Origin of the sequence: Natrinema ejinorense (assembly GCF_002494345.1) — an archaeon.
Classification (GTDB): Archaea; Halobacteriota; Halobacteria; order Halobacteriales; family Natrialbaceae; genus Natrinema; species Natrinema longum.
Genome location: NZ_NXNI01000001.1, coordinates 1013287 through 1070957, shown reverse-complemented (window position 1 = coordinate 1070957; position 57671 = coordinate 1013287). Strand labels below are relative to the sequence as shown.

The window sequence follows — 57671 nt, the reverse complement described above, 5'->3', positions numbered from 1 at the left end:
GTTAGTCCGGGTTTGGGTCGGGCAGGGCCCGACGTCCCCGCGGGGGAACGAGGTAGTTCGCCCGGCTCCGGACGGTGAGATACTGGAGGATTCCGTTGTTCGTCCGCGAGCTGACCGATCCCTCCGTCAGGTCGGTGCCAGTCATCTTCCGTCGCGTCGTGACGAAGTCTGCGATCGAGCGCTGCAGGGAGAGGAAGTGGACGGCCGCCTGGTCGTCGTCGGTCGAGTCGAAATCCCGCCGCAGGATGATCGGTTCGCCGTCCTCGCGGGCGCGAGCGGCCTTTTGCGCGTGACCGACCGTTCCCTCGTTTCGCGCGTCGTCGGCTGCGCTCCCGCCGACCTCGGCGACCCGGCTCGAGTCGCCGAGATTGTCGCCGACACCCTCGACGAGGCCGTCCTCGGCGTGGGTCGGCGAGAACATCTTGGCGACGCGCTGGTCGCGGCTGTCCTGTTCGTACCACTGGTGGAGGTGCAACTGGATCTTCGAGAGGTGGATCGTCGTCCCGCCCGCGAAGGGGCCGTCCCGGATCGTTACCCGATCTTCGCTCGCCTGCGTCTTCCTGAATCCGGATTTGAACCCCATGAACATCGGGGCGTCCTCCGGGACGGGCTCGCTGTCCGGAATGCCGCTGACGCCCGACTGGCGCTCCGCCGGGAGGCCGGGGCCGATGAACCCCGTTCGTCGCTCTGCGACGTCGAAGACGCCGTCGAACGTGTCCTCGACCGTGATGCCATTGAGCTCGTCGAGTTCGCCTTTCAGGGCCTCTTCGACGCTCAGCGTGACGTGGCCGTGGTCGCTGGCGAGGTGGAGCAAGGCGTCGTACTCGTCGAGCTGGGGGTCCTCGATCGGGGCGAGCGCCTCGGGGGCGGGGAGGTCGACGCTCTCCGGAAGCTCCTCGTCGAACCGGTCGAAGTACGTCGGCCCGTAGCCGATGGTAAACGCCAACCCGTCGTTTCCACGCTCGTACGCGCGTTCGAGGGTTCGGAACGCGGCCTCGAGTCGCTCGCGTTCGCTCTCGGCGGCTGCCGGGCCGTCCCCGACGTACTCGAGACCGAGCAGGAGGTGGTGCTCGGGCGGTTCGACGTTGCCGTGGTCGTCAGTCGCGAGGAAGTCGTTCCAGGCGTGTTGGCGGTCGGGAAGCTCCTCGAGAGCGCGCGTTGCCTGTGGGACGTCCTCGGTCTCTTCGCGCTGGAGGCAGGCAGCGAGTGCGCTCGCACCACCGATGGCGACGGCGCTGCGGACGAACGCACGACGCGACAGCCCGCGGTCCGAACCGTTCATACACGTCCTTCAGGGGGTGACGAGTAAGGATATTGCGGTTACATCGATCGGGAACGGTAGCAGTTGCAAGCAAAGATTGATGCCTCGAGTTATGGGAGTGAAGCGGTGAATGTCCGACGAGAAACCACACGCGGCAGGCGACGTCGATGCAGGGGACACGAGCGAGCGCGTCGGCATGGCCGTCCTTCGCGAACGAGGACTCGAACCCGAGGAACTGCGCGAGAAACTGATCGACGCGATCGGTGCCGAATTCACGACGTACTACTACTATACGAACCTCCGAATGCACCTCGCCGGACACGAGGATTACAAGGAAATCGCCGAGGACGCCCGCCTCGAGGACCGGGCGCACTTCGAACTGGTCGCGCCCCGAGTGTACGAACTCGGCGGTGCCCTCCCCAACGACATTCGGGACTTCGCCGATCGGGCGTCCTGTCCCGACGCCGCGGTACCGGTCCCGATGGCCGGCGACGGGAGCTTCGACACCGATTCGCTCAGCGCCGAGAACATCCTCGAGGTACTGCTCGAGGCCGAACGCTGCGCCATTCGGACGTGGTCGGAGATCTGTGACATGACCCACGGCGTCGACCCGCGAACCTACGACATGGCCCAGCGAATCCTGCAAGAGGAGATCGAACACGAGGCGTGGTTCGTCGAACTCCTCTCGATGGAGCGGGACGGCGAAATCAACCCGGCCGGCCACTTCGTCCGGGGCGAGCCCGGCGATGCACCGCTCTCGACGAACCGGCGGTTCAACGACAGCGCGTGAGCACCCCGGCGGTCCGAATCGATCGAGAATCGGGGCCGAGCCCCGGCGAATCGTCCCTCGGTTCGCGGTCGACGACCGGCACAGCCATCCGTCTTCGAGTGGTACTCGCTCACATGAAACAGGTCGAGGTGTTCGTCGAAATCGACGCTCCGCCAGCGGTCGTCTGGGAGGCCCTCCTCTCGTTCGACACCTACCCCGAGTGGGATCCCATCGAGGGAACCATCACGGGGGTCGAGATCGATGCGACGACCCCTCGGCGCGGGGCGGATTCGGCCGACTTCGGCCGGTTGCTCGACGGCCCGATAGCGATCACTGTCGAACCCACTCGACGACTCGCCTGGCTCGACCGACTCGCGGTCCCGTTCGCGTTCGATCGGTACCACGAGTTCCACCTCGACCCGATCGACGGTGAGCGCGCCGCGTCGGACGCGCGCTCCGACGACGGTCGGCGCACCCGATTGCTCCAGCGGGAGACGGTTCGGGGCGCGTTCGTGCCGTTCGCGTTCGACGAGGCTCGCGTCGAGCGTGCGTTCGTCCGGATGAACGAGGCGATCGCCGCCCGGGCCGAACGCCTGGCGAGCGCGCCAGCGTAACCGTCGCCGATCTCGGCGATTCGGCCCCGTTAGACCAGATCGCACACGGCCGCGAGCGACTCGAGTTCGTGGGCCGGCTCCCGCGAGAGTTCGTAGCCAGTGCGATGCTCGCGCCGGATGAACGCGGCGTCGATGCCGGCCGCATCGGCCGCGGCCACGTCGACCCTGCTGTCGCCCACGTACAGCGGGTTCTCGGCCCCCAGATCCGTACACGCCCGTTCGAGGTAGTACGGCGTCGGCTTCTTGCGCTCGATTCCCTCGAGCGTCGGCTCGCGGCCATACCAGACGTCGAACCCCGCGAGGTCGCAGTGCTCGAGGATGTTGCCGATCGTCTCGTGTTGATTGTTGCTGACGATCCCCGTCGGGACCGACAGCGACTCGAGGGTCGTAACGTCGTCGTAGTGGCGTTTCTCGCCGCGCCGGAGCTCCGCGAGCTGGGCCGCGATCGCGGCCTCCTCGCGGGCCGTCCAGAGTTCGTCGGGCTCGACGCCGTGGTCGGCCGCGAGCCGACGGAGGGAGGGCAGGTCCGGGCTGAGGAGCGTGTCGACGTGATCAGCAGCCGGATCGGTGACGCCGACGGTTTCGAAAGCATCGTGCATCGCGTCGATCAGCACGTCTCGTTCCGTCGGCGTCGTCAGGACGCCGTCGTTGTCGAAGATGACCGCATCGTACGCCGTCTGCGTTGTCATGTCCCGCTATACGGCGTGGTAGGGTTTCGGTGTTGTCCCCGTTCACAAGCGCCGTCGTCGCGTCGAAACGGAGAGCCACGACAGCCACAGTAGATTGTCGGCCGTCGGTCGTCCCCCAGGGAGATTCCATCGCGAGAGTAACGAGAAAATACTTATACACCGACTGACAATCCGGGGTCGACTCCAGTGGTCCCGCTATGACTGCCGCCCGATCCGAACGGACGACGACTGGTAGTGACGGAACGACGCTCGCAGCGTTTCGGGCCCTCGTCCGCTCGCGTCTCGGGATCGATCCACGGGCGTTAGCCGCGTTCCGGATCGGACTGGGGCTCGTCGTCCTCCTCGATCTGTTCCTCCTCCGGGCACCGGGGCTGGCCACGTTTTACACGGACGACGGCGTCCTCCCGCGGTCGGCCCTCGCGGAAATCTCGCCCACGCTCGAGACGTGGTCGCTTCACGCCCTCTCGGGATCGATCTGGCTGCAAGCGATCCTCCTTGCGACCACTGCCGTCGTCGCCGCCTGCCTGCTCGTCGGCTACCGACATCGGCTCGCGGCGATCCTCACGGCAGTGTTGCTCGCGTCGCTGTACGCGCGCAACCCGTATCTGGTCAACGGCGGCGATACGATCCTGCTTTCGCTGCTCGTCCTCGCGGCCGCCCTCCCGCTTTCCGGCCGGTGGACAGTTCGCGTCCGTCGGCCCGAAGCCCCCTCGGCCGCGCCGGACCCCCGCAGTCCGCCACGCGTGGTTTCGGCCGGGACCGCGGTACTCCTCCTCCATATCGTCGTCATCTACGCGATCAACGCGATTCTCAAGTTCCGGAGCGACGCCTGGATGGCCGGGGTGGCGGTCCAGCGGATCTTCCAGCTTCAGGAGTTCGTCGCCTATCTCGGCCCGACGGTCGCGACGTCTCCCCTCGCCCTGTTCGCGATCAACTGGCTCTGGATCGCCGTCCTATCGGCGTCGGTACTGCTCGTGGCCGCCACCGGCTGGCTCCGAATCGCGACCGTGCTGGCGTTCCTCGGCGCGCACCTCAGCATGGCGGCGACGATGCAACTCGGTGCCTTCCCGTTCGTCATGTGTTCCGTTTTGCTGGTGTTTCTCCCGCCAGCGATCTGGGAGCACGCCGACAGCCTCGTTTCGGGAACCGGCCTCGAGCGACGTCTCCGGTCCGTCGCGACGGTGTCGTCTCCGATTGGGATTTCGCCTCGGATTCGGCGCGGGGGACGACTCGCTGTAGCCGTCCTGCTCGTGGGCGGCTTCCTCGTCGTCGTGAGCTGGCAAGTAGTCGCAGCAGGAATCGTCGATACCGACGCGGGTGAAGAGGGCAGGCTGGCAAGCGCGAGTTGGGCGTTTTTCGCACCCGACCCGCCGTCGTCCTACGGCTGGTACGTCGTGGAAGCTGACCGCGAGTCCGGCCCGTCGACCGATCTGGTCACCGGTCGAGCAGTCACGTTCGACCGTCCGCCGGACGCCCTCGATCGGTATCCGTCGACCCTCTGGAAGCGGTACGGGACGAAGGGGGAGGGAGCGGGCCAACCCGTCCTCGAGTCGACGGCGGCGTACTTCTGTGACCGGGCTCCCGACGACGTCAAATCGGTGACCATCTATCGCGTCGAACAGCCGGTCAACGGGGACGGCCCGGTCGGTGAGCCGAGCCCAGAAAAGCGGATCGCCAGAACGTGTTGACCGCCGGCCGATACTGAACGGATGTTCCGAGCGTCCGAGCCAGTCCGGAGGTTCAAGTACGGAGAGCCGACCAGACCCCTCGTGACCCGCGATACGGTATCTCACTCGCGTCTCGAGCGGCCCGAGCCATGCGGTTTCGATCGGGTGGACCATGGGCCATAGGGCGCTCGTGGCGTACCGGCGACCAGATCGGCTCTACGACCTGCGATACAGCCACTGGGGCGGCGAGACGTTCGCGTTCGCCGACGAGATTACCGCCACGACGCCGCTGGCCGACGGCGCGATCGAGGGGACGCTGATCGCCGACTCGATCAGCCGGGCCCGCATCCTGACGGCGTATCTCGACCCCTGCGTTTACGAGGCGCTGTACCTCGTCACTCCGTCACGGGACTACGACGTCGACGCCTACCGCGTCTGCTGGCTCGAGTGGGGTGACGGCCGCGACGGTGGTCGCGGCGCGATCGTCGCCCTCGACTCCGAGGCAGAAGGGACGGTCAGGCGCTGGTTTCGCGCGACCAAGACCGCGCTGGGGGACATCATCGAGATGGGAGCGCTCTCGCGGCGGGCCGCACAGGCGTATCTCGAGGCACGCATCTGCGAGGAGCGCGACGGCATCCCCTATACCTACGGTGAGTCGCTCGATGACGGGGAATCGACGTACACGCCCACGGTGGATCGGTGGCTCGAGGCGGAGCACTGGGATCGGGAGGGTCGGACGGAACGGAGCGGCGAGTCCGACGAGTGAGGGCTGGGTCGAGTACCGGGTTCACTCGCCGTTCGTCCACCGAGCGTCCGCGAGCGTCCGCTGGACGACCTCGTTGCCGACCGCCTCGGCCAGGGTCTCGAACCCGTCCCGCTCGGTCCGGTCGCTGGCGTTGGCGACGAGCCGAGAGACGATGAACTCCGGCGTCGAGCGGCCGACGGTATCGAACCGGGGCTGGTAGTCGACGAGCAACTCGAGGTCGGGATTCAGCCCCTCGGCGAAGATGCCGTCGACCCGCGCCTCCGGCGGGAGCGGCTCCAGGTCGTCCGCGAGGTGGGTAACGAACACGCCGAGTGCCTCCCGATCGACCGAGAGCGTGACGAGGCCGTGTAACAGGTCCGCCGCGCTGCCCGGTTCCGTGATCGCCTCGAACTCGTCGACCAGCATCAGCGTCCGTCCGCCGGTCGAAAGCGGCGGGACGATCGAGCGCAGGGTAGACTCGAGGACGCCGGCGTTGAAGCTCGCGTGTCGCCGGTGGAAGACCAGCGAATCGACGGGCGTGACTTCAGCCCGATCTGCGGGGACCGGCAGCCCCATCGTCGCCAGCAACACGACCTGACACAGCGTCTCGAGCAGCGTCGTCTTCCCGCCGCTGTTCGCGCCCGTCAGGACGGCAACGCGCTCCTCGCCGGGGACCGAGTCGACGCCGTCGGGGACGTCGGTCACGCCGTGGTCGCCGAGTGCGTAGGTGACGGGCTGGACCGACTCGTCGTCGTGCGCGGCGAGCGCGAGGTTCCGTGCGTCGACGACGGAGACGGCCGCCGCGTCCCCGTCGACGAACACGGGACGGGTACAGTCGTACTCGAGCGCGAAGCGAGCCAGCGAGAGGTGCAGGGCGATGTCGTCGACGGTTTCGACGGCGCGATCGATCGCGTCGCGGGCCGTCTCGAGCGTTTCCTCGAGGTCGGTCGCGACGGCCTGTTCGCGCTCATCGACCGCGCTGGTCAGGTCGCTGCGGAGCGTCCGCAGGGCCCCGCCGACGAAGTCGGTCGCGTCCGTCGCGTCGGTGGGCATCGCGTCTCGAACTCGATCGATCGTCACGTCCGTCTCGGTCAACAGGTGATCCTCGAAGGACTGCCGGAACTCCTCGGCATCGTGGACGCCCGCCGAGCGCAGGTCCTCGATCACCGCGAGCGCGTTGGCGTCCATGTCCTCGACGGCACCCAGCGCGTCTCTGAGGCGATCGAGTTCGTCGTCCGCACCCGCTCGGACCCTGCCGCCGTCCAGCGCCGCCAGCGCGTCGGCGGCGTCCGCGAGCCGCTCGCGCTCGAGGTCCGCGATCGCGGCGAAGGGGCCGGAGTCGACACCGGCCTGGAGCAACGCCATCGCGGCCTCGACGGCGGCGTGCTCGCTCCCCTCGCGCTCGTCGTAGCGCTCGTAGGCCTCGAGGACGGCGGCGCGGTCGGCCTCGGTGAGGCCGACCCAGGCGTCGCGGGCCGCGAGCACGTCGTCGAGCCGGTCTTCCATCGCCGCCCGGCTATCGAGCGGCGTAAGCACTCGAATCCGGTCGGCAGCGCGTTGCGTGACGGCGTGCTCGACCGCCAGATCCAGCAACTCCTTGTAGGCCGACCGTGCGTCGCTGGTCGACAGCAGATCCATACCCGCGCCGCCGGTCGCCCGGCGCAGAATACGGGTCGCTCGACCCCGAGCGAGCCCGGCGTCGGCGAGCGCCCGGACGTCGCCGCTTTCGATCGCCCGAATCGCTCGTTCCCGCCCTAACTCGTCGACCAGCGTCTCCCGCGTCTTCGGGCCGACTCCCCAGTACTCCTCGAGTCGCATACGCGATAGGTTCGCAGCAACTGTCTTGAACACTGTGTCATTGGATCGACCGGTCGGATGGAATTCCTGGCGTGGTCGGCCTCGAACACGACGACCGGCCACGGGAAGGCGACTCGTTTCTCATTCCCGACAAGACGGGCCGAACGGTACCCCGCTCCGAGAGGGGGTGACGACGTCGCAGATATGCACGAACGTGGATACTAACGAGAGTCGAGAACGGAATTCGACGCACAAACACGGGGATTTTTATCGGCTCGGTGCCCTACTGACTTCCATGACTGATGGGCGGGGCGAGACTCCCCGGCGAACAGGAATGACCGAAAAGTGCGGCGTCGTCGGCGTCTCACTGGCCGGTCGAGACGCGGCACGTCCGTTGTACTACGCGCTTTATGCACTCCAGCACCGCGGTCAGGAGTCAGCGGGGATCGTCACGCACGATGGGTTCCAACAGCACAGCCACGTCGAAATGGGTCTCGTGGGGGACGTCTTCGAGGAGGACGACCTCGACGTGCTCAACGGTTCGGCAGGGGTGGGCCACGTCCGCTATCCGACGGCCGGCTCGGTCGACTCCTCCTGTGCACAGCCCTTTTCCGTCTCGTTTAAGAGCGGATCGCTCGGGCTCTCACACAACGGCAACCTCGTCAACGCCGACGAGATCCGCGACGAACTCGCCGCCGCGGGCCACGCCTTTACCAGCGACGGCGACACCGAGGTCATCGCCCACGACCTCGCGCGCAACCTCCTCGAGGAGGATCTGGTCCGGGCCGTCAAGCACACGATGCAACGCATCCACGGCTCCTACTCGCTGACGATCAGCCACGACGACACGATCCTCGGCGTGCGCGATCCACAGGGCAATCGTCCGCTCTGTATCGGGGAACTCGAGGACGGCTACATTCTCGCCTCCGAATCGGCGGCGATCGACACGCTCGACGGCGAACTCGTCCGGGACGTTCGGCCCGGCGAGTTGGTCGTCCTCAAAGACGACGGCAAGGGGTTCGACTCCTATCAGCTCGTCGAGGAGGAGCACACCGCCCACTGCTTTTTCGAACACATCTACTTCGCGCGCCCGGACAGCGTCATCGACGAGACGCTGGTCTACGAGGCACGTCGAAACCTCGGCCGGAAACTCTGGGCGGAAAGCGGCGTCGAGACCGACGTCGTGATGCCGGTTCCCGACTCCGGCCGCGCCTTCGCCTCGGGCTACGCCGACGCGGCGGGGGAGACGACCGCCGAAGGCGAGCCTCGAGATGCGGACGACGACGGCGTCGAATTCGCCGAGGGATTGATGAAGAACCGGTACGTCGGCCGGACGTTCATCATGCCGACCCAGGACGAACGCGAGCGCGCGGTCCGGCTGAAACTCAACCCGATCAAATCCACGATCGAGGGCAAGACCGTCACGGTCATCGACGACAGCATCGTCCGCGGAACGACTTCGACCCAACTGGTTCAGTTGCTCAAGGATTGTGGGGCCGAGGAAGTCCACGTCCGCATCGGCGCACCGGCGATCGTCGCCCCCTGTTACATGGGGATCGACATGGCGACCCGCGAGGAGTTGATCGCCTCGAACAAATCGACCGCGGAGATCCGCGACGAGATCGCCGCCGACAGCCTCGCCTACCTCTCGACCGACGCCGTCGCCGAGGTCCTCGGCAAAGAACGTATCGACCTCTGTCTGGGCTGCGTGACGGGAGAGTACCCCTACGACATCGACGGCGAGGAGACCGACCGCGACGTGCGCCGTCCCGACCTCGGCGATCGACGGCTCCCTGCGGACGACTGAACGTCCCGAAGCGAACAGCGAGCCGCGAACGATTACCGGAGACAGGCCGCCACGACCTCGAGCATGCCCTCCCCGCGGACCTCCTCGGCGAACAGCGGGACCCGCCGTACGTCAGTCCCACGGAAGAGGTCCTGTGCTTCGGCTAACGCGGATTGTTGGACGTCCCAACGACGTTGACAGAACTCACAGTCATCGAGGTTGGGCTGGAGGAACTCGCCATCGACGTCGTCGGTGACGTTCGACAGCGGCTCCATCACCCGGTTGACGACGACGGTGCCGACCGGAATCTCGAACTCCCTGAGCTGTTGGCGCAGCCGTTTGGATTCGAAGACGCTCATCTCCTCGGGCACCATGACGATCCGGAAATCAGTCCGCGCGGGGTCGCGCAGTGCGGCTCGCAGTCGCTCGATACGCTCGCGGAGTTCCTCCAGATCCTCGAGATCGCTCCCGTCGTCGAGGCCCTCGCTCCCCCCGAACATCCCCTTGACGCCGTCGATCATCCCGCTGATGCGCTGGCGGAACGTCATCAAGCGCCCCATCATCGTGTCCATGATCTCGGGCAACTGGAGGAGCCGAAGGGTGTGGCCCGTGGGGGCCGTGTCGACGATCACGCGCTCGAAACGTTCGTCGTCCATGTACTCGAGGAGCAGTTGCATCGCGGCGGCCTCGTCGGCACCGGGCATCGCACCGCCGAAGAGCGCATCCATCGGCGAGTCGCCGCCGAGCATGTCGCCCAGACCGCCGAGGGGGCCGCCCTCGCCGCCCTCGGCACCCGGGAACGGGGAGCCGCCCGCGCTCTCGTCCCCAGCGAAGGGGGACCCCTCCGCATCGCCCGCAGCCGCGTCCCCGAAGGGGGTCGCTCCGTCCTCGAGTGCGGCGTCGGGATCGATCTCGGCCGCGTAGAGGGGGACATCGTCGCGGATCCGCGCCGGCTCGGCCGGAATGTCGGTTTCGAAGGTATCGGAAAGCGAGTGGGCCGGGTCGGTCGAGACGACCAGCGTCCGGGTGCCACCGCGGGCGCTGTCGAGCGCGGTCGCGGCCGCCATCGTCGTCTTTCCGACGCCGCCTTTCCCGCCGTAGAGGACGTACTCGGGGCCGTCGATCGGCTCGCCGGACGGTTCGACGTCGATGGTTTCGCGCGCCGATGGCTCCTCGTCGACCGAGTCGGTCGGCGTCACCTCGATAGTGTTCGCGCCGTCGTCGCTGTCCCTCGCTGTCGTCTCCTCGTCTTCGTCGGCCGGTTCGACGTCGGTGCCGCTCATACGCCGGGTACCCCGCGCCGACACGAGTATTCGTTGGTTTCCCGGCGGCGATCTTTCGGTCGTACTCGTCGCAACGTTCGGCTGTGTGACGGCAGTATTGCCCGAAGCCGCGACCGTCAGACCGGAATTGGCACCCACTCGAGCAGTCGCAGGAGGAGGGTCGGCTCGAACAGCGGTTCGTGCAGGACGAGCCAATCGAGCAAGACGAGCCCGCCGCCGTGGGCGACGACCGACGGGAGGATGGAGTCGGATTTGTAGTCGACGGCACCGAAGAGGACGTCCGTCGGGCCAGAGAGGACGAACTCGATCGGCGGCTTCGAGGTGTGGTGGAGCATGTAGACGACCGGACTGATGAACACCGCACCGATGCCGATCTCCTTGACGCCGACACAGAGCAGCCCGCGGTAGTAGGTTTCGGCGGCCAGGGCGAGCACCACGAGTTTGAGCGCGTGTGGGACGAACGCCGCCGGCGCGGCCGAGGTTTCCCAGATCGGGTAGAACGCCCGGATCGTGGGCAGCGTCGAGCCGACGAAATAGAAGGGGAGCACGAACGCCGCGAGGAGGATCGTGTTCCGAACTGCGGTCCGATCGACCCGCCAGCCGATGCGGTTCCCATGCGAGAGCCCCAGCGCGAGCGGCCCCCCGATCAGTACGATACTGTCGAGGACGATCCGCTGGTCGAGATCGATGGGGACGAGCCGCATCCACAGCACCGTCAACACCGCACCGGCCAGCAGCGACTTCTGGACCCAGGAGAGTCGCAACCGGGTTCGCAGCCGATCGTCGGTGTGTCGGTCCGGCTCGGAGGCCACGGTGTTACTCGTCGGCGGTCGGAATCGGTCCCGTCCCGATCACGTCCCGGACGTGTCCCTCGAACTCCTGGTGGCGCTGGAAGTACGTCTCGTCGACGTCCTCGAGCACGGCCGAGAGTTCGCGGGGGCCGTCGGGCGTTCGAAGGACCGTGTTCCCCTCGAGCCGGTCGACCTCGCTCTTCTCTTTTGGCCAGGTCAGCCGCGAACTCACGCGGGCGAGGGGTGCGCCCTCGACCGGCGTCTGCTCTCCGAGCGTGACTGCCGGCGGTGCGTCTTCGTCGTCGTCGCTCATAGCGCCTCGTTTGCGAGGACGGCGATTCAACCTTTCGCTTCCGTCACCGGCTCGAACGGAGAACCCCTCCGACAATCGAGATGTGTCTGACGTAGCGTTTTGTGGTGGGACGCCGAAAGCCTTCGCATGACAAGCCTGACGGAGGTTTACGACGGGACCGCGCCGGGGGTGACGAGTCGCCGCCTGTACACGGGAACGGCGCTCGTGCTTCTCGGCGCGGCCCTCGCCGTCGTGGCCGTACTCGTGGCGACGACCGACCTCTTCGGCGAGTTCGCGGTCGAGCTCTCGGGAGAGCTGGCCCCCAGGTTCGCGACTGTCCGCGTCGCGGGGATTCTGGCTGGGTTCAGTGTGCCGACCATCCTCGTGGGCGTCTTCGTCGTGTTGCCGGCCAGCCGGCGGGTCCAGGCGACGGCCGCCATCAGCGCGAGTCTCTGCCTGCTCGGGGTCGTCCTCTTCTGGCACGCCTATCCCCAACACTGGCGATACGGCGGCGAACAGCTCACGCTCGAGGTCTCCGCCATCTACCTGCTCGGGCTCCTCTCGGCGATCTGGTGTCTGTTCAGCGCCGTCGCTACCTTCAAGCGACGCAACGATCCCGGCGGGAACCTCCAGATGAACGTCACTCGCCACAACAAAACCGTCCTCTCGGTCGACGACTCGAGCGACGCGGGCGGACTGGGCGGCATCGGCTTCTTCGGCGGCACGCCCGACGGCGACGTCGAGACACAGACCAACGCCGACGATGGGACCGGCGGAACCGGGAACGCGACGCTCACCTACGACGAGGATTCGGTCGACGCCCGCTCGTCGGGGCGATCGACGGGAGCGACGGGCACGGCCGGAACCCGAAAGACCCCCGGCCGAGCGGGCGGCACCGCCACCAGCGACGGGGGGTCGGCTGCTTCGGACATCTCCTCGCCCCTCGAGACGGGCGACGGCCGCGACGCGGAGATCGTCGAATCGTCGACCGAAACCCCCAGCGAACCCGCCGACCGCTACTGCGGGAACTGCAAACACTTCGAGTACGTTCGTTCCTCGGAGGGAATGGTGCCCTACTGTGGGCGTCACGAGACCGCAATGGACGACATGGACGCCTGCGAGGAGTGGACGCCGAACCGGCGGTGACGGGGCAGCCACGAGAGCGGTCAGGACGCCGGTCGATCGGTTTCGAGCCAGCGGCTCTAAATCCCGAGTAACTGCCGACCCATTTCGAGGCCCCACTGAGGAATCCGAAAGACGACCAGCGCGACGAGTAGTAGTTCCGCGACGGTGACGATCAGCATCATCAGGTCGGCGCGCTTGCTGCTGACCGCGACCCCGATCGGCAGGCCGAACTCCTTCTTCCAGACCGGATAGAACAGCGCGATGCCGCGCTTGCTCCCCGCAACGTCGAGGACGTAGTGGGTCACGACCCCGATCCAGACGTACTCGAGATTGCCGAATACGTGGGGAAAGGCGAGAAAGCCGGCCAGAATCGGGAGGTTGTGCAGCGTCTTCCGGTGTTTGCCGAAGGCAGTGTCCACGTCCGGAAAGAGCGCCCCGAGTGCGACCGGGACGCCGATCATCACGATCGTTCTGAACGTCTCCAGATCCCCCGTCGGCTCGAGAAGATACCCCAGGCCGATGCTCAACAGGACGGCATTCAGGACGTGCCCCTTCTTGTTCATCTAGCCGCATCTGGGAAGTCGACGGGGGAATAGTTTTCTCTCGAGACTGTCACTCGCCCCTGTCGGTTCCGGCAGTGGATGGCCGTACACGGACCGCTTCCGTCCGGGGATGCGTACGGACTCCTGTCAGTCAGTGCCGGCCCAGCCGCGACCCGCCTGTGGGTGCGCCGGGACCCAGTGACACCGGATCGTCTCACAGCGGCCGCTCTCAACGCGCCTCGAGTTCCGCGAGCAGGTCCGCAAGCGCCCGGTCGACGGTTTTGGCACGGACCGCCGCACGGTCGCCGTCGAACACGTATCGGGAGACGGTCGTATACGATTCCTCGCTCCCCCACGGTGCCCCATAGGAAATCCCGATGTAGACGGTGCCGACTGGGGTCTCCTCGCTCCCGCCCGTCGGCCCGGCGATCCCCGTCGTCGAGACCCCCCAGGTCACGTCCGTGACGTCTCTGATCCCCTGTGCCATCTCTCGAGCGACGGGTTCGGAGACCGCCCCGTGCTCGTCGAGCGACTCGCGATTGACGCCGAGGTGACGGCGCTTGGCGTCGTACGCGTAGGTCGCCAACCCCGAATCGAAGTAGTCGCTCGCGCCCGGAACGGCAGTGATTGCCGCGCCGATCAGCCCGCCGGTACAGGATTCGGCGACGGCCAACGTCTCCCCGGTGTCGCGCAGCGCGTCGGCGACGTCCATCGGCAGGTCGCGGTCGATATCGTCGTTCATACTCGAGTCGATAGGGAGGCACCGTTGTGAAAGCGAGGGTTGCCGACTTCGGGTCGCCACTCGGACCGGCGATCCAAAACACCGATCCCGCCCGTTCGACGCGGAAAGGAAAAGACAAACGGTACCGGTCTTCCCAGTAGCTCCCATGAATTACGAGACGCCGCTGTTCTTCCACGTGATGGAGTACGCGGACGCGGCGGACCGCGACGTCATCGACATGGTCAGCGGGAACCCCGACTGGCAGCCGCCCGACGCGCTCCGCGAGGGGCTCCGGGAGTACGCCGACCTCGAGCCCGACCGGTTCCAGTACCCGCCCAGCGAGGGCTTGCTCGAGTTGCGCGAGGAGATCGCAACGCGGCGGGGCGTCGATGCCGATCGGATCGTCGTGACCAACGGGGCCGGCGAGGCGAATTACCTCGCGATGGCGCGGGCGTTAGAGCGCGACAGCGGCGACGAGATCCTGCTGACGGATCCCGTCTATCCCTACTATCCGGGGAAGACGACGATGCTCGGCGGGACCCAGTCGTACGTCGCGACGGACGAGACGGGACAGCTCGATCCGGACGATGTCCGCGCGGCCGCCAGTGCGGAGACGGCTGCCATCGTGGTGAATACGCCGAACAATCCGACGGGTGCGGTCTACCCCGCCGAAACCATGCGGGAACTCGTCGCTATCGCCGAGGAAGTCGATGCCGTGTTGATCAGCGACGAGGTGTACGACCACTACGATCTCTCCGGGGAGTTCGCGAGCGCGCTCGAGACCGATTCCGACCACCGGATCGTCACCAACGCGGTCTCGAAGTCGATGGCGGTCACCGGCGTTCGGGTTGGATACGCCATCTTCCCACCCGGACTCGCCGCGAACGCCAAGAGCCGCCACATGCTGGTCAACGTCGCCACGACCCGGCCCGGTCAGTACGCGGTGTTGAAAGCGCTCCGGGAGACGGGACCCGACTACTACGAGCGCAACCGCGAACGGCTTCGCGATCGCGTCGAAACCTTCACCGACGCCCTCGACGCGGCCGGAGCGGAGTACACGTCCCCGAGCGGGTCGTTCTACGTCATGGCTCGGTTCGACGGCTATCCGGGCACGCTCGAGAACGTCGAGCGCCTGATCGACGAGGCCGGCGTTGCCGGAATGCCAGGCGAGGCCTTCGGCGACTCTCGAAGCGAGTGGCTACGGTTCGCGCTCGTGACGCCGCGTGTCGGAGAAGCGGCCGAGCGGTTGGCACGGTATTTCGACTGATATCGTAGCGACTGTACGTCACTGCCCATCTACTCGCACGACGGTGTCGCGGGCGACGTTCCCGGTCGAACGTCCGAACCGGTTCGGCCGGGCCGCCGTTGCACGAAGGGTTGACCGAGAAAGGGTGACTTATACCCTTTCGAATCAAGATAGAGCCATGAGCAGCGACGACGAGTTCGACTACGGGAAAGACGAGCAGTTGCGGAGCCGCGAAGTGACGGAGGGGCCGGACAAGGCACCACACCGCGCGATGTTCCGTGCAATGGGGTTCGACGACGAGGACTTCGGATCGCCGATGATCGGCGTGCCCAATCCCGCGGCCGACATCACGCCGTGTAACGTCCACCTCGACGACGTCGCCGAATCGGCCCTCGAGGGGATCGACGAGAGCGGTGGGATGCCCATCGAGTTCGGGACGATCACGATTTCCGACGCGATTTCGATGGGAACCGAGGGGATGAAGGCCTCGTTGATCTCCCGGGAACTCATCGCCGACTCCGTCGAACTCGTCTCCTTCGGCGAGCGCATGGACGGGCTGGTCACCATCGGCGGCTGTGACAAGAACATGCCCGGGATGATGATGGCCTCGATCCGGACTGACCTCCCCTCGGTCTTCCTCTATGGCGGTTCGATCATGCCCGGCGAGCACGAGGGTCGGGAAGTCACCGTCCAGAACCTCTTCGAGGGCGTCGGTGCCGTCGCGGACGGCGAGATGTCCGGCGAAGAACTCGACGAGATGGAGCGCAACGCCTGTCCCGGCGCGGGCTCCTGTGGCGGCATGTTCACCGCCAACACGATGGCATCGATCTCGGAAGCGCTCGGCTTCGCGCCGCTGGGCAGCGCCAGCCCGCCCGCCGAGGACGAATCGCGATACGACGTCGCCCGCGAAGCCGGCGAACTCGCCGTCGAGGCCGTCGAAGCACAGCGCAAGCCGTCGGATTTCCTCAGCAAGGAGTCGTTCGAGAACGCCATCGCCCTGCAGGTCGCCGTCGGCGGCTCGACCAACGCCGTGCTCCACCTGCTTGCGATGGCCGCCGAGGCCGGCGTCGACCTCTCCATCGAGGAGTTCGACGAGGTCAGTCGGCGGACCCCGAAGATCGCCGACCTCCAGCCCGGCGGTACGCGCGTGATGAACGACCTCCACGAGGTCGGCGGCGTTCCGGTCGTTCTGAACGCCCTCCACGAGGCCGATCTGCTCCACGGCGACGCGCTGACGGTCACGGGGAACACGATCGGCGAGGAACTCGAGCGAATCGATCCGCCAACGATCGAGGAATTAGACGTCGACTTCCTCTACACCGTCGACGAGCCCAAAAACGAGCAGGGTGCGATCCGGATCCTGACGGGCAACCTCGCGCCGGGCGGCTCGGTCCTCAAGGTCACCGGCGACGACGACCTCCACCACGAAGGACCCGTCCGCGTCTTCGAGAACGAGGAAAACGCGATGGCGTACGTCCAGGAAGGCCACGTCGAGAGCGGCGACGTGATCGTCATCCGCAACGAGGGGCCACAGGGTGGGCCCGGCATGCGCGAGATGCTGGGCGTCACGAGCGCGGTCGCCGGCCAGGGCCACGCCGAAGACGTCGCGCTCATCACCGACGGCCGCTTCTCCGGCGCGACGCGTGGGTTCTCGATCGGCCACGTCGCCCCCGAGGCGTTCGCCGGCGGCCCCATCGGCCTCATCGAGGACGGCGACGTGATCACCATCGACATCGAAGAGCGAACCCTCGAGGTCGACGTCGACGAGGCCGAACTCGAGGCCCGCCGCGAGGAGTGGGACCAGCCCGAGCCCAACTACGAGAACGGCGTCCTCGCGAAGTTCGGCCGTGACTTCGGCTCGGCGGCCAACGGTGCCGTGACCAACCCCGGCGTCAAAAAGGAGTAAGCCGGCGGGCTCGGACGGAACCGGCACGCTCGGACCAGTGTCCCCGCAAAGTGGCCCCTTCGCTTTCCTGCACGACTCTTTCCCGGCCTTGTGACTCACTCTCAGGTAGACCGACGTATGTGCAAATACTGTCTCGAGTGTGACTGGCGGATCACGACGGCCGACGGCTACACCGAAAAGGAAGTTTCGGAGAAAGCGATCGAACACTTCGTCGAGACGGGGCATACGGTCGATTCACTTCGGTTGCCGCCGCCGGTCGTCCTCGAAAACTGACTCGGTGCGACCGGGGTCACTCCCCCCGTCGCTCGAGGATCCGGTCGATGATCAGCCGCGTCGAGAGGAGTTGGTCGCCGTCGCTCGACTCCCGACCGCTCGCTCGGCGTACCTCACAGTCGATCCCGCGAGCCTCGAGTTCGGCCGCGATGGCGTCGTCGTCGTGATGTTGGTCGTGGCCCAGCGCGATCACGTCGGGGTCGATCTCCTCGATCGGGACGAAGATGTCTTCCTCGTGGCCGAGCAGGGCCTCGTCGACGGACTCGAGCGCGGCGACGACGTCGCGGCGCTGGGTGGCCGGGCAGATCGGTGCCTCCTTGTGATCGACGTTCGCCCTGCGGGCGACGATGACGGCGAGTTCATCGCCCATCGCGGCGGCCTCCTCGAGGTAGTGGACGTGGCCGGGGTGGAGGATGTCGAACGTTCCCTGAGCGATGACCGTCCGCGTCATCTGTCCCTCCCTGTGGAGTGGGGGGTTGGCGGTTCGCGTGTCGATCCCGTCGCGGTTGAGTCGGTAGTCACTGGTGGCATCGTCTCGAGTCTCGGCAGTGTCATCGGCGCAGTTCCTCGTCGATATCCGCTTGCGTGAAATCGAAGAAGTCGTCGGTGTCGGGCAGGTCGACGTCGATCACGTTCAACGTGGTCGGTTTGCCCTGCGAATCGAACGCCTTCCAGTCGGTCCGGCGGTAGGGCGCACCGATGATGACGTGGACGCTCCCGCGGCCGAACGTGTCCAGGTCGGCGTCGCTCGGGCGGATGACGCCGTTGGGATGGGAGTGAATGCTCCCCAGCGCCTTCACGTCGTTTGGAATCTGGTTCGTCTTGACGGTCGCGCTGACGCTGTTGGACTCCGTGCCGGGCACCACGAGGATGTCCGTGATGACCAGGCCCTCCCGGTCCAGTCCCAGGCGATCGGCCTCGGTCCCCCGGAGAAACCCCATGTACTCGTTGGGATGGGTCTCCTCGGAGGACTCGAGGGCGAACTCGAGGGTCTCCTCGGCGATGCCGAGGATCTCGCTCGAGCGAAACAGCGCGTCGAACAGCCCCATATCACCCTCTGAGGCCTTGCGGTTGCTAAACGTTCCGATGCACCGGTTGCCTCGAGCGCTGCGCGGCCGATCGGTCGGCGACAACGGGCTGGTTTCACGATCCGAACGCGTTCGATTCCACTCGAGACCGCCGATGAATCGGATCAATTTCCCCCCGTATATGGTTGTCCAAAATACATATGTGCTCTCCCCGCCCACTATCGAGCGATGTCTTCCCGCCGCTCGGTTCTCGCTACTGGCATCGGCATCTTTTCCTCCGGGATTGCCGGTTGTGTATCGTTGCCCCGGCTTCGTGAACCGGACGGAGCTGACTGGTCGGCTTCAGTCCCCGAGCCGGGTGCCCTCGGGTCACCGGTGACTACCGAGGGAGTCGTCGCCGCGGGTGGCAGCCGCGACGGTAGTCTCGAAACCGGGCAACTGGTCGCGTTCGATACGGAGACGGGAAAGCAGCAGTGGGAACACGAGTTCGGTCGACCGACCGGTCTCGTCGCCGCCGACGGTTCCGTGTACGTCGGCGAAAAACGGGAATCGGGGCAGTCGCGGATCTCCGCTTTCGATGCCCGGACTGGGACACGACGGTGGCGGCAGACGGTATCCAATCACTCGTCGGCGATGGCCGTGGCGAACGGAACGCTATACGCTGCAAACGGCGGTCTCGCCGCGCTCGAGACCGCCGACGGATCGGTACGATGGGAACAGTCCCACGTCCCCGAAACGGATTTTACCGTCGTCGCCGCCCCGGACGACCAGTTGGCGGCCGACGATCACGCGGTCTATTTCGGTGACGCGGACGGAGTGGTTGCGATCTCACCCACCGACGGGACCACCTCGTGGAGTTGGCGACCGGCGCAATGGGAGGCAACCGCCGTCGGCCCGGTTCCGATCCACGACACGGTCTCCGTCGGCGGTGGCGGTGATGTCGTCGCACTCGACGCGGCGGACGGGTCCGGTCGGTGGCGGACGCCGTTCGGTCGAGGTGCCGAGATCATGGGGGTCCACGCAACCGACTCGTCGCTGCTCGTCGCGGAGTCGACGGACGACGCCCCGTCGGATACGTTCGGAACGGTGTACGAACTCTCGGCGGCAGACGGCAGCGAACGGTACGAAATGCGGTTCGACGCACCTGTCACTCGAGCAGTATCGACGCCGGCGACGCTCGTTGTCGGGACGGCCGACGGAACCGTGACGTGGACCGACGGCGCGTCGTTCTTCGCTCGGCCCGAGACATCACTTCCGACCAGCGGCTTCGGACTCGGTGCCGCCGGCGAACAGGCGTTTGCCCAGACCAGCGAGGGAACGCTTTGGGCCCTGTCACCCCCCGAGTGAGATCCCGTCATCCCCCCGAGCACCGCTCAGCGGAGCCCGACCGTACGGGCCGGTGACCGACTCCCTCGAGCCCCATCGCTTCTTGACAAGGGTTATACGCGACCACCCCCAAACGTTGAATCAAGATGACGCGTGACTCCGCCGGGGAACCCGGCGCAGACGACGGGGATTCCGTCGTCTACGATCTCGCTTCCGATTGTACCGCCGACGACGTCGAGCACGGCCGCCCCTATCTCGCCGAAATCAACGGCATCGTCGACTACGGCGTCTTCGTCGATCTCTCCGACTCCATCTCCGGACTCGTCCACGAGTCCGTCCTCGAGGGCACGTTCGCCGTCGGCGACGAACTCGTCGTCGAACTCGAGAGCGTCCGCGACAACGGTGACCTGGCCTTCGAGACCGTCGATGTCGATGATTACACCCTCGAGGAGGTCGGTCACGACTACTCGCTGACGGGGACCGACCGCCTCGAGAGCAATATCGGCGACCAGATCCACCTCGAGGGAACGGTCACACAGGTCAAACAGACCGGTGGGCCGACGATCTTCCACGTCTCCGACGAACACGGCGTCGTTCCCTGTGCCGCCTTCGAAGAGGCCGGCGTCCGCGCCTACCCCGCCATCGAGGTCGGCGACGTCGTTCGGGTCACCGGCACGCCGGAACACCGGGAAGGGTCGGTCCAAGTCGAGGTCGACGGCCTCTCGAAACTCGACGGCGAGGCTGCCGAGGAAGCCCGCGAACGCCTCGAGGACGCTCTCGATGCTCGCGCCGAGCCCCACGACGTCGAGCCCCTGATCGACTGGCCGGCCTTCGAAAAGCTCCGTCCGAACCTCGAGGAAGTCGCGCAACTGCTCCGACGGACCGTACTCGAGGGGCGACCGATCCGGGTGCGCCACCACGCCGACGGTGACGGAATGTGTGCTGCCGTGCCCGTTCAGATCGCACTCCAGCGGTTTATCGCCGACGTCCACGAGGACGCGGACGCGCCGCGTCACCTCATCAAGCGACTGCCGGCGAAAGCGCCGTTCTACGAGATGGAAGACGCCACGCGGGACCTCAACTTCGCGCTCGAGGACCGCGAGAAACACGGCCAGCAGCTCCCGCTCCTGCTCATGCTGGACAACGGTTCGACGGCCGAGGACGTCCCGGCCTACGAGACGCTGGCCCACTACGACATCCCGATCGCGGTCGTCGACCACCACCATCCCGACCCGGATGCGGTCGAGGACCTGCTCGACGCCCACGTCAATCCCTACCTCCACGGCGAAGACTACCGGATCACGACGGGGATGCTCTGCGTCGAACTCGCGCGGATGATCTACCCCGATCTCACCGACGAACTCCGCCACATCCCAGCCGTCGCCGGCCTCTCGGATCGCTCGAAGGCCGACGCGATGGACGATTACCTCGCGCTCGCCGACGAGGAGGGATACGACGAGGACCGGCTCCAGGACGTCAGCGAGGCGCTGGATTACGCCGCCTTCTGGCTGCGCTACAACTCCGGTGACCAGCTGATTCAGGACCTGCTGCAGGTCGACAGCGACGACGAGGACAGACACCGCGAACTCGTCGAGTTCTTTGCCGACCGCGGGCGCGAAGAAGTCGACGAGCAACTCGACGCCGCGATGGCCCACCTCGAGCACGAGACACTCGACAACGGCGCCCACCTCTACCGGATCGACGTGGAGAACTACGCCCATCGGTTTACGTACCCCGCACCGGGGAAGACCACGGGCGAGATCCACGACCGGAAGATCGAGGAGACGGGCGATCCGGTCATCACGGTCGGCTACGGCCCGGACTTCGCCGTCCTCCGCAGTGACGGCGTCCGGCTGGACATTCCGAACATGGTCTCGGAACTCGAGGCCGAAATCGCGGGCGGCGGCGTCTCCGGCGGCGGCCACCTCGTCGTCGGCTCGATCAAGTTCGTCTCCGGCAAGCGCGAGGAAGTGATCGACGCCTTGGTCGAAAAGATGGCCGAGGCAGACATCGACGAAGCGCTCTCGAGTGCGGCTCCGATCGACGACTGATCGCCGCTCGACCGCTCGTTTCGGCTTTTTCGAATCGGTTAGCGACGGCTGGCGGGCCCCGCGACTCGGCGGCGCGCCTCCGGCTGGAGGATCGCGTCGCTCGAGAGTGGGTTCGAAGCCCCGTTAGAGCGCTGCTGCGCGCCCTTTCTCACCAGAATTCCAATCGTAGTAAATTTTTAGTGAACGTATCAGGACGTACGAGTGGATATGGCTGATGAAAGATCACACCAATCATTCGGCCGGTATCAACGGCGCGGACTGCTCGGCGGTATGGCGTCGCTGTTCGCGGCAACGACGTACTCCCTGAACGTATCGGCGGACGCCGCGTCGCCGGTCGACGAGGGCAACGACTCGACGACTCAGACGGTTTCGTCACCGGACGAGAACGTGACAGTCGCTGTCGACATCGCCGACGGGACGCCGACTTACAGCGTCTCGTTCGAGGGGACGTCCGTCATCGACTCGTCGCGCCTCGGCTTCGAGTTCCAGAATCAGCACCCTTTCGGCGTCGGGGACGACGCGTCCGAGATCGCCGTCACGGGGAGTGAGCGGACGACGGTCGATACGACGTGGGACCCGGTCTGGGACCAGTACGACGAGATCCGGGAACGCTACACCGAACTCCGACTCGGCCTCGAGGAGACCGCGACTCCGGGCCGAGGTGGCACCCTCGAGGTGCGGGTGTTCGACGACGGAGTCGGGTTTCGGTTCCTCTTCGACGAGAGCTTCGGTGATCAGTTCGTCATCACGTCCGAGCGGACTCAGTACGCCTTCGCCGACGATTACGAGTCGTGGTGGATTCCCAACGACTACAACAACTTCGAGGTCGAGTACGAGGAGACGCCGTTGAGCGAGATCGGCTCGACGCTCGAGACGGACCTTGACGGCGCGTTCGACGGGATCCACACGCCGATGACGATGCGGACCGACGACGATCACTACGTCAGCGTCCACGAGGCGAACCTCGACGACTACGCCTCGCTGGCGATCGCGCCGGACGAGAGCGGCGATACCGCGTTCGAGTCGACGCTGGCGCCGCTGCCCGACGGGACGAAGGTGTCCGCGTCGGCCCCCCACGCGACGCCGTGGCGGACGGTCCAGCTCGGCCGTCGGCCTGGGGATCTCGTCGAATCGAACCTCATCGTCAACCTCAACGAGGACTACAGCGACGACGTGTTCACGCAGGGGACCGACTGGATCGAGCCCCAGAAGTTCGTCGGCGTCTGGTGGTTGATGATCACCGGTCGCGCCGACTGGGAGTATCAGGGTCCACAGACCGGTAATCACGGCGCACAGACCGGGCGGGCGAAGCAGTACATGGACTTCGCGAGCGAGCACGGCATTTCGGGCGTCCTCGTCGAAGGCTGGAACCGAGGCTGGTCGAGCTACCCGGGCGACGGGAGCGTCCTCGACTTCACCGAATCGTATCCCGACTTCGATCTCGAGGAGGTGACCGACTACGGTGCGAGCCTCGAGCCGCCGACCCAGATGACGATGCACAACGAGACGGCGGGCGACCTCCGGAATTACGAGTCCCAGCTCGAGGAGGCGTTCGGCCTGTACGACGACCTCGGCATTCGGACGATCAAGAACGGCTACGTCGCCGACGACGGAGATCTGGCCGGCGAGGGGTACAATCACCACAATCAGGTGCTGGTCAACCACCACACGCTGGTCGCGGAGCGGGCGGCCGCCAATCGACAGATGCTCGATATTCACGAGCCGATCCACCCGACCGGTCGCCGCCGGACCTACCCCAACCTGATGACCCGCGAGGGCGTGAAAGGCCAGGAGTACGACTCCTTCGGCGACGTCAGCCCGGCCCATCACGTCACGTTCCCGTTCACGCGGATGCTCGCCGGTCCCGTCGAGTACACGCCGGGGATCTTCGACATGGACTCCGGCTCCGGCGGCATCGAGACGACCCGAGCCAAGCAGCTCGCGATGTATCCGACCTACTTCAGCGGGCTCCAGATGGTCGCCGACCTGCCGAGTTCGTATCTGGCCGACCAGCCCGCGACGCTCGAGGTCGGCGAGGTCGCGCAGGTCCAACACGCCGACCTGGACGGGCTCGTCACCCAGTCCGAGTGGGCACACGCGCAGGGCGAAGCGTACGTTCCGTTCGACGCCAACAGCGTCGACAGCGGCTCGACGGCCGCCTGGACGCTCGAGGACGTCGACGCGGGCGAGTACGACGTCCACCTCCGAGTGGCGAACTACGAGGCCGACAACGGGCTCGGAGACGGCGTCGACGCGACGGCCACGCTCCGTATCGACGGCGAGCCGGTCGAACAGCTATCGATACCGGGAACGGAGTACTGGGACGTCTGGACCGCCACGGCGACGACGGTCTCCCTCGAGGGCGGAGACGACCTCTCACTTACGCTGACCGACGAGGACACCGGCGGCTTCAACCTCGATTCGATCGCCGTCACGGAATCCGGGCGGTCGATGCCGGAGCCGGACAAACCGCCGATCACCGGACCGACGGTTCCCGCGTTCCAGTTCATCAAGGACGTGCCGGCCGCGGGCTGGGGCGACACGCGCGTCCTGAATTCGTCGATCGGCGACTACATGATCACCGCCCGGCGGAAGGGCGAAGAGTGGTACGTCGGCGCGATGACCGACGAGAACGGTCGCGCGCTCGACGTCCCGCTCGACTTCCTCGAGTCCGCGTCCGACCGAGGTCACGGAAAGGGCCACAAGAAAGGCCGCGGGAAAGGACACGAGAAAGCCAGGGGGAAAGGGCACGGAAACGGCCACAAGAAAGGAAAGTACGTCGCCGAAATCTACTCGGACGGTATCGACGCCAGCTACGACGGGAATCTCGAGGACGTCCGTATCGACGAGGCGATCGTCGACGCGTCCACGACGCTGTTGGCGTCGACGGTCGGCTCCGGCGGCACCGCCGTTCGGCTCCGTTCGGCGACGCGGGATGACCTCGAGACGCTCCCGACCTACGAACGCCCCTCGCAAGATATCGACGTTTCGATCGACGCGGAGACGTTCGTTCGGGAGCCGTTCATCGCGGCGACCGGGTCGAACGACGGCGACTACATCGGCGGGACGAACGTGGAACTCGTCGTCGACGGCGAGGTCGTCGCCGTCGAAAACGTCCGGTTCGCACCGGGCACGACCGACGAGCCGTTCGCGTTCGGCTCGTCGATCGACGCCGCGGGAACCTACGACGTGACCGTCCGGACGCTCGAGGGGGGGACCCTCGCCAGCCGGTCGGTGACGGTGAAGCCGCCGGTGACCGTCGCGTCGTTCGACGATCCGAGCGGCGACGACGACGGGCCCGGCGAGTACACGTATCCGACGGCCGACGCGTTCGCGGACGGCGTCTTCGACCTCCGGTCGTTCGAGGTGACACGGACCGCGAGCGCCGTCCAGTTCTCGTTCGCCGTCGAAACCCTGACCAACGCGTTCGGGAGCGATCGCGGCTTCTCACCGCAGCTGTTCGTGCTGTGGCTCCGCGATCCGACCGCTGACGGCGGCACGACGTCCGAAGTCGGTGATATCGGTGTGGCCGCCGACTTCGAGTCGGCATGGCACTACCGCCTCGAGGTGAGCGGGTTCACGAAAAGCGCGGTCGACGCGGGCGGGAACCCGCTGATCGACGCCGACGGAACCGAAATCGCCGTTCGGGACGACGTCGATCACGACGCCAATGTCGTCTCCCTCTCGGTCGATCGAGCGGCGTTCGGCGAGACCGACATTTCGGAGCTGGAGGTCGTCGCGATGGTCCAGTCCGAGGACCGGGGTTCGCTCCGCCCCATCGCCGAAGACGCCGGGGGCTACGTGTTCGGCGGGGCCGTTCCCGGCGCGGTCGAGAACGCACCCCGCGTGATGGACCTGGTGACGCCCGCGGACGTCACCCAGGCCGATGCGCTGGCCTACTCGGCCGACGAACGAGCGACGCTGCCGTTCGTCCGGCTGGGCGACGGCTGATCGAAAATCGGGCGCGAGAACGCAGCAGGCACGCGACGAGCACCCACCCGACCGCGACGCGGTGGGCCTCTTCGCTCCGTCTCGGACGGCCCCCCGTTGCAGACGGAACGGAGTACCGACGAACGCGCTTCGAGAATCGGTCGGAATCGGTGCGGTGAACTCGAGACCGCGGGAGTGCCGCGATTAATCGGCGCCGTGACGCGGCGCGTATCCGCAGTCGTCGCAGACGACCGACTCGTATCGGGTCGACAGCGAACCCGGACAGTCGGGACAGCGATAGTCGGATTCGAGTGACTGTTGACTGATTGCCATGTGGGGGTCGAGGAACTGAGCGCCGATAAGCTCGCCTGTTATAGCGGTGAAATCAGATAGTGATCCTAGAACGTGTAGCAGGTTCACGGCCGGAGCCGTCGAAAATCGCGACGGTCAGTCGACGGGTCGTTCCACCCGGGACGCGATCAGAACTGGTAGCGTCGCTCGTCGTCCAGTGACGGGTACTGGTCCGCGCCGGTCATCTCCTCGAAGGTCATGTCGGACAAGTACTCGTCGTAAGTCACGTCGTAGGCCGACCTGAGCTGGAAGTCGAGTTTGCCGGTGTCGACGGTCGACTGAAAGAGCATGTGGATCGCTCGGCGGACGAGTTCGTCCGTCTCCTCGGGCTCTAAGGCCGTCTCGAGCAGTGCGAGTTCGTTGCGCGTCTCGCGGTCCAGCGAGACGGCGAGTTCGTCACCGATGTCACTGTACGAGTCCGTAACCGCATCGTTGAGATCGTCGAGGCTCATACGGGAGGGGTCTCGAGCGGGCCGGATAGGCCTTTCGTGGTCGTCGCGTCGGCGACGCCGACCGCGGCGGACCGCTCGCGGTCGGGACCGCCACCAGTAAGGCGTCCCAGTCGCTAGCGAGACCGATGAGTGACGCCGAGGCACCGGCCGACGAGTGGCGCCTGCCCGACGATCCCGGGGCCGTTCGCGAGGCCCTGATCGAGTGGTACGAAGACGACCACCGCGACTTTCCGTGGCGACGGACCGACGATCCCTACGAAATCCTCGTCAGCGAGGTGATGAGCCAGCAGACCCAGCTCGGCCGCGTCGTCGAGGCCTGGGAGGCGTTCCTCGAGCGCTGGCCGACCACCGCCGACCTCGCCGACGCCGACCGCGCCGACGTCGTGGGGTTCTGGACGGACCACAGCCTGGGGTACAACAACCGAGCGAAGTACCTCCACGAAGCCGCCGGACAGGTCGAAGACGAGTACGGCGGCGACTTCCCCGAGACCCCCGAGGAACTGCAAGCGCTGATGGGCGTCGGTCCGTACACGGCCAACGCGGTGGCGAGTTTCGCCTTTAACAACGGCGACGCGGTCGTCGACACGAACGTCAAGCGAGTGCTCTACCGGGCGTTCGACGTTCCCGACGACGACGCGGTCTTCGAGGACGCCGCGAGCGACCTCATGCCCGAGGATCGCTCGCGGGTCTGGAACAACGCGATCATGGAACTGGGCGGCGTCGCCTGCGAGCAGACCCCTCGTTGCGACGAGGCCGGCTGTCCCTGGCGCGAGTGGTGTCGCGCCTACGCCAGCGGCGACTTCACCGCTCCCGACGTGCCGACCCAACCGAGTTTCGAGGGAAGCCGCCGGCAGTTCCGCGGTCGCGTGATCGGGACGCTCCGGGAGTACGAGGAACTCGAGATCGACACCTTAGGTCACCGCATCCGCGTCGACTACGCGCCCGGAGGCGAGTACGGCCGTGACTGGCTCACGGGCTTGCTGTCCGACCTCGAGTCTGATGGGCTGGTCGAATTCGACCGCGATGGCAGTGACGGCCCCGTCGCGCGGTTACAGCGCTAAACTCTCCCGACGACCGATCGGTGACGGGAGATGGTATCCACGATCGTGTATTACGGAGTCAAGGCGAAAGCGTTTTTGAGCACGGATACGGGGTATGATGTAATGACCGCCTACACCGCGACGGTGACGGTTCGACTCAAACGGGGCGTACTGGACCCCGAGGCCGAGACCACGAAGCAAGCCCTCGAGCGGCTGGGCTTCGAACTCGAGGAGCTGCGGTCGGCCGATCGCTTCGAGGTCGACCTCGAGGCCGATTCCGCGGACGGCGCACGCGAGCGCGCAGACGAGATGGCCGAACGGCTGCTGGCGAATCCGACCATCCACGACTACGACGTGGAGGTCGCAGAACGGTAGATGACGGTTTCGATCATCCGCTTTGGCGGCTCGAACTGCGATCGCGACGCGAAACGGGCACTCGACTATCTGGATATCGACGCCGAGATCGTCTGGCACGAGGACGGACTGCCCGAGGAGACGACGGGCATCGTTATCCCCGGTGGCTTTTCTTACGGGGACTACCTCCGCGCGGGGGCGATGGCGGCCCGCTCACCGATTATGGCCGACGTTCGCGAGGCCGCGGCGGCAGGCGTTCCGGTTCTGGGCATCTGTAACGGCGCACAGATCGGCTGTGAGTCCGGCCTGACCGAGGGTGCGTTCACGACCAACGAGAGCGCTCGGTTCCAGTGTGAACACGTCCATCTGCGCGTCGAGCGCGACGATACGCCCTGGACCGTCGCCTACGACGAGGGCGAGGTCATCGACGTCCCGATCGCCCACGGCGAGGGCCGCTACGAGATCGACGACGACCGGTTGGCCGCTCTCGAGGACGAGAATCGCGTGCTCTTCCGGTACTGCGAGGAAGACGGGACGACGAGTCCTGACGCGAACCCGAACGGTTCCAAACACGATATCGCCGGCGTCCTCGGCGACCGCGAGTCCGTCGCAGTGTTGATGCCCCATCCCGAACGGGTAACCCTCCCCGACGTCGGTCCGACGGACGGACAGGGTATCCTCCGGGGATTCGAACCACCGAGAAACGGCGTATAGGGCCTGTATTCGATTTTTTCTACGAAACGACTTCAGGTTAAACGGAATAAACGAATCCGTGAACCGAGTCCAAGACTAATACGTACGGGGTTCGTTGTGGTCGACTGGAATACAGGGGATGTCCACGAACACCGGACCGAACGCTCGAGTTGTAGTCGTCGGTGCCGATACCGGGATCGGTATCAAACGCACCCTCGAGGGACGCGGCATGACTACCGAGCGGGTTCGAACCATCGCGGCGTGTCTCGAGTCCCTCGCGACAGCCGACTGCGTCGTGATCGAGGGGTCACCCCCCGACGTCGGTCCGGTCGACTGCTGCAGGGCGATCCGGGAGCAGTGGCCCGCGATTCCGATCGTGATCGTCCCCGAGGACGGGAGCGAAGCACTCGCGGGCGCAGTCGTCGCCGCGGGAGCCGACGGCTACGTCCCTCGTTCTCAGGTGTCCGACACCCTCCGCTCGCGGCTGGATGCAGTGCTCGAAACCCAGGCAGCGACGGATCGGTCTCTACACGCCGGGAGGGAGGAGGCTGTGATCGATACCGCTCCGGTGACGTCGGTCGCGGAGCCGTCGAATCGCCTCACGGCCCTCGTCGAACAGTCGCCGCTCGCGATCGTCGAGTGGACCCCCGCCGAGTTCGACGTTCGAACCTGGAATCCGGCCGCGACGGAGCTGTTTGGCTATACCGCTGCCGAGGCGATCGGCGAGTCCGCCCTCGAGTTGCTCGTCCCCGCGGGCGAGCGACGGGCGGTACGCGAGGACATACAGTCGCTCGTCGACGACGGTCTCACCGACCCGTCCTGGCGGGAGAACTGTAACGTCCGCAAGGACGGCACGACAGTTACCTGCGAGTGGTTCGACATCCCGCTGGGCGAAGACGGCGAGATCGAGAGGGTTCTCTCGTTCGGACGGAACGTCACTGCCGATCGCAAGCGGGCGAACGCACTCGAGGCGCTCCAGGAGACGACCCAGAAACTCCTGCGAGCCGAGTCCGCCGAGGAGATCGGGGATATCGTGTTGACGGCGACCGAGGACGTAATCGATCGCTCGTTCGCCGGAATCCGGCTCTACGACGAGGAAAGTGAGACGCTCGAGGCCACACGCATCACGCCGACGCTCGAGGAATACACCGACGGTATCCCGTCGGTCGGTCCCGGAGATACCGTTTTCTGGGAGGCCTACAGCAACCAGGAACCGACTATCGCCGAGAACGTCTCGATGGACCGCGTTCCGTACGACATCGGGGCCGAAATCGGGACCGCGCTCTTCCAACCGCTGGGCGATCACGGGCTGTTTACGGTCGCGGCATCCGGCGACGACACCCTCGACGACACCGAGATCCACCTGATCCACGTCCTCGCGAGGACTGCCGAAGCGGCGCTCGATCGGGCGGCTCGCGAACGCGAACTCGAGCGGACGAAGACTGTCGTCGAGACGGTCGGTGATTACGTCTATCAGCTCGATCTCGACGGCCGGTTCGTCACCATTAACGATACGACGATGGGCGAGATCGACTACGATCGCGACGACCTGCTCGGCGAGTACGTCTCGAAGCTTCTTACGGACGAGAGCGTCGAACGCGGACAGCGACACATTCAGGCCCTCATCGACGGCGAACGACGCATCGCGACCTACGAGGTCACCCTCACGGGCCCCAACGGCGAGCGGACGCCGGGCGAAGTCAACATGGCACTGCTGCGGTCCAACGGCGAGATCGATGGGACGGTCGGCATCGCTCGAGACATCAGCGACCGAAAACGGATGGAACAACAGCTCGTCGACAGGAAGTCGAAAATAGAAGGGCTTCACGACGTCGCGTCCCGGCTCGACGACTGTCAGAGCCGCGAGGAAATTTACGAAATAACCGTCGAGGCCGCCGAAGACGTGCTCAACTTCGATCTCTGCTGTGTCGACAGGGACCAAGAAGGGTCGCTCGTCAAACGGACTATTTCGTCCACTCTCGATGCGGACCTCGAGGGAGAATTGCCAGTCGACGTCGGCATCGACGGGACGTCCGGTCGGACACGACAGCCCTACCGGATCGACGACGTCGAGGCGGACGACAACGCGGTGGCCAGCGTCGACGGTCTCAGATCGGTACTGAGCGTCCCGATCGGCGATCACGGCGTGTTTCAGGCCATTTCGATGGAGCCCGGCGCGTTCACCTCGGCCGACGCGGAACTGGCGGAGCTCCTGCTCTCCCACGTCACGGATGCACTCGACCGAATCGCGTTCGAAGAGCGGTTGCGAACCGAACGCGATCGCTTCGCGGCGCTGTTCGAGAACATCCCCGATGCCGTCGTCAGCGTCAGCCAACTCGAAGACGGCCCGGTGGTCGAGGCGGTCAATCCGGCGTTCGAGCGGGTCTTCGGCTACGCCGAGGCGGATCTCGTCGGCGAACCGCTCGACGAGATCATCGTGCCGCCGGACAGGGCAACCGCAGCCCAGACGCTCAATCGCCGTGGAAGCCGGGGCGAGGTCGGCGAGTCCGAGGTCAAACGACGGACGGCGAACGGATTGCGCGATTTCAGACTCCGGGTCGTCCCGATGGAGATGGACGGGTCGTCGGACCGCGCGTTCGGACTCTACACCGATATCACCGAGCAGAAACAGCGACAGAAGCGCCTCGAGATCCTCAATCGGGTCCTGCGTCACGACCTGCGCAACGGGATGAACATCATCGACGGCTGTGCGGAGATGCTCGCCACGAGCGTCGACGACGCCGACCGCGAGTTCGTCGAGACGATCCGCTGCCGGACGAGCGAACTCACCGCGCTCGCGCAGAAAACCCGTGCCGTCGAGCGCGTCCTCGACCGCGAGGAGGTCCCGAGCGGGCCGATCGACCTCGTCACAGCCGTCGAGCGTGCAGTCGCCCGCCTCGAGCGCACCGCCGACATCGAAATCACCTGTTCGCTGCCCGAGCGAGCCGTTGCTCGAGGCGACGAGTACCTGGAAGCGGCCGTCTTTCAGATACTCGAGAACGCCGTCGAACACAACGACCGGCCACAGCCCTCCATCGACGTGACGCTGTGTACCCGGTCGACCGACGGGCTGTTGTCACTCTCGATCGCCGACGACGGCCCCGGTATCCCCACCGAAGAACGCGACCTCCTCGAGGGCAATCAAGAGATTACGCCGCTCCGCCACGCGAGTGGCCTCGGACTCTGGCTGGTCAACTGGGTCGTCACGCAGGCGGGAGGTCACCTGTCGTTTACCGACAACGAACCCCGTGGCACCGTCGTCACACTCGAGGTGCCTCGCGCCGATTCGGCCTCCCTCCGATCCACGTCGGGCGACACGGCTGTGGGGGACGACCGGAGCCGGCTCGAGTTCTAGCGGCCCCACTCGTAGAACCACCAGCTCACCCCGAGTAACACGAGGCCCGCGCCGAGCGCGGACGTCGCTGGCTCGGGAAACACGAGCAAGAGGAGGCCGATGACGACCAACACGGCTGGCTCGAGTTCGTTCCAGTAGTCAGAAAACGACGGGTATCCCATACGGCTGGGAGTGGGTCGACGAGGAAATATCACATCCCGACTCACGCAACGTGGTGCTATCGCGTCAGGGGCTGGTTGAAGCTCCGCTCGCGCTCGATGACCGTCTCCCAGGTCAGCTCACACTCACAGGAAACCTGCTCGAAGACCGTCGGATCCTGTCGGAGGTCGAAGTCCTTGATCGCCTTCTGGACGCGGTCGTCACACTCCTGACAGTTGTGTGGACCCCGATCGGAGCCGTGGCCGACCGGATCCGAGACGACGATGGCGTCGACGGCCGCCGTCTCCTCGAGCACGTGTGCGACCGACCACAGCCACGGCGGTCGGTAGCCGTCGTTGAAGTAGAGGTCGTCGACCATGGTGTAGCGCTGGACGTTGCAGGGGTTCATCGAGACGGTGTGACAGCCCTCGACGTCGGCACAGCGCTCGATCGACGAGATCATGTCCGCGACGGCTTCGGACTCGGTGAGGAAGGGCGGTTTCATCAGCAGGTAGGCCTTGATGCCGGCCTCGACGTCCTCACCCGCCTCCTCGTCGGCAGCCGCGGCTTCCGTGCAGGCGGCCTCGAAGTCCGCGAAGTCGAAGTACTTGTTCACGCAGTCGTGGCGGACCCGATCGGTGGCCGTCTCGAGGCCGATCGCGACGTCCGTGTCGATGCCATGCTGGGTGAAGTCGGCGATCTTCTCGCGATCGACGAAGTCGGGCAGCGACTCGACGACGATGCGCTCGCGGTCGGCGAAGGTGTCGGCGATCGCCCGTCTGGATTCCGCGCCGACCTCGCGCTCGTCGAGGAAGGAGCCGGAGGTGTAGATCTTGATCAGGTCGGCGGGTTCGTCGGCGTTGTCGGCCTCGTGGGCGAGACAGACGTCGATCTGGTCCATCAAGGCGTCGTGGGAGACGGAGCCGCCGTCGACGCTTTCCGCGACGTAGCCACACATCGTACAGCCCCCGGCGCGGGCCCACCGACAGCCGCCGGTGTTGAGGATGATCGTCAGGCTCGACTTGACGCCGCCGGGGGTGTTGTCCTCGTCGAGCCAGACTCGAGTGGGCTCGTGGGGATCGTAGCTGGCCTCCTTGCGCGAACGGATCTCGCGCATCACCTGGTTGTGGGCGTCCATGCCCTTCCCCTGCTCGTAGACGTCCGGGCTCGGTTTGCTCATTACCGCCGTTACCCGTTGGAACGGTAAAGGCTCGTCGTCCTCGAACGCTTCCCTCGAACCTGTCTGTGGTCACTATAGTAGCAACTGAAAGTCATTGCATACCTGATCGCACGACAGCGTTGCGATCAGTGTGTAAATCGTTTCAGTTGCTACTATAGCCATCCTGGAAGACGATCGACGAATAGTCCGAACCGATTCACGGACACGAGACGGCTTCCCGCTCCCGGTTGCGTCGTCTAGAGACCGCGAGGTCGAACTGGCACGCGGCGACTCGCATCCCAGTGGACGCGAGGGTGGGTCGTTCGGTTGATAGGTGGTGTGTCTCTGAACCGGCCTGGGTGGGGGCCGGACCGCCAGCGTTCCAGCCGACCGCGGTCCACGTACCACTATGTGAAAATGGGTATAAACGTGTTTTCAGTTCCAGCAGTCGTCCGGTCGGTCGCGCCGGTGGAACGGCCGATCAGCGGGAAACTGTCTGACGGACGTCTGCCAGGCGTCAGAAATCTATCGAGGGATTCATTGGGAGGGTCGTTGCGACGTAGCATATGTCGAACACGACACCGACCAGTCTCAGGGTCGTACAGGGGGTGGCGGCACACGAAGGGGTCGACCCGATGGATCTCGAGCCGCCGCTACACGAGGTGATCGATACCGACGCACTCGATGTGCTGTATCGCAAGGCGGATGCCTTGAGCGTGAGGATCGAATTCACGTATCGCGAGAACCACGTTCGTATCGACGAGTCGGGACACGTCGACGTGACGGACGCGACCGCGGATCGCGGTAGTTCGACCGCAGTCGAGTGACAGCGGGACCGCGCGCGGAGCGGGGCGGCTCCGAGTTCGTGCCCTCCATCGCCGGTTTCACTTTCACTCCGCTGTCCAAACCCTCTTACAGCCCTGTCCCGCAGACGACGATAATGGACGGGAACGAGCCCCGCGAGTTGCCGGTCGCCGACGACGCCCTTCCGTTCGATCCGGCCGACACGACGATCGAGGACGGGGACGTGTTCGAGTTGCTCGAGCCCGCGGTTCAGGAGTGGTGGCTCGAGGAGTTCGGCGAGTTCGTCCCCGAGAACGACGGGTTCTTCACGCCGCCACAGCGGGGTGCGATCCCGAAGATCCACGAGAGGACGAACACGCTGGTCTGTGCGCCGACCGGGAGCGGGAAGTGCGTCAAACCGGATACGCCGATGATCGTTCGAGACGACGGTGAGGCATCGGTCCTTCGAGCGGAAGACCTTCTCGAACGCCGGAATCGAAAAGTCACAGACGTCGATACGGACGGAGAGTTGTACACGAGTCCGATCGAGGCATACTCACTCGACGAAGAGGAGCTCACGCTTCGTCAATCGATGGTCTACTCGGAGAGCTACGACGGGCCGATCCATCGAATCCGAACGTCGTACGGGAGAGAAGTCGAAGTCACACCGGATCATCCGCTTCTCGTCGAGACTCCATCGGGGCCCACGTGGCGCTCGGCGGAGGACATCGAGGAGGGTGATCGGATCGGCGTTCCGACTCGTATCGAACTCCCCGAGCGAGACATCGACCTTAATGTTCGCGCTGCGCTTGACCGGCTTCGATCCGAATTCCCGCTCGTCGCAACCGAAGCAAAATCGGATCATGTCATCGCTCGTCTCGAAGACAAGGCCCCCATTTCGGCGTTCGACGAGTCCGAACGGTGGCTTGCCCTCGCGCTTGCTGGACTCTCTGTGCCGGACGTTGCGGATCACCTATCGATCGGGATTTCGTCCGCCTGGAAACTGGTGAAAGGCGATACCGAGTACTGTGCGAATGACCTCCTCGCGTTGCTTCGAGCGAAGTGTACGCCGCTCGAGCCCGGTGAGATACTCGTCAAAACCGACAACGGTCGCTTGTCCCGCTTTCGCTATCCAACGACGCTCGATTCCGAACTCGCAGAACTGTCCGCGTTCGTCCTCGCGGAGGGCCTGATCGGAGCAGACGATCGGAACAGGTTCGTTCAGATAACCCAAAAGAATCGGACTGAACTTCTCGAACGCGCGGTGGAGACGATGCGGGATCGGTTCGGTATCGAATTCGAGCAGAAGTCGGAGATCGACTACGTTGTTTCCGACGCAGCGTTTTCCGTGTTCTTTTCGGAATTACTGGATCTCGAACCGGGACCGAGCCGCGACGTACCGCTCCCGAATTGGGTGCTGAACGCGTCGAAACAGATTAAACGGTCGTTCCTCTCGACGTTTCTATCGCTGGAGAGCGAGGTTCGATCCAACGAAGTCCGTCTCATACAGGCTAATGAATTGAAGATAGAACAGTTGTCGTACCTCTTACTCTCGTTCGGGATCCTCCCCGCTCGGAGCCGCCGGGAAAAGTACGCGACGAATACGGAAGAGCAGACGAGACGAGAGTATCACTCGCTTATCGTTCGAGGAATCGAGAATCTGTCGACGCTCCTGTCGGAGTGTTCGATCGTCCACCCGAAAATCGACGAACTGGAAGCACATACTGCCGGGCAGAGTAACGGCAATCACATTGGGCGGTACGCGTTCGACTATCGAGACGTTCGAGCGCTGTCGAAGTACTTCGAGAACGACCGAGAGTTCAATGCCGAGCTCGGCAACATTTACGAAGTAGCCAGACGAAGCGGATACCTCACGGAACGAGCACTGGAAACGCTGTCTACGACGCTTCAGTCGCTCCCATCCGACGAGACGACTCGTGAACTTGCGGCACAGATCGACGAGATACGTCGTCGGAACGTCGCTTGGGTACCCGTCGAATCGAACGACACGTCACAATATAGCGGACAAATCGTCGATCTCAGTGTTCCGGATACGCACAACTTCGTCGGTGGTCGTGGCGGACTGTACCTTCACAACACGCTTGCATCCTTCACGTCGATTATCAACGACCTGTATCGCCGCGACCACGACACTGACGACGGCCTCGAGAACTCTGTTTACTGTCTCTACGTCTCGCCGCTCAAATCGCTCGCAAACGACATTCACCGCAACCTCGAGGTGCCCCTCGAGGGGATCGAGGCGATCGTCGACGACCGAGAGGGCGAGGAGATGGGCGAGATCCGCCACGCGATTCGCCACGGCGACACTGCCTCGAGCGACCGCCAGAAGATGCTCGAGGAGACGCCCCACATCCTCAATACGACGCCCGAAACCCTCGCGATACTTCTCAACTCGCCCAAGTTCCGCGAGAAGCTCCGGACCGTCGAGTACGTCATCGTCGACGAGATCCACTCGCTGGCGGCGGGCAAACGGGGCACCCACCTCGCGGTCAGCCTCGAGCGACTCGAGGCGATGGCCGAGGGCGACATTACGCGGATCGGCTGCTCGGCGACGATCGAGCCCCTCTCTCGGGTGGCGGAGTTCCTCGTCGGCTGTGAGGAACCCAGCGGCGAGGCACAGGGCCCTTCCCCTCGCGACTACGAGATCGTCGACGCGCGCTTCGCTCGCGAGTTCGACATGCAACTGGAGTGTCCGACCGACGACCTGATCAACACGCCCAGAGCGGTCGTTCAGGAGCGATTTTACCGGCTGCTCCACGACCACATTCAAAATCACACGAACACGCTGGTGTTTACGAACACCCGTTCGGGTGCCGAACGGGTCCTCCACAACCTCCGTGAGCGCTTCGACGGCTACGACGAGGACAACTCGGGGTGTCATCACGGGAGTCTCTCGAAAGACGTCCGCCAGGACATCGAGGGGCGGCTGAAGGACGGCGCTCTCGACGTGGTCACCACCTCGACCAGCCTCGAGCTGGGGATCGACATGCCCCACGTCGATCTCGTCGTCCAGGTCGGCTCGCCCAAGTCCGTCGCGGCCTTGCTCCAGCGGATCGGCCGTGCGGGCCACCGCGTCGGTCAGACAGTCACGGGGCGGGTGATCGCCCTCGACAGGGACGAACTCCTCGAGTGTGCGGTCATGCTGAAGAAGGCCACGGAGGGGTTCGTCGACTCCGTGTCGATCCCCGAGAACGCCCAGGACGTGGCCGCCCAGCACGTCTACGGGATGGCGATCGCGGAAATCCGACCCGAGGCCGACCTGAAGGCGATCCTCCGGCGGGCCTATCCCTACCGCAACTACAGCGAGGACGAGTACGAATCGCTCATGCGGTATCTCACCGCCGACTACGCCGGCCTCGAGGAGAAGAACGTCTACGCGAAGGTCTGGCGCGACGCGAACGACCCGCCGGACGGCCAGCACCACCATGAGGCGTTCCCGGTCGGCGAACCGCTGATCGGCAAGCGCGGTCGGCTCGCACGGGTCATCTACATGACCAACATCGGGACGATCCCGGATTCCTTCACCTGCGACGTCTACACGCGCGCGAGCGACGACTGGGTCGGCCAGTTGGACGAGGAGTACCTCGACACCTTGGAGAAGGGCGACGTCTTCGTCCTCGGTGGCGATCACTTCGAGTACCGCTACCGGCGCGGATCGAAGGTGTACGTCGATCGCACGAGCGCGCGTCCGACCGTCCCCTCGTGGTACTCCGAGCGACTGCCGCTCTCGTACGATCTGGGCCGTGAGATCCTCGCCTTTCAGGGCGAACTCCTCGCGCGCTACGACGACGGCGGGCCGCCGCGAGTCCGCGCGTGGCTCCGGGAGTTTCCGCTGGACGACGACAGCGTGCGGGCCATCGCCCGCCTGTTCGATCACCAGTGTCAGTACGCCGGCATCGAAAGCGTGAGCACGACCGACCGGCTCGCGATCGAAGTCGTCCGGGATCGCGAGGAGTACGAACGCCACTACTACGTTCACTCGACGTACGGTCGCAAGGTCAACGACGGCCTGTCGCGGCTGCTCGCCTACCGCTGTGCCCAGGAGGCGACGGCGAACGTCCGCGTCGCCGTCGCGGACAACGGCTTCGTCCTCTCGATGCCGCTGAACCGCAAGGTCGACATCGAGGGGATCGTCGCCGACCTCGAGGCCGAACAGGTCCGCGAGGACCTCCGAGCCTCCCTCTCGGGGACGGACCTGCTCCAGCGGTACTTCCGGATCAACGCGACCCGCTCGCTGATGATCCTCAAACGCTACAAGGGCTACGAGAAGTCCGCGAGCGAACAGCAAGTCTCCAGCGAGATGCTGCTTGGCTTCGCCGAGGACCTCGCGGACTTCGCCGTGATCGAGGAGACCTACCGCGAGATCCTCGAGGACAAACTCAACGTCGACGAGATCGAGGCTCTCGTCCGCGCGATCGCCAGCGACGACCTGACCGTCTCCCGGAGACTCCTCGATTCGCCGACGCCGCGGGCCTTTGGCCTCGCGACGCTCTCGGCCAGCGACGTCGTCCTCGCCGAAGACGAGAGCGCCGCCCTCCAGTCGTTCCACGAGCGCGTGCTCGAGGAGATCGGCGAGGAGTCGCTCGCGGGCCTGACGACGGGTTCGGACGACGAATAGCGGACGATCGAGCCCCGCTCTCGGCGATCGGTCGGGGGACGGAGCCATCGCCGCCATTCTACAGTATAAATAGTTAACATCGGTAGTCATCGCCCAAACTGACTTTATCTTGGAAACTGAATGGGGGTGTGTCACCAATGATTATGCGAGAACTACCGGCACGAAGCAGCCGAGATGATCGGCAGCGACCCCACGACGGTCCGGGTCGTCCGCCAACGGAGCGCTCCGCGAACGGAGGGGTCTGAATGGTCGATCACGAGACGTGGAGCGAGCGACAGTCGTCGACGACGGTCGCGGTCGACGGCCACGACCTCGAGGTGGCCTACTACGAGGACGGCCCCGACGAGAGCGACGAGCCCCCGGTGGTCTTCGTCCACGGCATCCCGACGTGGTCGTTCCTCTGGCGCGATATCGTCCCCGCGATCGCCGACGATCGACGCACGATCGCACCGGATCTGGTCGGCTACGGCAACTCCGCGATGCAGGACGGCTTCGATCGCTCGATTCGCGCCCAAGAGGCGATGCTCGAGGCCCTGCTCGCGGATCTCGATGTCGATCGGATCGCACTGGTCGCCCACGACATCGGTGGCGGCGTCGCCCTGCGATTCGCCGCACACAATCCCGAGATGGTCGATCAGCTCGTCCTCTCGAACGCCGTCTGTTACGACTCCTGGCCGGTCGAGTTCGTCTCGAACCTGGGGCTGCCGTCGACCGCCGAGATAGAGCGCGAGGAACTCGAAGGGCGACTCGACGCGGCGTTCGTCGAGGGGGCGTACGGTGAGGCCGATCCCGAATTCGTCGCGGGAATGAAAGCACCGTGGCTCACCGACGAGGGCCACGTGTCACTCGTTCGCAACGCAGTCTCGACGAACACGAACCACACGACGGAGATCGACTACGGCGCGATCACCGCAGAGACGCTGCTGTTGTGGGGTGAAGACGACGTCATGCAGCCCTACGACTACGCCGAGCAACTGGCCAGAGACGTTCCGGAGGCCGAACTCGCGCCGCTGTCGGAGGCCTACCACTGGGTTCCCGAGGACCGATCGGACGCGTACGCCGAGCGCCTCGGCGAGTTTTTGACCGAATCGAACACATAAACACATGTATCCGATGGAATTACAGCTAGTATGAGCGACGAATCGCCGAACTGGGAGTTCAAAGATCGCGATATCGCGATCCTCAGCGAACTCTCGAACGATCCACAGTTGTCCTCGCGCGAACTGACGCAAGTACTCGAGTCCGAATACGACATCGACGTCTCCCACGTCACCGTCAGCGAGTCGATCCGGCGGATGCGCGACGAGGGCGTCTTCCGCGAGGCGATCATCCCGAACGAGGAGTACTACATCTTCGCGCTGTTCGAGTTCAAGTTCAATCCCGAACACTTCGCCGACAACTGGCGCGACGCCATGGAGTACATCAAGGCGGACAAACACACCCTGTTTTTCTTCCTCTCGGACGGGGAGTACCAGTGGAAAACGGTGATGATGTTTCGGGACCGCGAAGAGATCTCCAAGTGGATTCACGACTGTTATCGGGATTACGGAACGGTCATCGCGAACATTCGAAATTCGGCGGTCCACAACGTCCTCAAGTTCCAGACCGATCCACGGATCTTCGAAGAGCTCGGCGACGATCAGGAGGAGTGACCGACTCGTGGTCCTCGAGTCGGAACCGAGTGGTCACTCCTCCCCGATCCCATCGCGGAACAAGCGGTAGGTAGTGCGACCGACGGCGGCCTCGCCGTCCGCGCCGCTGACGGTGACCTCGGTGACGCCGGTCGAACCGCCGGCCCGGAGCACCTCGGCTTCGGCGCGCAGGTCGCCGGTCGCCGGTCGCAGATAGGAGACGTTGAGATCGGTCGTCGTCAGGAACGCATCGGCGGGATTCTCGAACGTCGTCCGCAGGGCGAACGCGCTCGAGGTATCGATCAGCGTCGCGACGATGCCGCCGTGGACCGGATCGTGTCCGTCGTTGCCGACCGGGTTCTCGAAGTCCTCGTCCTGTTCGATCACCAGGACTGCTCGTCCGTCCTCGAGGTGTTCGACCTCGAGGTCGAGCCACGACAGGTAGCCGTGACGCTGGACGAACGACTCCCACTCCGGCCAGCCCGATGCGTCCGCCGGCCCCTCGGTCATCTTACTTGCCCTCGAACTCGGGCTCGCGGTCTTCGGCGAACGCGGCGGTCCCTTCCAGCACGTCGTCGGTGCTCGAGAGGAGGCCAAAGCCCTGGCTCTCCATGACCAGTGCGGCGTCGAGGCTGGCGTCTTGCCCCTCGTTCATGACCTTCTTGGCGACTTTGAGACCGATCGGCGGGCCAGAACGGAGATCGTCGAGGAATTCGCCGACGGTGTCGTCGAAGTCCTCTCGCTCGACAGAGCGGTTGATGAGGCCCCAGTCCTCCGCGCGGTCGGCGTCGATGTGGTTGCCACGGAAGACGAGTTCTTTCGCGCGGGTCTCCCCGAGGATCCGGGTGAGCCGCTGCGTGCCGCCGCCGCCGGGGATCAGTCCGAGGCCGATCTCGGGCGCACCGAACGACGAGCGCTCGGTCGCGATCCGCAGGTCACAGGCTAGCGCGAGCTCCAAGCCGCCACCGAGACAGAAGCCGTCGATCTTCGCGAGGACGGGACGGGGGAACTCGTTGACCGTCTCGAAGCCGGGCGTGACGTCCATCATATCGGTCGGAGCCGTATCCGCGAACCCGGAGATGTCCGCACCGGCGCTGAACGCCCGGTCGCCCGATCCCTCGATCGTCGCGACCCGAACCTCGTCAGTATCGACCGAGGAGAACAGGTCGTCGATCTCGGAGAGCAGATCCTCCGACAGCGCGTTCATCCGGGACGGTCGGTCGAGTTCGACCTGCAGGACGCCGTCCTCGAGGTCGTAGTTCAGGTCGTGATAGGGACCGAGCTCGTCGTCGCCGTAGTCGTAGAAGCCAGCGCCGGCCTCCTCGCCGGTCTTGCCCTCCTCGACGAGTTCCTCGAGGTAGGGATGGGGCTCGAATCGGTCCTCGCCCGTTTCCTCGTAGAGCGTCTCGAGTTTCTCGAGGACCGTATCGAGGCCGATCTTGTCGCCGCGTCGGCAGATTCCCTCGGGGAAGCCCAGCCCGAGCTGGACGCCGGTGTCGACTTCTTCGGGGGTCGCGACGCCCTCGCCGACGAGGAAGGCCGCGCGGTTGATCATGCGCGCCTCGACGCGGAGCCAGTCGAAGTCGCCCGCGTCCTCGGGCTCGTAATCGGCACCGTCGCCGTCCTCGTAGTCGTAGAAGCCCTTGCCGGTCTTCTGGCCGAGATCACCGGCCTCGACCTTCTCCTCGGTGATCGGCGGGATCGGGCTGTCGCCCTCCTTGCGAACGTGGTAGCCGACGTCGATGCCGGTGAGGTCGCCGAGTTCGAACGGCCCCATCGGGTAGCCCCGCTCGTGGGCCATCGTCGCGTCGGCCTCGCGGATCGTCGCCTCGCCGTTCGAGACCATAAAGGCGGGCTCGCCGCCGAAGGGTCCGACGATGGTGTTGACGACGAACCCGCGAACGTCCTTGCGGACGTAAATCGGCGTCTTGCCGATCGACTCGACCCACTCGTAGCCGGCTTCGGCGGCCTCGTCGCTGGTGTCCTCGCCGTAGATGACCTCCACGAGGTCCATCTTGACCGGCGGGTTGAAGAAGTGCAGACCGAGCACGCGCTCGGGCGTGTCGACGGCCTCCGCGATGTCCGAAATCGGCAGACTCGAGGTGTTCGTCGCCAGCAGCGTGTCGCCGCTGGTGTACTCCTCGAGGTCCGTGAAGATCTCGTGTTTCAGGTCGAGCTCTTCGGGTGCGGCCTCGATGACGAGGTCGGCGTCGGTGACGGCCTCCTCGAGATCCGTCGTCGTCTCGATCCGCGAAAGGACCTCGTCGGCCGACTCGTCGATCATCTCCTTTTCCTCGAGTTTCTCGAGGCTCCACTTGATCGACTCGTAGCCGTCCTCGACGAACTCGTCTTTGATGTCCCGCATCGTGACGTCGTAGCCGGCCATGGCCGTGACTTCGGTAATTCCGTGCCCCATGTTCCCCGCGCCCAGAACCGCAACGCGGTCAATGCTTTCGAGTGACATGGTGGTGTCGTCGGTCGGGAGTGTCTTAATTCCACCGACACCGTATTACCATTGTTAAGAGTTTCTCCGACCCGTTCACCGCGTGTACGCTCATCGTTGGCTGGTGGAATTTCTGTAATGGTTGTCGCAGTTCGGCCCAGTCAGTCGGAACGGGCCGGATCGGGCTCGAGGCCGACGACGGACCGGCCACGGACGTTCGCGTAGCCCGACGGCGTGAGCTTCACCGCCGGGACGCCGGGGAACGTCAGCGTCTGGACGGTCAACAGCGGACGCTCGATGTCGACGCCGCCCTCGCGAAGGGCGTCCTCGAGCACGTCGAACTCGGTCGCGAACGTCTCCGGGGCCAGTTCGGCGGCGGTCGCGGCGATCGGCATCGCGAGAGCCGCCACCACCTCCCCGTCACGAGCGACTGCAAACCCGCCGCCCATCGACGCGACCCGGTCGGCAGCGACGACGGCATCGTCGGTGTCGGCGGCGACGGTCACCAGCCCGGGACTCTCCCAGGTGCCGGTCGTCGCGATCGCCCCCGATTCGAGACCGTAGCCGGTGAGAAAGCCGGTAAAGCCGCGATCATCGGTCGCCGGATTCCGGTCGAACAGCGTCGCGGTGAGGACGTCGTTCTCCGGGTCGGGACCGAGCCGCTGCTCCCCGCCGTCTCCGGCATCGACGATGTCGGGATCGACGGTCGTTTCGGTCGTCACGAGGCCACTATCGGCCGCCATCGCACGAACCGTCCCGTCCGGGGCTGCCTCGAGCGGGGCGGTGAACCGTTCGCGTTCGAGCGCGACTGAGACGGTGTCGTAGACGTACTCCGGGTACGGATCGGTCCTGGCCTCGACGAGCGGATCGCCGCCGTCGACGACAACGTCACCCTCCGTACAGACCGTTTCGACGGTCATCGTCTCGAGGTCGTCGACGACGACGAGATCGGCGACGGCTCCCGGTGCGACGATGCCCCGGTTCGCGAGTCCGAACTGCTCCGCCGTGTTCCGGGTCGCGGCGTCGATCGCGTCGGCCGGCTCCACGCCGGCATCGATCAGCCGGCGGACGATTTCGGCCATACCAACGCCTTCGAGCAGATCGGCCGGCCAGACGCCGTCGGTCGAGAGGGAGACGCTCCCCGGATCGAGCGCCGGATACGCCTCGATAAGTGCCGCGAGGTCGTCGCGGATCGAGCCACAGCGCCCGACCACGTGGATGCCGTTCTCGGCGCGTTCACGGATTCCAGCGGCCGAGATCGCCTCGTGGTCGTTGTCGACGACGGTCGCGAACGCGCGCAGCGAGTCACCGCGACAGCCCGCACCGTGTCCGACGATCGCGGCGTTTTTCTCGCGGGCGCGCTCGTAGAGGCGCTCGATCGGCGCATCCTGCCCAACGACGTGGATCCAGTCGATCTCGCCGACGCCGACGACCCGCTCGCGCTCGAGCAGGCTCGAGAGCGCCTCGAGTTCGGCTGGGGAGCCGGTCGCCGGCTCGAACGTATCGACGAAGGCCTGCGGTGGCAGCGTCACGTAGGTCGAAATCGGACAGTCGGCGGTCCGCTCGAGGAACGTCTCGACCCCACGGCTCCCGAACAGCAGCCCCAGTCCCGAGCTTTCGGTGACGACCGCGGTCGTCCCGGTCGCGAGCAGTTCCGGGACCGCGCGGTCGAAAATCAGCTGGATGTCCGCGTGCGTGTGGGCGTCGATCAGTCCCGGCAAGACGACACGATCGGCCGCCGAGACGACCGTCGTGTCGGGACCCGTGACCGAACCCGCGTCCTCGAGCAACGCAGCGATCCGGTCACCGACGACCGCGATGTCGCGCTCGAGGAATTCCCGGCGGTTCGAGCAGTAGACCCGTCCACCCTCGACGACCAGATCCGCGGTCGCTCCCTCGCTCTCGAGGGCGATCGGCTGTAACTCGTTCATCTTCACTCGTTCTCGTGTGCCCTCCCACGTTAATCGCTCGTGTGCTCGTGTGATCCGCCGATGGCTCGCCCGCCGCGCTGGATCGCGTCGGGAAAGCCCGATTCTGTTGTCCGCGAAAGAACTATATTCGCAGCCGACCGCTCTACGGGAGAGAATCAGATGAACAAACACTTCGACGACAGCCGATACTACCTCACCCGCGCCGCCGACCACGCCCGCCTCGGCGTGTCCGAATCCCTCGCAGCACCCGTAGCTCGCGTTCGAGTCCTCCTCGGCCGGGAGTCGGAACCCGAACCCGGCCGCGTCGACGGCGTCCTGGCCGCCGTGACCGCACTCGAAACGCGAGCGGAGACGCGGACCCGTCGGACGGTCGGGTCGCTGCGCGATCGGGTGGGTCGCTCGAGCGAATCCGACGACGATCGGTGAAAGGAAGCCTTAAGTTGAACGCACGGGAAGCACCTCGTGCGGGTTGGTGATCTAGTCCGGTTATGATACCTCCTTCACACGGAGGAAGTCGGCAGTTCAAATCTGCCCCAACCCACTCGTCGCTTTGCTCCTTGTGAAGTACTAAAAAGGAACGATGAGAGGTATCCTGGGTCAGGTACCAGAAGCATTGAGGGAGGGGAACGGTCGACTCAATACGCTGGAGAGACTGGATAGAAGCTTGACCAGCGTACGTGAGCGCCCATTTCGATAATCCGCTCCGGCAATTCCGGTTGAGAGCTAGGGGCTACACCGTATAATTACTGGGTGGGGCCGCAAATCGATCTGCAAGCTGAGCGGCTAATAAAGCCCGCTATCGAGCGAACACTGAATGGCGCTGCCGGTTTACTTTACTAGACGCCTCACAACAACTACGACCGCGACTCCAGCAACGACGACGCCGATGATCGTCGGAGCGAGTTGCCCTGCTCCCCACTCCCAGCCAAAGACCTGCGTACCCACAACTGCGACAATGGCAACGAGGAGGCCGACTGCAGTGACCAGGGACGACTGATCCGGATAGCTGGACGACATATTCGCCGTAGTGTTGGACGTGTACAGTGGTAAATGTACGGACTATACGTGTCGGATAGTGTTCAAATGCGGCGACCTCCTGCGAAGCTAACTGCCCTGTCCCGCTCATCGGCTGTTTCCGATTCGGTGTTAGCAAAACTATTTGAGAAATGGATGGTTCGTCATTTTATTTCTTTAAAGACATGTTTGACAGTGTTCCGTTTCTATGCTGTTCGTCTCTGCAATCGAACCCATAGCGATGACACGCAGCTCGTATGGTCTGTGAAACATCAACGAGGAACACAGTATTGTTGCGGTCGTAGTTCCCACTGCGTTCAGTGAGAGACGGATGTGCGAAACTCTTCGTTGAAGCCGGCTCGAGCGTTGTATGAACTAATTCGTTCATCCCAGACCGACGAGGACAGACAACCACTAGTTCTCATCGGTGAGTTAGATAACGAGTTTCGTCGCTCGAAACGTGATCCGCCGACCGCTCATCGTCCGGCTGTAGAGCAGTCCTGTGAGCCACTTTTAAACGGTTGACGAACCGGATGAGTGCCTAATATATAACTAATAAAGATAGTATTCGAAAGAGAGTCCAGGCAAGTTCTGGGCGAGCCAACGGTGGCGATCGCACACACGACCGACGCGCGAGGAATCGGCGGCGAGACGGACACGGCTGGACTCCTGATCACCGACGATGGCCGGTCGGCCAGGATCGCCGCGGGATTCGATACCCGCGTTCCCCGATGAGCGATCCGACGAACGTTTAAGACGGACCATATGGTACGGCAACACATGGTGTACCGACTCCGCTGTGACAGCTGCGAACTCGACCGTGAGTGTCGGGACTGGGCCGAAGCGAACAGGGTCGCCAGCGACCACGAAGCCGAATACGTCGATCACTGGGTGAGTATCGTCGACCTGCAGGAGGCCTAGGCGTCTCCAGCGGTTCGACCCGAACGACGGGCGAGCGTTCCTCGACTGGGCCGACGGGTTCGGCGTCGATCGGACGACGATCGAGTCCTCGTACGGACATCTGTCAGTGCCGACGCAGCCGCGACCGCTGTGGGGGCGCGCCGGGAAACAGTGACAGGGGCCCGTCTCAATCGGCCTCGAGTCCGTCCATTGTCGAGAGAAATGCGGCCAGGACGGCAGTGTGAACGGTGCGACTGTCCGTCTCCTGAATCGTGGCGGCCGCCTGGAAGCGCTCGCGGGCACGCGTCACCGTCTGTGGCTCGGCGGCGAGGTGGGCGAGGACGAACGCATCGGCGTCGACTCGCCGCGCGGCGTCGAAATCCGCCTCATCGTACAGGTCGGCGAAGGACGCGACCACGTCCGCGAGGAGGTCATCGGTCGCATCAGCACCGGGATCGCCCACGGGAACGCCGGAGTCGGACGAATCGAAGTAGTTCCCGTAGTCGACGACGCCGGCCTCCGCGTACAAGTGCTCCGCCAGCGCATCGAAGACATCCGCCGAGAGATAGACGCCGAACAGTGTGTAGCGATCGTCACTGGTCATAGTTAGCTGGCTGCTCGCTCTTCCGGAAGCGAGGGCCTCGAGTATAATAAATCTAGACGGGGCCGAGCCGACATCCGTCCCGACACTGTCGATTCTCGATCACACTCGCCGTCGATACGCAACGGATTATAGGACCCACTCTCGGACTCGAGTCGGATCACGTCGTCGGAAACCGATGCGATCGCGTCCTCGCGGATCCTCACGGTATCGTCGGCACCCCGGCGCCAGCCCAGGGCCGCCCTGATCGAATCCACGACGCCGGAACTGGGTTCGACGCGGGCGGTGTCGCCATCGATTTCCGTAACGGGACCGATCGCCTCACCGTTCGCGTTCTCGACCGCTTTGTCGATATCGTCCGGCGAAAACGTCGGGCTCATAATCGCTCGTGAGCGAGTCCGAGACAAGCCCGTGCTGCCTGCACCCACGTGGGCGACGGTGTGTGGCTCCCTTCGGTCGCCATATCGCGTCATCGATCATGACGTATTGCTGAGGTATAAAGCGTTTTAGCGCTGAGTCCTGAACGCTCGAGCGTGGCTTCTCGGGTACCGAATCCGTTCCGCTGGCTCCTGCTGTCGATCGGCCTCCTGCTCGCGCGGGCCGGGATCGTCGACGGGGGACGGGCCGAGCGGACCACCGATCTCGCCTGGCCGCGGATCGTCACGGGAATCGCGCGCATGTCCAAATCCGCCGCGGACGTGGCGATGGTCGGCATCGCCCTCGGTCCGGCAGCGATCGCTGGCGTCGGCTTCGCGACTCCCTTCTGGGCGATGGCGTTCGCGCTCGGTGGCGGGGTCGCGGGCGCGACGATCAGTCTCGTCTCCCAGCGCTACAGCGCTCGAGCCATCGAGGAGCTGTCGATGGCGGTGACGACGAGCGCGCTGGTCGTCGTCGCGATCACCGTTCCCCTCGCCGCCCTCTACTGGACCGTTCCCGAACGGCTCATCTCCCTTATCGGGGACGATGCGACGTCGCTGGCCTACGGCGCGGACTACCTCCGAGTCGTCGCTATCGGCGTTCCGATCGCCGCGTTGAACCTGATCGGGAGCCGAACGCTCGTCGGTGCCGACGACGCGTGGACGCCGATGGTCCTCCGAGCGGGGGGTGCGGCCGTCAACGTCGCTATCAACGCCGTCCTGTTGTTCGTCCTCGAGGTCGGCGTCGTCGGTGCGGCGATCGGCACGGTACTGGCGAACGCCCTCGTACTGGCGGCGTTCGTCACCGGATTTACCCTCGGCCGGCTCCCGCTCGTAGGCGAGTTCCCCGTCACTGTGGATGTTTCCCGCCCGTACACGACGGTCGACGACGTCCGGAACGTGGTCGGAATCGGGACACCGCTCGTGTTTACGAACGTCGCCCGCCGAGCCGCACAGTTCCCCATGCTCGCCATCGTCGCGTTGTTCGGGCCGAACGTGGTGGCCGCCTACGTCGTTGCCCGGCGCGTCCGTGACCTGATGGACACGCCCGGCTGGGGCTTTTCGCTCGCGTCCAGCAGTCTGGTCGGGCAGGAACTCGGGACCGGCGACGAAGGTGATGCCGGCACATATGGCCGCGAAGTCCTCTGGTTCGGCACTGCCGTCTACCTCTTCAGCGCGACCGTCGTTCTCGTCTTCGCCGAACAGGTGGGCCGACTCTTCGTGAACGATCCGGCGATCCTGCCGCTCGTGACGACGTTCGTCGCTGTCGCCTGCGTGAGCGTCGTCTTCCGCGGCATCAGCGGCGGTGCGACCGGCCCCCTCCGCGCGAGCGGTGACACGCGCTGGCCGTTCTACGGCCAGGTGCTCGGACTCTACGTGTTCGCACTCCCCGTCGCCGCTTTCGGCGTGATCTCGGTCCCGGTCCCGTTCCTCGGAACGGTCACCCCGCTGGGGATCGGCGCGCTCTACGCGGCGCTGGTCCTCGAGACGCTCGTTCCGGCGATCGTCACCTACCACCGATTCGCCGCCGGCCGCTGGAAGGTCATCAGTCGGGAGTATCGCCCGGAGTCGGCACACGGCGATTGAACGCGCCGGGTGACACGGTGTTGCCCGACCGCTCGAGAGAGTCACTATGACGACATCGAACGGGGCCGGAAACGCGAGTCGCCCGTAGTGTTGGGATCGTTCCGTGTAATGATTGAAAATAGATGGAAATAGGGACGTACCAGATCGGCAGTATCTGCTCTCTGAGGTAGCTCGATATTACACGCCAGTTTCGGACTCGACCTGAACGAATCTCAGCTTCCACGCACCACTATTGAAACCCCCTAGTAATAATATATAAACTTGTCTAGGCTCTGGTTAGTCCTGATAAAAGCGAAGGAGAACGACAGTGCTGTCGCTCACGAATCAGGAGAACCCGAGAAAATCAGGCGGTGATACCAGTAATCCACCTTGGCGATCTCCCGCCGGAACGGTTTCGACCGCACTGAGTAGTCGTCATTCGGATTCCATCCCCGGTCCAGTTTGATAAGCGTATCCGCCAATACCCACGCGTCGTAGAGCGCGACCGCCCAGAACCGAAACAACACGCGAACGGCGTACTGGTCGGTGTTCGTAAACGGAATGAAGTTCTGCTTCACAACCCGGAAGTCCGTCTCCACGTTCCAGCGAGCCGCGTACTCGCGGAGTTTCGTACGGACGTTCTCGCGGTTGTCCGGGACGTCGTGGCTGGTGACGTAGACGAACCATGGCCCGTCGTACTCCTCGGTATCTCGGTGGTCGGAGTCCTCAAGGCCCAGTTGGCCAGCCTCGGTGACGAACGAATCGAGTGAGTGCTGGCCGTTTGGTAGGGTCAAGTCGGGCGTTCCACGCTTCACGCACTTTGCCAACAGCCGCGTTTCGTGATACTTCTGGCTACTTTCATCCTTGTTCTCGTTAATGGTGTAGCCCAGGCGGTCGAGTTCTCCTTCGAAGCGTGTGAGGAACCGATGCAGTGCAGGGTCAGACTCGATTTCGGGGTGGAGACACCGGGCATAGTATGCTCGTGCGTAAGCGAAGGGGTTGGTGCCGCGGTGACGGTCGCCGGTGATGTCCCGAAACGTGAACTTGTTCTATGTTGTGTACGCTTAATATCGGCCACCGAATAGGTGGACGCAAACGATGTATCCCCGCACAACTGATCCTCCAGAACATGACCCCGTAGTTTCGGTCTCGGGCCTCACAAAACTCTATACAGGAGAGACAGGCCGCTTCACAGCCGTTGATGACGTTTCCTTTGATATCCAATCCGGGCAAATTGTCGGACTCCTCGGCCCAAACGGCGCTGGCAAAACGACAATCGTCAAAACTGTTCTCGGACTCATCACTCCCACACGTGGCGATGTTTCTATTCACGGCGTCCCTGTGCATGAGGCCCGTTCACGCGCATACAACTACGTGAGTGCTGTTCTCGAAGGCGCACGCAACGTCTATTGGCGTCTGAGCGTTCGTGAAAATCTCGCGTTTTTCGCTGGCCTCCATGGCATCGATCCCCGGGCACGTGTCGACAGACACGAGGCGATCATCGACACGCTCGGACTCACCGGAAAGGCAGACGAACCCGCCAAGAATCTCTCGCGTGGCATGAAGCAGAAAGTCGCGCTCGGCTGTACACTCGCCCGCGAGACTCATGTCCTCTTCCTTGACGAACCGATGCTTGGCCTCGACGTGGAAACGTCCCGCGACCTCCAAACTGAATTACAACGCCTTGCCCATGAGGAGAACAAAACGATCGTGATTACGAGTCACGACATGGATATCATCGAAGCCGTCTGCGACCGCGTGATCGTTCTCAGTGACGGCGACATCGTCGCTGATGATTCCGTCGACAGCTTACTCGATGTCTTCCAGTCCCAATCATACCGCGTCCAACTGACCGAGAACCCGCCAGCACACCTACGAGAGCAACTCGACACCCGCTTCCAGCTACTTGACTGGCGGACCGACACTGACTCCGTGGAGTTCGAAATCGCGCTTGCAGGCAGCGAGGAGTTCTACGAGTGTGTCGATATACTTCAAACGGCAGAGGCGACTATCAGGTCGGTCACTGAAATCGAGCCTGACCTGGAAGACGTCTTCGTTGAGCTGACGACAGCTGAGTCAGTGTCACCGGAGGAGGCGGAGTCATGAACCGGCATCTCATCTTGTTTCGAGTGATTGCGAGTAAATCAGTGACGCTCTCGCGTCGCTATCTCGTGAATACAGTGGTGGGATTCGTGACGCTGTATCTGTTTTTCGCGCTCGTTTTCTTCGGCGGGCAGTTTGTGGCAGCGGATTTGATTTCCCGGTCAGTTGGACCGCTCGTTGTCGGGTATTTCCTCTTCACGATGGCGGTGTCGGCATATGCCGATCTCACGCACGACCTGACTGATGAGGCACAGTGGGGAACTCTGGAACAGTTGTCGATGTCGCCGTTTGGCTTCACAGAGGTTGTTGCGGTGAAGACCGTGGTCAATCTCTTGGGAACGTTCGCTACCGGCATCGTCCTTCTGGTGTTGATGATGGCGACGACAGGGACGTGGCTTTCTATTGCACCCCTATCACTCGTTGTGCTCGGTGTGTTGACGCTGCTCCCAGTGGTCGGCCTCGGATTCGTCTTCGGTGGGGCGGCGCTTGTCTACAAGCAGATTGAGAAGGTGTTTCCGCTGATCCAACTTTCGTTTGCAGGCCTGATTGCCCTGCCAGTCCAAGAGTTTGTACTGTTGAAAATCCTTCCAGTGTCGCTGGGGAGTCACTTATTGCAACGAGTGATGACGGATGGGGTCCGCGTGTGGGAACTTCCGGTATTCGACCTTGGGCTACTGGTCGGGCAGTCGGTTGTCTACCTAGCGATTGGATTATTGGTCTTCCGGATTGGGACAGCCAAAGCGCGCAAACGGGGTGTTCTTGGGCACTATTAATCCGTGCGGGGCAGTGACCCATAGTTGTGATCGATCTACATCTCCACTCTATTAGGATCGGTCAAGAAAGTGGATAACCTATACTGACCGATCTAACTTCAATTGAGAGCACATCTTAGCATCTGTGATGTTCAAGCGTCGTGCGGGAGATCGTTCCCACGACTGTAGGACGGTGGTGAACATCTAGTGGCCCAAATATTATAATAAATAAACCATATGGGTTGAATAGCTGGGGATAGCGGCCGAATACTAGTTGATGATAACGTCTGAGGAAGTTTCATTTCGTAGGATGAACCGTGGACATCAATGTCTCCTCAGAGAGCAGAGTATACTGTTTCGAGACAGAGTGTCCGGTTCTGACGCGGTCGAAACGGGACTCAAATCTCCTGAACGTACGTGTACGCGTCCGAGAGTGCTTCGGCGTCCTCACGGAGGAGCGCGACGACGAGGCAGTCGACGTACTCCTCGAAGTAATCGACGAGATCGGCGATTCGGTTCGAATCGATCGCTTCGAGCGAATCGAGCAGCATGAACGGCACGACTTCGTGAACGTCGTGGACCAGATAGCCCGCAAGCGCGAAGACGAGCCCCGTCACTTCGCGTTCGCTCTCCGAGAGATGATCGACGGTGTCCTCGTAGGTCCGTCCCTCCTCGGTCGTCCGGACGATGTGCAGGTCGAACGCCGTCCGCGTGACCTTTCGACGCCCCTCGCGAACCGTTTTCTCGCGCCGTTCTATCCAGATGCGGTCGATGTTTCGATACTCGAGGATCGACAGGATCGAGTCCATGTGCTCGTTGAACGCGTCGACGGCCGTTTCCTCGATCCGATCGACTCGCGTCCTGAGATCGGTTAACTCGTCTTCGACGGTTCCACGCCGATCCTCGAGTTCGCTCCGTTCCTCGATTCGCCCGTCGATCTCGTCGATTCGAGCCTGGACCTCGTCGCGTTCGTCCTCGAGATCCTCGCGCTCGAGTTCGAGTCGATTCAGTTCGCGGTGCGTCTCGATGACGTCGCCGTACTCCGCGTTCTCGAACGTCTCGGCGTCCGATTCGAGTTCGTCGACGCGTTCCTGTTGGTCGTCGAGTTCGGCCTCGAGTTCGTCGATCCGCGTTGCCCGTCGCTCGAGTTCGTCATCGATCGCCGCGAGTCGCGTTTCGATCTGCCCCCGGTTCTGTGCTTGCTGGCGGAGTTCCTTTCGGCGGTCGGAGAGCTCGTCGATCCGTTCTTGCAGGTCGCTGCGTTCGTCGAGCTTTTCCTGTCGAAGCGACCGCAACCGATCCAGCGTCGATTCGATTCGGTCGCGCTCGACCTGCGAGCCACACGTCCAGCAGACGACGTCGGTCGACTCCGTGAGGAGCTGCTCGGTAATATCGTCGTCGTCGCTCGACTCGGCGGACGCCTCGAGGTCGAGCCCGCCGTCGGCGAGCCGTTCCTCGTTGAACCGGATCACGCTCTGGAGTTCGCTGACGGTCGTATCGAGCGACCGTTTCCGCGATCGAAGCTCCTGTACTCGTCCCTCGAGTCGGTCCGGCGACTCCTGTGGATCGTCGAACGCCTCGAGTTCGGCCTCGAGTTCGTCGCGCTCTCGCTCGAGTTCGGCGTAGCTCTCCCGTTCGGTCTCGAGGTCGTACTCGATTGACTCGAGTTCCGTCCGGGCGTCCTGGAGGTCGGCGAAGGCGGACTCTATCTCCGCTTTTCGAGCGCGACTCGCGTCCACGTCGAGATCGAAGTCGTCGAGTTCGTTCTCGAGCTCGGCGATTCGCTCGTTCGTGGCTGCGATCTCGCTCTCGAGCGTGACGCGCTCTTCCTCGAGATCGGGAAGTTCGGTATCGAGCCGCGAGAGTTCCTCGAGGCGGTCGTCTAACTCGCGTTTTTCCGCCTCGAGCGCTTCGATCTCCGCTTCGATCTCGTCCGTATCGATCGGCCGCATGATGAGTTCACGGAGGTCGTCGCCGCGTCGTACCGCCCGACGTGCCTCGTTGGATTCGAGCAGGAACGCGAAGAGATCCGCGAGCTCCGGGTCGTCGAGATAGGGATCGCCGTCGAAGACGATTTCGCCGTTTCGCCGCTCGAGGTATCGTGTGTACTGCTCGTCGTCGAACGTCAGTTCGACGTGACCGGCGTCCGCGTCGCCTTTCAGCGACGACCGTCGGCTGCCCAGGGCCGCCATAATCGTCTGGAGGAACGACGTTCGGTTCGTCGCATTCCGGCCAGTCAGAACGTTTACACCGGGCTGTAGCAGTACCTCGGTTGTATCGATACCGCCGATGTTCTCCGCCTGGACGGTAATCGGCGAGGTGACTGACTCTGGAGATGACACGACGAATAGTTCTCGCCGCTGGCTATAAATGCTATTTGGTTACGGCGGTTTTCCGACTCGGACGTTACGCCCCGTCGTCGGCCTCACAGTCACAGCCGCCCTGATCGAGGAGGTCGGCGATCGGATAGTCGGCCCCGCAGTTTCCACAGATGGTTCTGACGTCGACGAAGACCTCGTAATTTCGGTCCGTGATCTCGTCGGCATTGCTCAGTTCCTCGAGCGTGGATTCGGTAATAACCTGCGTTCGGCCGGCGAGTCGCTGGACGGTCTCTTTTTTCCGTTCGACGCGGTCGTCGCTGTCTTCCTCGGGAAGGGAGGCGTCGCGAACGTTCGTGAGATACGTATACACGGTCTGGTGCGTAACGAAGTCCGACGTGACGTCGTCGATGTCGACTCCGGAACGCTCGAGATCGCGCCGTTTCCGAACCGCGTCGGATCGCGACGCGTCGTCGTCGGTCAGCGTCCGATAGAGGGATTCGATGTCCGTATCGAGCGTGGACGGGCCCGCGTCGTGAACCGCCGCGCGGAGCACTGCCTGATTGAACTCCGTCGCGAGGTCCCGGAGGCTCGTTCGCTCCGTTCCGTCGCCGATCCACTCGGCCTCCAGCCGATCCCCCCACTCCTCGAGGTCGTACTCGGCCATCACTCGCTCGACCTTCGTTCGTCGCCCACCACTCGCGTTGTCTGCCATGTCGGATGGCACTGATGCTGACGGTACAAAGGTTGCGGTGGATGGTGGCACCGCGAGTCCGCCCGGTCGACGCCATCGGGAAGCACACTACCACGGATCGGTCAACGACATACTACGTCTTTCCCTACGCTTTCATAATCAGGTCGTCATAATTATCCCTCTGGTATATCCTCGCCCTGGGCGGAATAGAACGCTCGAAATCGGAATGTATGGTTTCATTCTCGAGAAAACTCTCTGTGAATGTGCATGTAAGGGACGGTCGTCTCCGTGTCCGGAGCGGCGGCGACCCCGTCTTCGACCGCCGATCCTGACAGTACGTGGATGATGGCTCCGTTTCGCGCCACGCAACGGACTGTCACGGTTTCGAATCCGGCATGTGTTCGAACACGTCGCAGTATCCGAGTACAACCGTACACTTTTGTCGGTCCGCCGGAGACACACGGGCACGACAATGGACGAAGACGCGCTCGAGTATCATCGGAGTGAACCGCCGGGAAAGATCGAAATCGCGACGACGAAGCCGACGAACACGCAGCGTGATCTCAGTCTCGCCTACTCGCCGGGCGTCGCTGCGCCGTGCCGTGAGATCGCCGCTGACGCGGGCGACGCCTACCAGTATACGACGAAAGGGAACCTCGTCGGCGTTGTCTCGAACGGTTCGGCCGTGCTCGGCCTCGGTGACATCGGCGCGCAGGCCTCGAAGCCGGTCATGGAAGGGAAGGGCGTCCTGTTCAAGCGTTTTGCCGACATCGACGTTTTCGACATCGAACTCGATCTCGACGACCCGGACGCGTTCGTCGAATCCGTCGCTGCGATGGAGCCGACGTTCGGCGGGATCAACCTGGAGGACATCGCGGCCCCACACTGTTTCGAGATCGAAGAGCGACTCCGTGATCGGCTGTCGATCCCGGTGTTTCACGACGATCAACACGGCACCGCGATCATCAGCGGTGCCGCCCTGCTCAACGCCGTCGAAATCTCCGGCAAAGATCTCGAGGACCTCGAAGTGACGTTCGCCGGTGCGGGCGCGGCTGCGGTCGCGACGGCCACGTTTTACGTCTCGCTGGGCGTCCGCCGGGAGAACATCACCATGTGTGATATCGATGGCGTACTGACGACGGCACGGGCCGAATCCGGCGACTTGAACGAGTACAACCGGGAGTTCGCTCGAGACCGCCCCGACGGAGACCTCGCGGATGCCATGGTCGGCGCCGACGCGTTCGTCGGCCTCTCGGCCGGCGGCATCGTCTCGCCGGAGATGGTCCGATCGATGGCCGACGATCCGATCATCTTCGCGATGGCGAACCCCGACCCGGAGATCGCCTACGAGGACGCCAAGCGCGCTCGCGACGATACCGTCATCATGGCGACCGGTCGCTCGGACTACCCCAATCAGGTCAACAACGTCCTCGGCTTCCCCTTCATTTTCCGGGGTGCACTCGACGTCCGCGCGACGGAGATTAACGAGGAGATGAAAGTCGCGGCGGCCCACGCGCTGGCCGATCTCGCCAAACAGGACGTCCCCGATTCGGTGGTCAAAGCCTACGGGGACCAGCCGCTGCAGTTCGGCCCCGACTACATCATTCCGAAACCGCTCGACGCCCGGGTTCTCTTCGAAGTCACCCCCGCGGTCGCACGTGCGGCGGTCGAGTCGGGTGCGGTCCGCCTCGAGCGCGACCTCGACGCGTACGTCGAACGGCTCGAGGCCCGTCTCGGGAAGTCCCGCGAGATGATGCGGGTCGTGCTCAACAAGGCCAAATCCGACCCGAAGCGGATCGCGCTGGCGGAGGGCGCAGACGAAACGATCGTCCGGGCGGCGGCCCAGATGATCGAACGGCGGATCGCGAATCCGGTGTTGATCGGGGACGAGGCCGAGATCCGGGGGACGATCGCGAACCTCGGACTCGAGTTCGAACCGGACGTCGTCGACCCCGAGAGCGGCGATTACGAGGCCTACGCCGAACACCTCTACGAACGCCGCCAGCGCAGCGGAATCACCCGCCGCGATGCGATGGCGAGGATCCGCAACGACACCAACTACTTCGGCAGCGTCATGGTCGACCGGGGCGACGCCGATGCGATGCTCACCGGGTTGACGAACCACTACCCGTCGGCACTGCGACCGCCTCTCCAGGTGATCGGAACGGCCGACGACGCCGAGTACGCGGCCGGGGTCTACATGCTCACGTTCAAAAACCGGGTCCTCTTCGTGGCCGACGCGACGGTCAACCAGGCCCCCGACGAGGACGTCCTCGAGGAGGTCACCCGTCACACCGCCGACCTCGCACGCCGGTTCGACGTCGAACCCCGTGCTGCCCTGCTCTCGTACTCGGACTTCGGCAGCGTCGACAACGAGGGAACCCGAAAGCCCCGCGAAGCGGCCCGCCGCCTCCGCGAGGACCCCGCGGTCGACTTCCCGGTCGACGGCGAGATGCAGGCCGATACCGCCGTCCTCGAGGAGATGCTGACCGGGAC

At 64.4% G+C, this 57671-nt stretch carries 49 protein-coding genes and 1 tRNA gene (1 of these 50 running past the window's edge); 28 read left to right on the top strand and 22 right to left on the bottom strand.

Annotated features, from left to right (window positions below; genetic code table 11):
• Position 1: 1 nt before the first annotated feature.
• Complete coding sequence (locus CP557_RS05335) at positions 2-1282, bottom strand: DUF7405 family protein (RefSeq protein WP_097378956.1); 1281 nt, start codon at positions 1280-1282, stop codon at positions 2-4.
• Positions 1283-1391: 109 nt separating this feature from the next.
• On the opposite strand from CP557_RS05335, the gene dps reads away from it, so the two are divergent.
• Entirely contained in the window at positions 1392-2051 is a 660-nt protein-coding gene (dps, locus tag CP557_RS05330) for a DNA protection during starvation protein (protein WP_097378955.1), read from the top strand.
• Positions 2052-2164: 113 nt separating this feature from the next.
• Positions 2165-2644 (top strand): SRPBCC domain-containing protein, encoded by a 480-nt coding sequence (locus CP557_RS05325; protein ID WP_097381537.1) that lies wholly within the window; start codon positions 2165-2167, stop codon positions 2642-2644.
• Positions 2645-2673: 29 nt separating this feature from the next.
• Here CP557_RS05325 and CP557_RS05320 read toward each other — a convergent pair whose 3' ends face one another.
• Entirely contained in the window at positions 2674-3333 is a 660-nt protein-coding gene (locus CP557_RS05320) for an HAD family hydrolase (RefSeq protein WP_097378954.1), read from the bottom strand.
• A gap of 197 nt (positions 3334-3530) precedes the next feature.
• Here CP557_RS05320 and CP557_RS05315 point away from each other — a divergent pair, with 197 nt between their 5' ends.
• Both CP557_RS05315 and CP557_RS05310 read left to right on the top strand, forming a co-directional pair.
• Positions 3531-5021, top strand: a complete 1491-nt coding sequence (locus CP557_RS05315; protein WP_097378953.1) for an HTTM domain-containing protein — start codon at positions 3531-3533, stop codon at positions 5019-5021.
• Between the two features lie 151 nt (positions 5022-5172).
• On the top strand, positions 5173-5766 hold the full coding sequence (locus tag CP557_RS05310) for a DUF6735 family protein (protein ID WP_097378952.1): 594 nt from the start codon (positions 5173-5175) through the stop codon (positions 5764-5766).
• Between the two features lie 21 nt (positions 5767-5787).
• Here the strand turns inward: CP557_RS05310 and CP557_RS05305 are convergent, their stop codons facing one another.
• Positions 5788-7563 carry a MutS-related protein gene (locus tag CP557_RS05305; protein WP_097378951.1) on the bottom strand — a complete coding sequence of 592 codons (1776 nt, stop codon included), beginning with the start codon at positions 7561-7563 and terminating at the stop codon, positions 5788-5790.
• Positions 7564-7876: 313 nt separating this feature from the next.
• Between CP557_RS05305 and purF the strand changes: the two genes are divergently transcribed.
• The gene (gene purF / locus CP557_RS05300) at positions 7877-9349 is read left to right on the top strand and encodes an amidophosphoribosyltransferase (RefSeq protein ID WP_097378950.1); all 1473 of its coding nucleotides are present in this window, start codon (positions 7877-7879) and stop codon (positions 9347-9349) included.
• A gap of 32 nt (positions 9350-9381) precedes the next feature.
• Here the strand turns inward: purF and CP557_RS05295 are convergent, their stop codons facing one another.
• From CP557_RS05295 to CP557_RS05285, 3 genes are all read right to left on the bottom strand, one after another.
• On the bottom strand, positions 9382-10611 hold the full coding sequence (locus CP557_RS05295) for an ArsA family ATPase (protein WP_097378949.1): 1230 nt from the start codon (positions 10609-10611) through the stop codon (positions 9382-9384).
• Positions 10612-10727: 116 nt separating this feature from the next.
• Positions 10728-11423: a CPBP family glutamic-type intramembrane protease gene (locus CP557_RS05290; protein ID WP_097378948.1), complete on the bottom strand. Its 696-nt coding sequence runs from the start codon at positions 11421-11423 to the stop codon at positions 10728-10730.
• A 4-nt stretch (positions 11424-11427) separates the two neighbouring features.
• Complete coding sequence (locus tag CP557_RS05285) at positions 11428-11715, bottom strand: DUF5789 family protein (RefSeq protein ID WP_097378947.1); 288 nt, start codon at positions 11713-11715, stop codon at positions 11428-11430.
• 126 nt (positions 11716-11841) lie between these two features.
• Between CP557_RS05285 and CP557_RS05280 the strand changes: the two genes are divergently transcribed.
• Complete coding sequence (locus tag CP557_RS05280; RefSeq protein WP_097378946.1) at positions 11842-12840, top strand: DUF7139 domain-containing protein; 999 nt, start codon at positions 11842-11844, stop codon at positions 12838-12840.
• A 56-nt stretch (positions 12841-12896) separates the two neighbouring features.
• On the opposite strand, the gene CP557_RS05275 is transcribed toward CP557_RS05280, so the two are convergent.
• Entirely contained in the window at positions 12897-13382 is a 486-nt protein-coding gene (locus CP557_RS05275) for a metal-dependent hydrolase (RefSeq protein ID WP_097378945.1), read from the bottom strand.
• Between the two features lie 208 nt (positions 13383-13590).
• Positions 13591-14103, bottom strand: coding sequence for a CinA family protein (locus CP557_RS05270; protein WP_097378944.1), 513 nt, complete (start codon positions 14101-14103; stop codon positions 13591-13593).
• A 145-nt stretch (positions 14104-14248) separates the two neighbouring features.
• Here CP557_RS05270 and CP557_RS05265 point away from each other — a divergent pair, with 145 nt between their 5' ends.
• The 3 genes from CP557_RS05265 (at position 14249) to CP557_RS22445 (ending at position 17507) form a co-directional block, all read left to right on the top strand.
• Complete coding sequence (locus tag CP557_RS05265; RefSeq protein WP_097378943.1) at positions 14249-15349, top strand: pyridoxal phosphate-dependent aminotransferase; 1101 nt, start codon at positions 14249-14251, stop codon at positions 15347-15349.
• A gap of 157 nt (positions 15350-15506) precedes the next feature.
• On the top strand, positions 15507-17234 hold the full coding sequence (gene ilvD, locus CP557_RS05260) for a dihydroxy-acid dehydratase (protein WP_097378942.1): 1728 nt from the start codon (positions 15507-15509) through the stop codon (positions 17232-17234).
• 117 nt (positions 17235-17351) lie between these two features.
• Positions 17352-17507, top strand: a complete 156-nt coding sequence (locus CP557_RS22445; protein WP_169924342.1) for a hypothetical protein — start codon at positions 17352-17354, stop codon at positions 17505-17507.
• A 16-nt stretch (positions 17508-17523) separates the two neighbouring features.
• Here the strand turns inward: CP557_RS22445 and CP557_RS05255 are convergent, their stop codons facing one another.
• Both CP557_RS05255 and CP557_RS05250 read right to left on the bottom strand, forming a co-directional pair.
• Positions 17524-17958, bottom strand: coding sequence for an adenylyltransferase/cytidyltransferase family protein (locus tag CP557_RS05255; protein WP_097378941.1), 435 nt, complete (start codon positions 17956-17958; stop codon positions 17524-17526).
• Between the two features lie 100 nt (positions 17959-18058).
• Positions 18059-18556: a Mov34/MPN/PAD-1 family protein gene (locus CP557_RS05250; protein ID WP_097378940.1), complete on the bottom strand. Its 498-nt coding sequence runs from the start codon at positions 18554-18556 to the stop codon at positions 18059-18061.
• Between the two features lie 207 nt (positions 18557-18763).
• Here CP557_RS05250 and CP557_RS05245 point away from each other — a divergent pair, with 207 nt between their 5' ends.
• The 3 genes from CP557_RS05245 (at position 18764) to CP557_RS05235 (ending at position 25863) form a co-directional block, all read left to right on the top strand.
• Positions 18764-19882, top strand: coding sequence for an outer membrane protein assembly factor BamB family protein (locus CP557_RS05245; RefSeq protein WP_097378939.1), 1119 nt, complete (start codon positions 18764-18766; stop codon positions 19880-19882).
• Between the two features lie 125 nt (positions 19883-20007).
• A complete protein-coding gene (locus CP557_RS05240) occupies positions 20008-21912 on the top strand; it encodes a DHH family phosphoesterase (RefSeq protein ID WP_097378938.1) in 1905 nt (634 codons plus the stop codon).
• A 207-nt stretch (positions 21913-22119) separates the two neighbouring features.
• Positions 22120-25863: a glycoside hydrolase family 97 catalytic domain-containing protein gene (locus CP557_RS05235; RefSeq protein ID WP_097378937.1), complete on the top strand. Its 3744-nt coding sequence runs from the start codon at positions 22120-22122 to the stop codon at positions 25861-25863.
• Between the two features lie 458 nt (positions 25864-26321).
• On the opposite strand, the gene CP557_RS05230 is transcribed toward CP557_RS05235, so the two are convergent.
• Positions 26322-26645, bottom strand: a complete 324-nt coding sequence (locus CP557_RS05230) for a hypothetical protein (protein WP_097378936.1) — start codon at positions 26643-26645, stop codon at positions 26322-26324.
• A gap of 125 nt (positions 26646-26770) precedes the next feature.
• On the opposite strand from CP557_RS05230, the gene CP557_RS05225 reads away from it, so the two are divergent.
• The 4 genes from CP557_RS05225 (at position 26771) to CP557_RS05210 (ending at position 32087) form a co-directional block, all read left to right on the top strand.
• The gene (locus CP557_RS05225) at positions 26771-27706 is read left to right on the top strand and encodes an HhH-GPD family protein (RefSeq protein ID WP_097378935.1); all 936 of its coding nucleotides are present in this window, start codon (positions 26771-26773) and stop codon (positions 27704-27706) included.
• A 102-nt stretch (positions 27707-27808) separates the two neighbouring features.
• A complete protein-coding gene (gene purS, locus CP557_RS05220) occupies positions 27809-28060 on the top strand; it encodes a phosphoribosylformylglycinamidine synthase subunit PurS (RefSeq protein ID WP_097378934.1) in 252 nt (83 codons plus the stop codon).
• Positions 28061-28753, top strand: a complete 693-nt coding sequence (gene purQ, locus CP557_RS05215) for a phosphoribosylformylglycinamidine synthase I (RefSeq protein ID WP_097378933.1) — start codon at positions 28061-28063, stop codon at positions 28751-28753.
• A 118-nt stretch (positions 28754-28871) separates the two neighbouring features.
• Positions 28872-32087 carry a PAS domain S-box protein gene (locus tag CP557_RS05210; RefSeq protein WP_097378932.1) on the top strand — a complete coding sequence of 1072 codons (3216 nt, stop codon included), beginning with the start codon at positions 28872-28874 and terminating at the stop codon, positions 32085-32087.
• Here CP557_RS05210 and CP557_RS22440 read toward each other — a convergent pair.
• Together CP557_RS22440 and CP557_RS05205 are read right to left on the bottom strand one after the other, a co-directional pair.
• Positions 32084-32248 (bottom strand): hypothetical protein, encoded by a 165-nt coding sequence (locus tag CP557_RS22440; RefSeq protein WP_169924341.1) that lies wholly within the window; start codon positions 32246-32248, stop codon positions 32084-32086. The two genes, CP557_RS05210 and CP557_RS22440, sit on opposite strands and share 4 nt — an antisense overlap.
• A 56-nt stretch (positions 32249-32304) precedes the next feature.
• Positions 32305-33405, bottom strand: a complete 1101-nt coding sequence (locus CP557_RS05205) for an archaeosine biosynthesis radical SAM protein RaSEA (RefSeq protein WP_097378931.1) — start codon at positions 33403-33405, stop codon at positions 32305-32307.
• A gap of 545 nt (positions 33406-33950) precedes the next feature.
• Here CP557_RS05205 and CP557_RS05200 point away from each other — a divergent pair.
• From CP557_RS05200 to CP557_RS05185, 4 genes are all read left to right on the top strand, one after another.
• Positions 33951-34211 (top strand): HalOD1 output domain-containing protein, encoded by a 261-nt coding sequence (locus CP557_RS05200; protein WP_097378930.1) that lies wholly within the window; start codon positions 33951-33953, stop codon positions 34209-34211.
• 113 nt (positions 34212-34324) lie between these two features.
• Entirely contained in the window at positions 34325-38806 is a 4482-nt protein-coding gene (locus CP557_RS05195) for an ATP-dependent helicase (protein WP_097378929.1), read from the top strand.
• Positions 38807-39051: 245 nt separating this feature from the next.
• On the top strand, positions 39052-39906 hold the full coding sequence (locus CP557_RS05190) for an alpha/beta fold hydrolase (protein WP_097378928.1): 855 nt from the start codon (positions 39052-39054) through the stop codon (positions 39904-39906).
• Between the two features lie 30 nt (positions 39907-39936).
• The gene (locus tag CP557_RS05185; RefSeq protein ID WP_097378927.1) at positions 39937-40458 is read left to right on the top strand and encodes an Lrp/AsnC family transcriptional regulator; all 522 of its coding nucleotides are present in this window, start codon (positions 39937-39939) and stop codon (positions 40456-40458) included.
• Positions 40459-40491: 33 nt separating this feature from the next.
• Here the strand turns inward: CP557_RS05185 and CP557_RS05180 are convergent, their stop codons facing one another.
• From CP557_RS05180 to CP557_RS05170, 3 genes are all read right to left on the bottom strand, one after another.
• The gene (locus CP557_RS05180; protein ID WP_097378926.1) at positions 40492-40947 is read right to left on the bottom strand and encodes a PaaI family thioesterase; all 456 of its coding nucleotides are present in this window, start codon (positions 40945-40947) and stop codon (positions 40492-40494) included.
• 1 nt (position 40948) lies between these two features.
• Positions 40949-42901: a 3-hydroxyacyl-CoA dehydrogenase/enoyl-CoA hydratase family protein gene (locus CP557_RS05175; RefSeq protein ID WP_097378925.1), complete on the bottom strand. Its 1953-nt coding sequence runs from the start codon at positions 42899-42901 to the stop codon at positions 40949-40951.
• A 140-nt stretch (positions 42902-43041) separates the two neighbouring features.
• Positions 43042-44811, bottom strand: coding sequence for an adenine deaminase C-terminal domain-containing protein (locus tag CP557_RS05170; protein ID WP_097378924.1), 1770 nt, complete (start codon positions 44809-44811; stop codon positions 43042-43044).
• A 159-nt stretch (positions 44812-44970) separates the two neighbouring features.
• On the opposite strand from CP557_RS05170, the gene CP557_RS05165 reads away from it, so the two are divergent.
• A complete protein-coding gene (locus tag CP557_RS05165; protein ID WP_097378923.1) occupies positions 44971-45237 on the top strand; it encodes a DUF7553 family protein in 267 nt (88 codons plus the stop codon).
• Positions 45238-45277: 40 nt separating this feature from the next.
• A tRNA-Val gene (locus tag CP557_RS05160) sits at positions 45278-45352 on the top strand.
• A 287-nt stretch (positions 45353-45639) separates the two neighbouring features.
• On the opposite strand, the gene CP557_RS05155 is transcribed toward CP557_RS05160, so the two are convergent.
• Positions 45640-45828 (bottom strand): multidrug transporter, encoded by a 189-nt coding sequence (locus CP557_RS05155; protein WP_097378922.1) that lies wholly within the window; start codon positions 45826-45828, stop codon positions 45640-45642.
• Positions 45829-46431: 603 nt separating this feature from the next.
• On the opposite strand from CP557_RS05155, the gene CP557_RS23255 reads away from it, so the two are divergent.
• Both CP557_RS23255 and CP557_RS22435 read left to right on the top strand, forming a co-directional pair.
• On the top strand, positions 46432-46560 hold the full coding sequence (locus CP557_RS23255) for a hypothetical protein (protein WP_281255551.1): 129 nt from the start codon (positions 46432-46434) through the stop codon (positions 46558-46560).
• Between the two features lie 45 nt (positions 46561-46605).
• Positions 46606-46746 (top strand): hypothetical protein, encoded by a 141-nt coding sequence (locus CP557_RS22435; RefSeq protein WP_169924340.1) that lies wholly within the window; start codon positions 46606-46608, stop codon positions 46744-46746.
• A gap of 166 nt (positions 46747-46912) precedes the next feature.
• Here the strand turns inward: CP557_RS22435 and CP557_RS05150 are convergent, their stop codons facing one another.
• Together CP557_RS05150 and CP557_RS05145 are read right to left on the bottom strand one after the other, a co-directional pair.
• A complete protein-coding gene (locus CP557_RS05150) occupies positions 46913-47329 on the bottom strand; it encodes a hypothetical protein (protein ID WP_097378921.1) in 417 nt (138 codons plus the stop codon).
• Positions 47330-47331: 2 nt separating this feature from the next.
• Positions 47332-47706, bottom strand: coding sequence for a hypothetical protein (locus tag CP557_RS05145; protein WP_097378920.1), 375 nt, complete (start codon positions 47704-47706; stop codon positions 47332-47334).
• A gap of 153 nt (positions 47707-47859) precedes the next feature.
• Between CP557_RS05145 and CP557_RS05140 the strand changes: the two genes are divergently transcribed.
• Complete coding sequence (locus tag CP557_RS05140) at positions 47860-49329, top strand: MATE family efflux transporter (RefSeq protein ID WP_097378919.1); 1470 nt, start codon at positions 47860-47862, stop codon at positions 49327-49329.
• Positions 49330-49646: 317 nt separating this feature from the next.
• On the opposite strand, the gene CP557_RS05135 is transcribed toward CP557_RS05140, so the two are convergent.
• A complete protein-coding gene (locus tag CP557_RS05135; protein ID WP_143825032.1) occupies positions 49647-50102 on the bottom strand; it encodes a hypothetical protein in 456 nt (151 codons plus the stop codon).
• Positions 50103-50406: 304 nt separating this feature from the next.
• On the opposite strand from CP557_RS05135, the gene CP557_RS05130 reads away from it, so the two are divergent.
• On the top strand, positions 50407-51414 hold the full coding sequence (locus CP557_RS05130) for an ABC transporter ATP-binding protein (protein ID WP_097378917.1): 1008 nt from the start codon (positions 50407-50409) through the stop codon (positions 51412-51414).
• On the top strand, positions 51411-52184 hold the full coding sequence (locus CP557_RS05125; protein WP_097378916.1) for an ABC transporter: 774 nt from the start codon (positions 51411-51413) through the stop codon (positions 52182-52184). The genes CP557_RS05130 and CP557_RS05125 overlap by 4 nt, the downstream gene beginning before the upstream one ends.
• A 377-nt stretch (positions 52185-52561) precedes the next feature.
• On the opposite strand, the gene CP557_RS05120 is transcribed toward CP557_RS05125, so the two are convergent.
• Both CP557_RS05120 and rdfA read right to left on the bottom strand, forming a co-directional pair.
• Positions 52562-54505, bottom strand: a complete 1944-nt coding sequence (locus tag CP557_RS05120) for an archaea-specific SMC-related protein (RefSeq protein WP_097378915.1) — start codon at positions 54503-54505, stop codon at positions 52562-52564.
• A 64-nt stretch (positions 54506-54569) separates the two neighbouring features.
• The gene (gene rdfA / locus CP557_RS05115; protein WP_211290176.1) at positions 54570-55196 is read right to left on the bottom strand and encodes a rod-determining factor RdfA; all 627 of its coding nucleotides are present in this window, start codon (positions 55194-55196) and stop codon (positions 54570-54572) included.
• A gap of 451 nt (positions 55197-55647) precedes the next feature.
• Between rdfA and CP557_RS05110 the strand changes: the two genes are divergently transcribed.
• Positions 55648-57671 carry the 5' portion of an NADP-dependent malic enzyme gene (locus CP557_RS05110; protein WP_097378914.1) on the top strand. It continues 232 nt past the right edge of the window, so 2024 of the gene's 2256 nt are visible here — the first part of the coding sequence; the start codon lies at positions 55648-55650; its stop codon lies off the right edge, out of view.

Excerpts from the sequence above, each read along its gene's own strand:
- CP557_RS05230 (WP_097378936.1), bottom strand. The coding sequence starts at position 26,645 with ATGAGCCTCGACGATCTCAACGATGCGGTTACGGACTCGTACAGTGAC.
- CP557_RS05310 (WP_097378952.1), top strand. The coding sequence starts at position 5,173 with ATGGGCCATAGGGCGCTCGTGGCGTACCGGCGACCAGATCGGCTCTAC.
- CP557_RS05165 (WP_097378923.1), top strand. The coding sequence starts at position 44,971 with ATGAACAAACACTTCGACGACAGCCGATACTACCTCACCCGCGCCGCC.
- CP557_RS22445 (WP_169924342.1), top strand. The coding sequence starts at position 17,352 with ATGTGCAAATACTGTCTCGAGTGTGACTGGCGGATCACGACGGCCGAC.
- CP557_RS05175 (WP_097378925.1), bottom strand. The coding sequence starts at position 42,901 with ATGTCACTCGAAAGCATTGACCGCGTTGCGGTTCTGGGCGCGGGGAAC.
- purQ (WP_097378933.1), top strand. The coding sequence starts at position 28,061 with ATGACGGTTTCGATCATCCGCTTTGGCGGCTCGAACTGCGATCGCGAC.
- CP557_RS05170 (WP_097378924.1), bottom strand. The coding sequence starts at position 44,811 with ATGAACGAGTTACAGCCGATCGCCCTCGAGAGCGAGGGAGCGACCGCG.
- CP557_RS22440 (WP_169924341.1), bottom strand. The coding sequence starts at position 32,248 with ATGGGATACCCGTCGTTTTCTGACTACTGGAACGAACTCGAGCCAGCC.
- CP557_RS05305 (WP_097378951.1), bottom strand. The coding sequence starts at position 7,563 with ATGCGACTCGAGGAGTACTGGGGAGTCGGCCCGAAGACGCGGGAGACG.
- CP557_RS05155 (WP_097378922.1), bottom strand. The coding sequence starts at position 45,828 with ATGTCGTCCAGCTATCCGGATCAGTCGTCCCTGGTCACTGCAGTCGGC.
- CP557_RS05325 (WP_097381537.1), top strand. The coding sequence starts at position 2,165 with ATGAAACAGGTCGAGGTGTTCGTCGAAATCGACGCTCCGCCAGCGGTC.
- CP557_RS05185 (WP_097378927.1), top strand. The coding sequence starts at position 39,937 with ATGAGCGACGAATCGCCGAACTGGGAGTTCAAAGATCGCGATATCGCG.
- purF (WP_097378950.1), top strand. The coding sequence starts at position 7,877 with ATGACCGAAAAGTGCGGCGTCGTCGGCGTCTCACTGGCCGGTCGAGAC.
- CP557_RS05195 (WP_097378929.1), top strand. The coding sequence starts at position 34,325 with ATGGACGGGAACGAGCCCCGCGAGTTGCCGGTCGCCGACGACGCCCTT.
- CP557_RS05125 (WP_097378916.1), top strand. The coding sequence starts at position 51,411 with ATGAACCGGCATCTCATCTTGTTTCGAGTGATTGCGAGTAAATCAGTG.
- purS (WP_097378934.1), top strand. The coding sequence starts at position 27,809 with ATGACCGCCTACACCGCGACGGTGACGGTTCGACTCAAACGGGGCGTA.
- CP557_RS05245 (WP_097378939.1), top strand. The coding sequence starts at position 18,764 with ATGTCTTCCCGCCGCTCGGTTCTCGCTACTGGCATCGGCATCTTTTCC.
- CP557_RS05205 (WP_097378931.1), bottom strand. The coding sequence starts at position 33,405 with ATGAGCAAACCGAGCCCGGACGTCTACGAGCAGGGGAAGGGCATGGAC.
- CP557_RS05280 (WP_097378946.1), top strand. The coding sequence starts at position 11,842 with ATGACAAGCCTGACGGAGGTTTACGACGGGACCGCGCCGGGGGTGACG.
- CP557_RS05145 (WP_097378920.1), bottom strand. The coding sequence starts at position 47,706 with ATGAGCCCGACGTTTTCGCCGGACGATATCGACAAAGCGGTCGAGAAC.
- CP557_RS05240 (WP_097378938.1), top strand. The coding sequence starts at position 20,008 with ATGACGCGTGACTCCGCCGGGGAACCCGGCGCAGACGACGGGGATTCC.
- dps (WP_097378955.1), top strand. The coding sequence starts at position 1,392 with ATGTCCGACGAGAAACCACACGCGGCAGGCGACGTCGATGCAGGGGAC.
- CP557_RS05285 (WP_097378947.1), bottom strand. The coding sequence starts at position 11,715 with ATGAGCGACGACGACGAAGACGCACCGCCGGCAGTCACGCTCGGAGAG.
- CP557_RS05225 (WP_097378935.1), top strand. The coding sequence starts at position 26,771 with ATGAGTGACGCCGAGGCACCGGCCGACGAGTGGCGCCTGCCCGACGAT.
- CP557_RS05335 (WP_097378956.1), bottom strand. The coding sequence starts at position 1,282 with ATGAACGGTTCGGACCGCGGGCTGTCGCGTCGTGCGTTCGTCCGCAGC.
- CP557_RS05200 (WP_097378930.1), top strand. The coding sequence starts at position 33,951 with ATGTCGAACACGACACCGACCAGTCTCAGGGTCGTACAGGGGGTGGCG.
- CP557_RS05295 (WP_097378949.1), bottom strand. The coding sequence starts at position 10,611 with ATGAGCGGCACCGACGTCGAACCGGCCGACGAAGACGAGGAGACGACA.
- CP557_RS05235 (WP_097378937.1), top strand. The coding sequence starts at position 22,120 with ATGGCTGATGAAAGATCACACCAATCATTCGGCCGGTATCAACGGCGC.
- CP557_RS05255 (WP_097378941.1), bottom strand. The coding sequence starts at position 17,958 with ATGACGCGGACGGTCATCGCTCAGGGAACGTTCGACATCCTCCACCCC.
- CP557_RS05275 (WP_097378945.1), bottom strand. The coding sequence starts at position 13,382 with ATGAACAAGAAGGGGCACGTCCTGAATGCCGTCCTGTTGAGCATCGGC.
- CP557_RS05130 (WP_097378917.1), top strand. The coding sequence starts at position 50,407 with ATGTATCCCCGCACAACTGATCCTCCAGAACATGACCCCGTAGTTTCG.
- CP557_RS05250 (WP_097378940.1), bottom strand. The coding sequence starts at position 18,556 with ATGGGGCTGTTCGACGCGCTGTTTCGCTCGAGCGAGATCCTCGGCATC.
- ilvD (WP_097378942.1), top strand. The coding sequence starts at position 15,507 with ATGAGCAGCGACGACGAGTTCGACTACGGGAAAGACGAGCAGTTGCGG.
- CP557_RS05315 (WP_097378953.1), top strand. The coding sequence starts at position 3,531 with ATGACTGCCGCCCGATCCGAACGGACGACGACTGGTAGTGACGGAACG.
- rdfA (WP_211290176.1), bottom strand. The coding sequence starts at position 55,196 with ATGGCAGACAACGCGAGTGGTGGGCGACGAACGAAGGTCGAGCGAGTG.
- CP557_RS05150 (WP_097378921.1), bottom strand. The coding sequence starts at position 47,329 with ATGACCAGTGACGATCGCTACACACTGTTCGGCGTCTATCTCTCGGCG.
- CP557_RS22435 (WP_169924340.1), top strand. The coding sequence starts at position 46,606 with ATGGTGTACCGACTCCGCTGTGACAGCTGCGAACTCGACCGTGAGTGT.
- CP557_RS05270 (WP_097378944.1), bottom strand. The coding sequence starts at position 14,103 with ATGAACGACGATATCGACCGCGACCTGCCGATGGACGTCGCCGACGCG.
- CP557_RS05320 (WP_097378954.1), bottom strand. The coding sequence starts at position 3,333 with ATGACAACGCAGACGGCGTACGATGCGGTCATCTTCGACAACGACGGC.
- CP557_RS05180 (WP_097378926.1), bottom strand. The coding sequence starts at position 40,947 with ATGACCGAGGGGCCGGCGGACGCATCGGGCTGGCCGGAGTGGGAGTCG.
- CP557_RS05190 (WP_097378928.1), top strand. The coding sequence starts at position 39,052 with ATGGTCGATCACGAGACGTGGAGCGAGCGACAGTCGTCGACGACGGTC.
- CP557_RS05210 (WP_097378932.1), top strand. The coding sequence starts at position 28,872 with ATGTCCACGAACACCGGACCGAACGCTCGAGTTGTAGTCGTCGGTGCC.
- CP557_RS05265 (WP_097378943.1), top strand. The coding sequence starts at position 14,249 with ATGAATTACGAGACGCCGCTGTTCTTCCACGTGATGGAGTACGCGGAC.